This window comes from Zhengella mangrovi (assembly GCF_002727065.1).
GTDB lineage: Bacteria > Pseudomonadota > Alphaproteobacteria > Rhizobiales > Rhizobiaceae > Zhengella > Zhengella mangrovi.
The window spans coordinates 166,381-215,606 of record NZ_PDVP01000007.1; the positions used below are offsets into that span (position 1 = coordinate 166,381).

Consider the following 49,226-nt stretch of genomic DNA (forward strand, 5'->3'; position numbering starts at 1 on the left):
CCGCCCGGATCCGCGCAAAGAGCGTTTCCTGCCTGGCCATGATGTCCGGCGCTGCCTTGCGGGCGATGGCGTTGGCTTCGCTGAAACAGGCGAAGGCGCCTTCGGCCTGCCCGGTCTCGTCCAGGGCCTTGCCGAGCGCGAAGCCGAGGTGCAGGCGGTCGCCTTCCGAACGGGCGGCGGCGTGTGCCTGTTGCATTGCCGCGATCTGCGGGTCGCCGTCGCGGAAGCGCTTCGAGACCGACAGGTTGCGCCAGGCCTCGGCATAGCCGGGCCGGTTTTCGAGCGCCTGTTCGTAGCGGGCAACGGCTTCTTCCCGCCGGCCGAGCGCGGCGAGCGCGATGCCGAGATTGTTGAGCGCCTCCGGATAACCCGGCTTCGACGCCAGGGCGGATTCGAGCGGGGTGATGGCCTCTGCCGGCCGGTCGAGGCCATTCAGCGCGTTGCCGAGATTGTTGAGCGCTTCCGGGTAATCCGGTTGCATCTCCAGCGCCTCGTTCAGGCTGGCGATCGCCTCGTCATGCCGGCCGAGCCTGTTCAGCGCATCGCCGATATTGTTGTGATGGGAGGCCTGGCCGGGTGCCAGCGCGAGTGCGCGCCGATGGGCTTCCAGCGCCTCTCGCGGGCGCCCCATGGCGGCGAGGCATGCGCCGGCGATGGTGTGCAGCAGGGCGACGCCGGGATGGTGCTCGGCAAGGGCCTGCGCCTGTCTCAAGGCCTCGGTGTATCGGCCCTGCCACAACAGCGACACCACGGGCTCGGCTTTCGCGCGGTCGAGCGGCGGGCCTTTCCGCCCCCCGCCGGGGTTTCGGGACAGGGCCTCCAGGCCGTCGGCGGCGCGGCGGTTGTCAGGGTAGCGCTGCAGGACCGCGGCATAGAGCATTTCGGCGCCCGGGCGGTCGCCCTTCCTGGCCAGCGCGGCAGCCTTCTTCAGCGCCTGGTCGACGGATCGGAACTGAACGGTCATCCTTCCCCTTCGATTCGCCTGGACTGGAATCGGGAACCGATGATGATGCGTGAACCTTGTCCGAAGCGGGAGTGACGCCCGGCAGGCTTGCCTGATGCCGATCCAGACACATTCTTTTCAAAACGGATCCTTTTCATGCCCGATATCCTCAAACGCGCTTCCCTGCCAATTCTCGCCGCGATCATTGCCGCGGCCGCCTTCCTGAACGGGTGGATCGTGCTCGCGGCCGTCGCGCTGGCCGTCGTCGCTCTCGGCCTGTACGACTGGTTCCAGCAGAGCTGGACGATCACCCGCAACTATCCGGTCGCCGGGCGGATCCGCTGGCTGTTCTACGACCTGCGCCCCTATCTGCGCGCCTATATCGTCGAGGACGACCTGCACGGAACGCCCTATTCATTCGAGGCGCGCAACCTGGTGCACGCCCGGGCGCGGGGCGAGACCGACACGCATCCGTTCGGCACCGAGCGGGACCTGGAATCCGACACCTATCACTGGGTCGGCCATTCCATCGCACCCGAGCCGGACCCGGACACGCATCCGCGCGTCACCGTGGGCAACAGCCAGTCGTCCAGGCCCTATTCGGCCTCGCTGCTCAACATTTCCGCGATGAGCTTCGGCTCGCTGTCGGCCAACGCCGTCAAGGCTCTGAACCTCGGTGCGAAGCTCGGCGGCTTCTACCACGACACCGGCGAGGGCGGTCTCAGCGACCATCACCTGGCCCATGGCGGAGACCTGGTCTGGGAACTGGGGTCGGGCTATTTCGGCGCACGGACCAAGGATGGCCGGTTCGATCCGGAAATGTTTCGCGACACGGCAGCCCATGACGCCGTGAAGATGACCGAGATCAAGCTCAGCCAGGGTGCCAAGCCGGGCCACGGCGGCCTGCTGCCCGGCGCCAAGGTGACGGCCGAGATCGCGCGCATCCGCAATGTTCCGGAAGGCCAGGACGTGCTGTCGCCGCGGGGCCATTCGGCCTTTTCCACGCCGGTGGAAATGCTGGAATTCGCCGCCCGCATGCGCGACCTGTCCGGCGGCAAGCCGGTGGGACTGAAACTTTGCATCGGCCAGCCGCACGAGCCGTTCGCCATCGTCAAGGCGATGTTGCAGACGGGCATCCGGCCGGATTTCATCGTCGTCGACGGCGGCGAGGGCGGCACCGGTGCCGCGCCGCTGGAGCTTTCGGACTGGGTCGGCATGCCGCTCTCGGAAGGTCTCGTTTTGATGCGCAACGCGCTGGTGGGCGCCGGGCTGAAAGACGAGGTGCGGCTGGCGGCCAGCGGCAAGGTCTATTCGGGCATGGGACTGGCGCGCAACATCGCGCAGGGGGCCGACTGGTGTAACGCGGCGCGCGCCTTCATGTTCTCCATCGGCTGCATCCAGGCGCAACGCTGCCATCTCGGCACCTGCCCGACCGGGGTGACCACGCAGGACGCCTGGCGCCAGCGCGGCCTGATCCCGCAGGTGCAGGGCGAACGGGCAGCGCGGTTCCATGGCAAGACGCTGGAAGCGCTGGCCGAGATCGTGGCCGCGGCCGGTTTCAAGCATCCGCGCGACCTGGAACCGCACCACCTGATGCACCGGGTGGGGCCCGAAAAGGCAGTGCCGATGGACCGGGTGCACACGTTCCTGCCCAAGGGCATCCTGCTCGACGCGCCCGACGAGACGATCTACGCGCACTGGTGGGCGGCGGCCCGCGCGGAAAGCTTCCGCCCGGCGGTCGACCTGGTGGAAGCACGGGCAAGCAAGAGCGCAGCGCAGGAAGATCCGGCCGCCTGACGGCTGGCGGGGCGGCTGAACCTGTGCGAGAACGTCACTTGCTTATATAGCGAGGACGAGGAAGACCGTGCCAGCGACCGCAGGGGCCGCCCGATGCCATTGACGCCTGCACCGGCCGGCCGGCGTGCTGCCGGGCCACGCGTTGCCCTGCCTGTGCTCGTGGCGTGTCGGGGCGCGGATGACTGAGCGCTTTCCCGTCTTCGACGCCGCCGAGCACCAGGCCCGGGTGGACCGCCTGCAGGCGGCGATGGCGGCCCGCGGCCAGGACGCGCTGCTGCTGACCATGCCGGCGGACATCTTCTACGTGACCGGTTTCCTGACCCGCTTCTGGGACAGCCCGACGCGGCCGTGGTTCGTCCTCGTTCCGGCCACGGGCGATCCCGTTGCGGTCATCCCGGCCATCGGCCATGACCTGATGCGGCGGACCTGGGCCGGCGAGATCCGGACCTGGGACGCGCCGCATCCGCACGACGACGGGCTGAGCCTGCTCAGCGACAGCATTTGCGCCATGGTGCCGGAAGGCGGCGTGCTGGCCGTTCCCATGGGCAGGGAAACCTGGCTGCGGATGCCGCTTTCAGGTTATTTCGCCGTGATCGAGCGGATCGCGCCGCGCCGGATCCGCGACGGCACGGACACCGTGCAGCGGGTGCGCGAGATCAAGTCGGCGGCCGAGATCGAGCAGATCGCGCAGGTCTGCGCCGTAGCAGGCCGGGCGTTCGACCGGATGCCGGCGATCGCCGTGGCGGGGAAGCCGCTGGACGCCGTTGCACGAGACTTCCAGGTCGCGGCGCTCGAGGAGGGGGCCGACTGGGTTGCCTATCTCGCGACACGGGCCGGGCCGGGCGGCTATGGCGACGTGATCTCGCCGGCAGAGACAAGGCCGCTCGAGACCGGCGACGTGCTGCTGCTCGACACGGGGGCGGTGCGCAATGGCTATTACTGCGATTTCGACCGCAATTTCGCGATCGGGCGCGCGAGCGACGGCGTTCGGCGCGCCCACGGTGTGCTCTACGGGGCGACAAGCGATGCGCTGGCCGCGCTTCGCCCGGGGATGCGCGCCTGCGATGCGCATCGGCTTCTGGCCGAGGGGATCGAGCGGCGCGGCATGACGCCGCTCGGCGGGCGCCTCGGGCACGGGCTCGGGATTTCGCTGACGGAATGGCCGTCGCTGCTGCCTTGGGACGAGACGGTTCTGCACGAGAACATGGTGCTGACGCTGGAGCCCGGCGTGGAGGTGTCGGCGGGCCGCATCCTGGTGCAGGAAGAGGTGTTCGTCCTTGGCGCCGAGGGGGCAAGGCTGCTGTCGCCACGCGGCCCGGCAGACCTGCCGGTGCTGGGCGACTGAGGCGAGGACGGCCGGGCACTGGATGCCGGCCTGTCCGCGATGCTAGAGAGTGGACTGGTTCCTGCGTCGAGGTGTTCCGCGTTGCTGTTTTTCACGATCTGGCCGCTGTTCGCGCTGATCTGCCTCGGCTTCTGGCTGGCGCGGCGCGGCTTTCCCGATCCCGGTTTCTGGCCGGCGGCCGAACGCCTCAACTATTTCCTCCTGTTCCCGGCGCTGCTGGTCTCCAGCCTGGTGGACGCGCCGGTGCGCGATCCGGCCATCCTGCGGCTCGGCGGGGCGGCGGTGGCCCTGATCTGCCTTGTCGCGGCGGTGCTGGCGGTGCTGCGCCGGTTGCGCCCGGTGCCGGCGGCGCGGTTCGGCCCGGCGCTGCAGGGCGTCATCCGGTTCAACACCTATCTCGGGCTGGCGATCACGGTCAGCCTGGCGGGACAGGACGGGGTGGGCCGGGCGGCGGTCTATCTCGCGGTGGCGGTTCCGCTGGTCAATCTGCTGTCCATCCTGGCGCTGACGGACGCGGAAGCGACACGGGCGCCGGGACTGCTGCTGCGGACGATCCTGCGCAATCCGCTGATCCTGGCCTGCATGGCGGGCATCGTGCTGGCGTTCACGGGCGTCGGGCTGCCCTTTGGCATCGGGCGCTTCCTGCACCTCGTCGCGCAGGCCAGCCTGCCGCTCGGTCTGCTGTGCGTCGGTGCCGCGCTGAAGCCGGAAACGCTGTCGCGCGACCTGCCGTCGCTGGCCGGAAACAGCGTCCTGCGGCTGCTGGCCATGCCGTTGCTGGCCGCGGCCACGGCGTCCGCCTTTTCGCTCGACGGCGTCGAGGCCGTGGTCCTCATCGTCTTCTCCGCCATTCCGACGGCGCCGACGGCCTACGTGCTGACCCGCCAGCTCAACGGCGATGGCGCGTTCATGGCCGGCCTGGTGACGGCGCAGACGCTGCTGGCCTTCGTGACGATTCCCCTGATGCTCATGCTGCTGGTGCCTTCCTGAAGCCAGGCGATCGGTGATGCTTTCTTGAAAGCACGTTCAATCGATCGGTTGACGCAACGTCAGGTCGTTTAGTATATTTGTATGCGTTGCATAAGCTCCTCGCACTTGTGCTTGTGTGAACAACGCCCGCCACCCGAATGCCCCACGGTGGCGGGCGTTTCCGCCTTGAATTTCAAGGTGATAAAAAATCTAATCACCTAATTTAGAAAATAGAGATTTATTTTGACTAGCATCCCGCCAAGTCGCAGAACTGCGAGGAGCGGGCAAGCATGAAGAAATTTCTCCAGGATCGTTCGGGCAACTTTTCTCTCGTTGCAGCCGTTGCAGCGGTCCCTCTCGTTTTCGCGGTCGGGCTGGGCGTCGAGTACAGCGACATCACGGCTGAAAAGGCCAAATTGCAGAACGCGCTCGACTCCGCCTCCCTGGCCGTGGCGCGCGAGGGCATCAAGCTCTCCAACGACATGGCCTACAAGATCGCGGACGAATATGTCCGGTCGAATTTCACCGGAGACATCAAGAGCGTCGCGGTCAACCGGACCGGCTACTCGGTGGCGGTTTCGGCGACCACGGAAAAGAAGCTGGCCTTCGGCACGATCATGGGCAACGAGACCTGGAAGATCGTCGGCCAGTCGGTGGCCGAGTATGCCCCGGCGCAATACGAGCTTTCGCTCGTGCTCGACACGACCGGTTCCATGGAGGGCGCCAAGCTCGCCGCCATGAAGGCCGCGGTCAACACGCTGATCGATGCGCTGTCGGTCCAGGTGACCAACAAGAGCGCCCTCAAGGTCGGCGTGGTGCCCTATGCCACCTTTGTCAACGTCGGGCCACAGTACGGGCCCCAGTTCGACAAGAACGGCAAGGTCGTCAACGGAACGGGCGCCGACTGGCTCGATACCAAGGGCAAGCTCGACTATCCGCAGGTGGACCTTCCGTCCGGGTTGAGCCGTTTCGAACTCTATGAGGCGCTTGGCTTCAAATGGCCCGGTTGCGTGGAGACGCGGCTGGACACCAAGAGCAACGACTATGCGCTGACCGACGCCGAAGCCATTTCGAGCGACAAGGATTCGCTGTTCGTTCCGACGTTCGCCATCGACGAGCCGGACGATACCTGGCCGAACGGGTTCCCGAAGTATCCCAACAACTACATCAAGTCGCCGGTGACCTTGCTGGACTCCGTCACGACGAGGATGGCGCGTTATGGCGTCATCAAGGTGGGCGGCCAATGGGTCAAGGATCCGCTGCTCGCGGTGAACCTCGATCCCTCGCCGTCGATCTTCTACTCCAACGAGTCCGATCCGAAGGGACCGGGATACGGTTGCGAGACCGAGCCGCTGCTGCCGCTGACAAGCGATCTCAACAAGGTGAAGAGCAAGGTCAGCGTGCTGAAGGCAAACGGCTCGACCAACATCACCGAGGGCGTCCTGTGGGGCTGGCGGACCCTGTCCGACCGGGAGCCGTTCAGCGAGGGGTCCGCCTCCAACCACGGGTCCCGCAAAATCATGATCGTCCTGACGGACGGAACCAACTCCTACGGCGTGCTGAACAACGACCTCAAGTCCGGTTACACCAGCACCGGCTACCTGGACGACAACCGGCTCGGCCCCAAGGTGTCGGGAACGGTCGACGCCACCACGCTGGCAATGAACGCGCAGACGCTGACGGCCTGCACGAATGCGAAGAATGACGGCGTCGAGATCTTCACGATCCGGCTGGAAGAGCCGAACATGGCGACCGGGACGCTGCTGCAGAGCTGCGCCAGCGGCAACGACCATTTCTTCGACAGCCCGAACCACGACCAGTTGGAATCGATCTTCAGGGAGATCAAGGACAAGCTGGTGACCGTTCGCCTGGCGTCCTGACCGGCTGGCAGCCGCCAAAGCGGGATCGCGCCCGCATCCGGAATGAAGAACCGCGGGGTCCGTCCCCGCGGTTCTTTTTTGCCCTCAACGGCACCATCCGCAGGGCAGCCGGGCCAGCCGGGAAAGACCCTCAGGCGGATGGCCCGGCACAAGTCCCAGGGGCGGCTCCTGACCGGACGGTCAGAAAATCGACCCCGGAGGCCCGGTTCAATTTAAATGTAACTAATTTATAACCTGCCTTTTACAATTTCCTGCTACCGAGATCCTGCTGGTCGCGACTGCATCTGTCGCGCGCATGACGCATCACCAGCCGCCAGCGCCCTGGCATGCTCTTCCGTTTCGCAGATGCACGTTCGGTTTTTTCCATGTCCCAGTCCAAGCAGAAGCCCGGTGCCGGTTCGGCGCTGGGTCGTTTCCTGACCATCCGCATGAGCGCCATCCTGGCGTCGCTCGTCATCTTCGCCGCGATCGCATCGCTGGTCGGAATAGGGCGGTATGCGGAAAGCCAAACGCAGATCGGCAGCAATGATTTCAAGCGGATCGTCGAGAACAAGGATCTCGTCGCGGATGTCCTGCCGCCGCCGTCCTACGTGATCGAGGCCTATATCCACGTGCTCGCCGCCGCGGCCGAGCCGGAAACGGCCGCCGCGAACCTGACGGAATTCAAGGAGCACAAGGCGGAGTATCTGCAGCGGATCGATTTCTGGCGGCAATCGTCGATCGATCCGCATATCAAGGGCCATCTTCTCAATGAATCGCCGGACGCGCTGGAGCCGTTCTGGACGGAAGCGGAAGGCACGCTGTTCCCGATGCTGATGGCGCCTGGGCCCAAGGACGCCAGCACCATCAAGGCATCGCTGGACCGCATCTCGGCGGCTTTCGAGGCCCATCGCGCCGTCGTCGAGGAAATCGTCGCCAACGCGGCGAAAGCGGAGAAGCAGATCCAGGCCGACGTGGCTGCCGAGATGGACTGGATCCTTCTCCTTGAAGTGGCGGTCGTGACCGCGACGCTGCTGGTCCTGTGCGGGCTGATCTTCGGCATGTTCCGACGCGTCATCCGCCCGCTCGACCGGATTTCGACCTATACGAGCCACCTGGCTGCCGGCAGCGAGGAAGGCGAGGTGCCGTTCCTTGACCGCAGCGACGAGATCGGCTCGCTGGCCCGTTCGGTCCGCGTGTTCAAGGACGCCTCGGCCGACAACCTGGAACGCCAGCAGCAGATCGCCGCGGAGCGCGAGGAAAACGCCCGTATCCGCCAGCAGGCCGACGCCCAGGTGCTGGCGCAGGCCAAGGCGACGACGGACGCGATCGAGAAGCTTGGCGATGCCCTGCGCACGCTGGCCGACGGCGACCTGACCTCGACAATCGACGTGGATTTCCACCCAGACTTCGAAGGGTTGCGGCATGACTTCAACCACTCGGTCGCGAAGCTGCACACCGCGCTCCAGGCCGTTGCCGCCAATGGCCACATGATCAACGGTGCCTCGCGCGAACTGCTCGCCGCCTCCGACAACCTGTCGCAGCGCACCGAGCGCCAGGCATCGGCGGTCGAACAGACGGCGGCGGCCATCGAGCAGGTGACGAAATCGGTCTCCTCGGCGGCCGAGAACGCCGAGCAGGCCGGACGCATCGTCCGCCATACCGGCCAGGCGGCCGAGAAAGCCGGCGAAGTGGTCCGCAAGGCGGTGGCGGCAATGGGCGACATCGAATCGGCGTCGCGCAGCATCAGCAACATCATCGCGATCATCGACGAGGTCGCCTTCCAGACCAACCTGCTGGCCCTGAATGCCAGCGTGGAGGCGGCGCGCGCCGGCGAGGCGGGCAAGGGCTTCTCGGTGGTCGCCCAGGAAGTGCGTGAACTCGCCCAGCGCTCGGCCGCACAGGCCAAGGAGATCAAGACGCTGATCGCCAATTCCAACGAGCTGGTGACCACGGGTGCCGATCTTGTCGGGGAAACCGGGCGCACGCTGGAAACCATCGTTTCGGAAGTCCGCAACGTGGATGCCAACGTCTCGTCCATCGTCACGGCGGTGAAGGAACAGGCGCTGTCGCTCAACGAGATCAACCGGGCGATCGCCGATATCGACACCAACACGCAGCAGAACGCGTCGATGGCCGAAGAGGCGACGGCCGCCAGCCACAGCCTGGCCGGCGAGGTCGATGCGCTGTCGCAGATGATCGGGCAGTTCCGTCTTGGCGGAGAGACGAGGCGCGCTGGCGGCGAACGCAAGGCCGAACCGGTCCGCGAGCCTGCGCGCCGCGCCGCGCCGCGCATTGTCGGAAACACCGCCCTGAAAGAGGAGGGCTGGGAGGAGTTCTGATCGCCCCTCCCGCGCTTCTTTCTCAAGCCTGACAGGAGACTTCCATGCTCAACGTCATCACGTTCCGGCTTGGCCGGGAACTGTTCAGTGTCAACGTGAAGAACGTCCGCGAAATCCGCGGCAGGATGGCGATTTCACCGCTCGCGCATGCGCCCCGGCACGTCATCGGGATCATCGAGCTGCGCGGGCAGGTGATCCCCGTCATCGATGTCGGCCGGCGGCTCGGCCTGACCGATGCGGCGCCGGGCGCCGAAGGGGCGGTCATCATCGTCACGGAATGCCAGGGCAAGATGACCGGCCTGCTGGTGCAGGACGTGACCGACATGCTGACCGTGGACGAAGCGAACATCAAGCCGGTGCCGGCGACCTGCGACGGCCCCATCGATCCGTCGCTGTCCTCGATCCTCGTGTTCGACACCCACCTCATCACCCACCTCGACCTGGCCGGTCTCGTCGGCGGGTCGCAGGCGCTGGCGGCCTGAGCGGGCGCGACCCCGGTCAGGCGTCGCCGGCGACGGCTTTCGTCTTGTCCAGCACCATGCGGATGAAGTTCTCGCGTCCCATGGCATCGGCCTGGGGCCGGTTCGGCACCTCGACGCTGATCGTGATGCCCTCCGGCAGGCGGGCGACGATGGGGGCGAAGTCGATGCCGCCGTCGCCCGGCGCGAGCCGGGCCTGGCGGGCGATGTGGATCATGCCGGCATCCGACGGATCGTAGGGCACCAGTCCGTCGCAGAACTGGACGTAGTTCATCATCGAGGCGGGCAGGGCGGCGAGATCCTCCAGCGTGGAGGACGAGCGGTCGAAGTGCAGGGTGTCGAACAGGATGGCGGCAGAGGGGCTGGCCGCGGCCTCCACCATGCGGCGGGCGGAGCGGATATCCTTGACGCCGGTCCACGGCATGAATTCCAGATCGGCGCTGAAGCCGTAGGGCTCGACCCGCCGGCACAGATTGCCGTAGGCGTCGGTGGCGCGCGCCTCGTCGGCATCGTCGACCGCGACGAGGATGTGTTTCGCGCCCAGCAGCGCGATGCGGTCGAGGAAGGGATCGAAGCGGGCGAGATCGGTGTCCGGCTTCAGGCGGATCATCTCGGCGTCGGCCATGGTGACGCCGGTATCGGCCATGGCCGCCTTCACCTCCGCGACGAGCCGGTCGTCGCCCATCAGGTCGGCCAGCGGTTCGTCGGCGGCCGGCAGCAGGCGGAAACTCACCATGTCATAGCCGCAGGCGGCGGCGAGCCTGACGGCGGCGACGGGATCGGCCCCGTTGCCGGTGAGATAGGCCATGGAATAGCGGTGGGGCATCACGTCCTCACTTGAGCGGGGAGATCGCCAGCGGCATGGCGACGGTCGAAGTCATGTCCGTGGTCAGCCAGTCCGGCCCGCCCTTCGGCGGCCACTTGCCGTCGGCGACGGACTGCGCCCGCGCCTTCGCCCGGTCCTCCAGGGACGCATAGGGCCAGATCTGGGTGAGGCGCGGCGCGCCGTCGAGCGAATACATGGCGACGGTCATCTTCGAATAGGCAAGGCGCTCCGGGATGGCCGCTTCCCATTTTTCCATCGTCGGCATCAGGCCGTTGACCTTCATGGTGTAGCTGCGGATCTCGTAGACCGGGCCGAAGCTGCCGGTCTCGACCGGCGGGAGGAAATCGAGCGGCCGGTAACTGTCGAGGCTCATGCCGGTCAGCAGATCTGCGCAGCCGAAGGGGTTGGACGAGCGCAACACGCGCTCGCGCTCGGCCAGCAGGTCTTCATGGCTGTCGAAGCCGCGCAGCAGGATCACCTTGTTCAGCGCGCCGATATCGTTGCCCCAGGCGCCCAGCAGACGGCCCCTGGCGTCCGGGGCGGCGGTGAAGGCCTCGATGGCGGGCGCGGCCCTGGGGCCGCCGAAGATCACGGTGTCAAGCGTGGCGAGTTCGTAGAATTTCATTGTTTCTCTCCGTCTGGTCGGGGGTGGCGGCGCCGGCGACCGGCAGGCCGGCCATGTGGCGCGCGGCGATGTAGCCGAATGTCATGGCGGGACCGAGCGTGATGCCGCCGGAGGGATAGTTGCCGCCGAAGATGGATGCCATGTCGTTGCCGGCAGCGTAGAGGCCGGGAACCGGGCGGTTGTCTCCGTCGAGAACGCGGGCAAGGGCATCCGTTTCGAGGCCGGCGAACGTGCCGAGGCTGCCCGGCACCAGGCGCACGGCATGGAACGGGCCTTTGTCCAGGGGGCCTAGCGCCGGGTTCGGGCCATGGGTGGCATCGCCCTGGATGCGGTTGTAGGGCGAGCGGCCGCGTCCGAATTCCGGGTCTTCGCCGGCCGCGGCATGGCCATTGAAGCGGGCGACCGTTTCGGCCAGGGCGTCCGCGGGAAGGCCGCAGGCGGCGGCGAGGTCCGCCAGCGTGCGGCCGGATTTCAGGTAGCCGCAGGCCTCGTAGGGGCGCAGCGGGAACGGAAAGGGCTTTGCCCAGCCGAGGCCGAAGCGCCGCTGCGCGCGGTGGTCGGCAATGAGCCAGCATTCCGGCCTGGCGCCGGAAGGGGTGGCGGCAAAGAGCGCCTTCATGAAATCGTGGTAGCTGTCGGCCTCGTTGACGAAGCGGCGGCCATCGGGCGTGACGGCGATGACGCCGGGCTTGGCGCGCTCCACCAGGTGCGGGAAGCGGGCCTGGCCGCCATCCTTCAGCGGCACCAGCGAGACCGGGCACCAGGCGCCGGGATTGGCGTAGTCTCCGGTGACATGGCCGCCGCCTGTCTCGCCGAGGCGGATCCCGTCGCCCGTGTTGGACGCCGGGGCGGCGGAATGATGGCCGGTGCCATCGGGGGCATGATCGAAGAGCGCGGCAATGCGGTCGCGGTCGTGCGGGAAGCCGCCGGTGGCGAGCACGACGCCCTTGCGGGCCGTGACATCGACGGGCGTGCCGTCTCGCTCGATGCGGGCCCCGGTGACGCGGCCGCCGTCGCGGTGGAGCGCCGTGACCGGGGTGTTTTCCATCAGCGTGACGCCGAGATCGAGCGCGCTTCGCATCAGCCGCGCGATCAGCGCGTTGCCGTTGACGAGCTGCATGGCGCGGCCGTGGAGGGCGAGATCGCGGCCGTGGCGCAGGAGCCGCTTCATGACGTGGGCCGCCGAGCGCGGATCGCGGGTGGCGTTGAAGAAATGGGCCATGTCGGCGCCGGCGGAAATGCCCATGCCGGCAAGGCTGACGAGATCGAGCGGCGGTTTCAGGCGTGCGATGTCGGGGCCGAGGGCGCGTCCGTCATAGGCGCGGGCGCAGATGGAGCGGCCGCCCTTCGCGCTGCCCGGCGTATCGTGGAAATCCGGGATGCGGTTGCCGTCGATCCATTCGACGGCCGTGTGCTCCTCGAAAAAGGACACCATCCCGGGGCCGTTGGCGAGAAAGGCGGGGATGCGCGGGTCCGAGATCCGGTTGCCCAGTTCGCTCGCCAGGTAGGCCAGCGGTTCGTCCTCGCCTTCCTCGATGCCGGCGCGGCGCGCGAGCGGATTGCGCGGGATCCACAGCCAGCCGCCGGACCAGGCCGTCGTGCCGCCGAAGGCCGGTTCCTTTTCGGCGACGATGACCGAGAGCCCGTGAAAGGCAGCAGCCACGGCACTGGCGAGCCCGCCGGCACCCGATCCGGCGACGAGCACGTCGCAATCGATCCGGCGTGCCGGGGCAGGGCTCATCGCGCCCTGCCTGCCGCGGCCTGCTGCGTGGCTTCGAAGAAGTGCGAGGCGCGGGTGGCAAGCGCGATCTCGTCGGCGGCCTCCTGGAGGGCGGGCGCCATGCGGGCCATGTAGTCGGGTGTGACACGCACGGCGGGGCCGGCAATGGACAGGCATCCGATCACGTGGCCGTCGTCCGGGTGGCGGATGGGAACCGCCATGGCGGCCATGCCGACGGTGTAGGAATCGACGGCGACGGAATAGCCGCGCGCGCGGTCCTCGGCGAGCCGTTCCAGCAGTTCGGAAATCGTGCGCGGTGCGGTCGGACCCGGTTCGAAGGGCGGGACAAGCCCCTGTTCGGCGACCATCTGCAGCGCTTCCTCGTCGCTGACCGCGGACAGCCAGGCATGACCACCGGCACTGCAGGCAAGGTGGACGACCTGGCCCTGCTCGGCGTTGGGATCGTAGCGAAGGCCGCCGGTGGCCCCCTGCGACACACCCACCCAGACGAGGTTCCGACCATCGACGACGGACAGACGGATCAGTTCGCCCGACTGGCGGGCGAGCCGGTCGAGGATCGGCTGGGCAATGTCGGTGACGCCCAACTGGCCAAGAAAGCCGAGGCCGAGGGCCGCCAGCTTGATCGTCAGCGTGTATTCGCCCTGCGAGCGGACCTGGCGCACGTAGCCGAATTTCGCCAGCTCGTTGAGCAGGCGATGGGCGGCGCTGACCGGCAGGTCGAGATCGGCGGAAATCGCGCTGACCGTCAAGCCGGCAGGATTGCGCGCGAGCAGCTCGATAATGGCAAGGGACCGTTCCAGAACACCGCTCATGCCATGGCCTCCACCGGCCGGGTGGCAAGACCGTCGGCATCGAAGCGCAGGCGCATGCCGGATGCGGAGGACGCCTTGATGGCATCGATGACGGCAAGATTGCGGGCGCCGTCCAGCGCGGAACACCGTGGCTCAGCGGTGCCGGCGATCACGTCGCCGAAATGCCTGACCTGGGCGATGTAGGAATCGGCGGCGGTGACCGTTTCCCTGGCCGACTGCATCTCGTCGTACCAGGTCTTCTCGCCCGGATGGGTCCAGACCGCGAGATCGGGCAGGGACAGACCGGCCGCCGATCCGGCGAAGAAATGCGACTGCACCTTGTGGGCGGGGAAGCGGGCGAGGTTTTCTCCCGCGGAGATGTCCCAGGCCCAGGGGCCGCAGGCCGCATCGGAAACGCTGAGCGTGACGACGCCGCCATCGCGGAAGGTCAGGATGGCCCCGGCGGTATCCTCCACCTCCAGGCCGCGTTCGCGGTTCGAGGTGATGCCGGTGACGGTCTCGATCTCGCCGAAAAGGAAGCGCAGCAGGTCGATCTCGTGGATCATGTTGATCAGCAGCGGTCCGCCGACACCGGGCGTGCGGCGCCATTCCACGTCGAAGTAGGCGTCTTCCTTGCGCAGCGAGCACAGAACCGAGCCCTGGACCAGGTGTCCGAAGCGCGCGCTTGCAACCAGGTCACGGGCCTTCAGGATGATCGGGTTGAAGCGGCGGTGGTGGCCGGTCATGACCGGCACGCCCGCCGCGGTCATCGCCGCCAGCAGGCGGCGCGCCTCGGCAACCGTCGTCGCGACCGGCTTTTCCACGATGGCCGGGATGCCGGCCTCGACAGTACGCACGGCCAAGTCGACATGGCTTTCGTTCGGTGTCGCGATGACGACGCCATCCGGGCGCTCGTCCAGCATGGCGTCGAAGCCGGCGTAGAGGCGGGTCCCATACCTGGCCGCGACCTCCTGGCCGTTCGGTCCCGGCTCGACGATACCGGATATGGTGAAGCCCTCGGCCGCCGCGATCGCGTCGAGATGCGTACGCCCGATGATGCCGGCGCCGACAACGGCGATTGTCCTGTCTGCCACGATCGTCTCCTCCCGAATTCCGCTGCCTGGCTCGGCGGATTCCATCCACGCATACCAGCATTTTCCAAATTTGGGAAAGAATTTTCGTTGTTGAAAGGCTTTCCAGTTTTTGATATCCATTCTGGACAGGCTGAAATGCAGCCGCAAGCCTTGGGAGGGGCGATTGCGCCGTCACGCCATGCACAGCATCGGACATGTGAGCGAATGGATCGGGTCATGACCCCGGCCAATCGTACTCTTGCCGATCTTCCCGATGGTGCGGCCTTCGATGTCGCCGTGCTCGGGGCGGGGGCTGCCGGCATGGCAGCCGCGGTGTTCGCTGCCGTTGACGGTGCGCGGGTCCTACTTGTCGAGCGGACGGAACATGTCGGCGGTACGTCGGCCTACTCGGCGGCCACGGCCTGGATCCCCAACACGCGCCACGCGGAGGCCATCGGGGCGGACGACAGTCTCGAGAAGGCGCGCGGGTTCCTGAACCGCGTCGTCGGCAACCGGTCACCCTCTGCCATGCGCGATGCCTTCCTGGAGGCCGGTCCCGCGGCGATCGACACGCTGGAGGATCGCGCCGGCGTCCATTTCCGCGCGCGGCCCTTCCATCCCGACTACCTGCATGAGGTCGAAGGATCGACGTCCTTCGGGCGCGCGCTGGAGCCGCTGCCGTTCGATGCGAGCATTCTCGGCGACGACCTGCAGCTGATCCGTCCGACCATTCCCGAATTCACGATCCTCGGTGGCCTCCTGGTCGACCGCGATGACATCGCGCATCTCCTGAAGATGACGAGTTCGCTGAAATCGCTGGCCTATTCCATGCGGCTGATCGGTTCCTACTACGTCCAGAAGGCACGTCACGGGCGCGGCACGCGGCTGGTGATGGGCAACGCGCTGATCGGGCAGTTGCTGGCGGCGGCGCGCCGCCACGGCGTGACCATCGCGACCGAGACGGACGTCACGGCGTTCAATGGTCCGGAGCACGCGGTGACCGGCGTCACGCTGCGTCAGAATGGCCTGGAGCGGTCCGTCACGGTGGCCGGTGGGGTCATCCTGGCGAGTGGCGGCTTCACGCGTCATCCGACGCGGCGTGGCGAAATGCTGCCGGCACCGCTCGCGGCCAACAGCCCGTCCGCGCCGGGCCATACGGGCGCCCTGCACGACCTGGCTCTGGCGAAGGGCGCGGTTTACGGTACGGGCGCGGCCTCGAACGTCTACTGGGCGCCGTGCTCGGTGCGCAAGCGCCCCGATGGCACGACGGCCGTGTTCCCGCATTTCGTCCTCGACCGGTCCAAGCCGGGTACCTTAGCGGTCGGCCGTGACGGGCGGCGCTTCACCAACGAGAGCCGGTCCTACCATGAGTTCACGCTGGCCATGTACGCGGCCAACCGGGATGGCAGCCACATGCCGGTGTTCCTGGTGGCCGACGCCGGGACGCTGGCGAAATACGGTCTTGGCATGGTGCGTCCGGGCGGCAAGGGGCTGCAGCCCTATCTCGATGACGGCTACCTGGTGCAGGGCGCGACGCTGGGCGAACTGGCGGGCAAGCTCGGGATCGATGCTGCCGGACTGGAGGAAACCGCGGCCCGCATGAACCGGTTCGCCGAAACCGGCAAGGACGAGGATTTCCATCGCGGCGAGACGGTCTACGAGCGCGGCAACGGTGATGCGACGCATGTGCCGAACCCGACGCTGGGGCCGGTCCGGACCGCACCCTTCTACGCTGTGCGGCTGGAGCCGGGCGACATCGGCGCGGCGACCGGCCTGTCCTGCGATACCAATGCGCGGGTGCTGGATGGCGAGGGCCGTCCGATCGACGGGCTCTATGCCTGCGGCAATGACATGCAGTCGATCATGGGCGGCGTCTACCCGGGACCGGGCATCACCATCGGGCCGGGAATGACGTTCGGCTATCTGGCCGCGCGCCATGCCCGCGCGCGGGCGCAATCGGCCGGGGGCGGCAGCGCCCATGCGGCGGCCTGAGAGGAGGGCGAGGCGATGACGATCACGCTCGACGGCGCCACCCGCATCTTCCCGATTGTCGGCGATCCGATCGCGCAGGTGAAGTCGCCGGGGCTTCTCAGCGATATCCTGCAGGCGCGTGACGTCAATGCCGTCGTCATTCCGGCCCAGGTGCCGGTCGCGGACTTCGACCTCTACGTTCGCGCGCTGAAAAAGACGCAGAACATCGACGGCCTGGTCATCACCGTGCCGCACAAGTTCGCGGCGCTGGGGCAGTGCGATAGCGTCACGGAGCGCGCGCGGTTCGCCGGCTCGGTCAACGTGATGCGCCGGCTTGCCGACGGGACCTGGCACGGCGACAACACCGACGGCATGGGCTTTGCCGACGGCGTCGCGGCACGGGGCTTCGATCTCGCCGGCAAGCGCGCCCTGCTGGTGGGCTGTGGCGGCGCGGGTTCGGCGATCGCTTATGAAATCCTGGCGCGCGGGGCCGCGCATCTCGCCATTCACGATGCCGACGCGACACGGCGCGACCGGGTCATCGCGCGGCTTTCCGAGCGGTTTGCCGGCAAGGTGAGCGCCGGAAGCGCCGACCCGGCCGGTTTCGATTTCATCGGCAATGCCACGCCCATGGGCATGCGCGAAGGCGATCCGCTGCCCGTGGAGGCGAACAAGCTGGTCGCGGAGCAATTCTGCGGCTGCGTCATCACCAAGCCGGCCATTTCGCCCTGGCTGCAGATTGCCGGAACGAAAGGCTGCGGATTCATGCCGGGAACCGCCATGTTCGAGGCGCAGGCCGAACTGCTGGTCGACACGCTGCTCGGTACGGCCGGCGCGGCGCTGCAGGCGGCAGAAGGGGCAGTGGCATGACGTGGATAAAAGACAAATGCAGGTCGGCACTTGCCGCAAACGATCCGTCTCCGCAATCATAGAGGTGTGATCGCGGGTCGCGCCGGGTGGAGACGGCGCATTTCGGACACCCGCAATCGATTTGTTTCAAACGGGAGGAAACCATGATGAAACGCAGAACAGTCCTCGGCCTCACGGCCTCCGCCCTCATGCTCGGCGTGGCCTTCGCGCCCGCCCAGGCCGCCGACACGATGAAGATCGGCATGGTCGTCGAGCTTTCCGGCGGCGGCGCGCCGGCCGGCACCAACTTCCGCGATGGCGCACTGCTCGCCGCCAAGGAAATCAACGCGTCGGGCGGCGTCATGGGGCAGCAGCTTGAGATCAGCGAGTACGACACGGGGACCGACCCGCAGACGTCGCGCGCGCTGGTGCAGAAGGCCATCGACGAAGGCGCCTACAACATCTGGGGAACGGTCTATTCCTCGTCGACGATCGTCAACATGATGGTGGCCCAGCAGGCCGGCGTCCCGCAGATCACCGGGTCGGAAGCGCCGAACATCACCGCGCAGGGCAACCCCTACATCTTCCGCACGTCCTATGGCGCGCAGAAGGGCATCCCGGCGCTCACCGCCTATTTCAAGGACACGCTGGGCGCCAAGAAGGTGGCCGTGGCCTGGGTCAACAACGAGTTCGGCAAGGGCGGCCATGACGTCTTCGTCGGAGAGATGAAGAAGGCCGGCATCGACGTCGTCGCCGACATTCCGTCGGAAGCCGGTGCCGCCGATTTCGCGGCCGACGTGGCGCGGATCAAGGATTCCGGCGCTGACGCCGTCTTCGTCTACCTGCACGAGGAGGAATCCGCCCGCTTCCTGCGCGAAGCTTCCAAGCAGGCCGTCCAGGCCAAGCTCGTCGGCGAAGTGACGCTGACCGGCCAGAAGGTGATCGACCTTGCCGGCGACGCGGCAAACGGCGCCGTTGCCCATGTCGGCCTGACCGCCGATGCGCCGCTCGAGACCTTCAAGACCTTCAAGGCGGCCTTCGAGAAGGAATACAACCGTGCGCCGGACCACAATGCGCTGAAGGGCTACATCGGCGCCTACATCACCAAGTACGGCACCGAGAAGGCCGGCGCCGTCGACCAGGAAAAGTTCGCCAACACCATGCACGGGCTCTGCCTGAAGGCGGCGGAGTATCCGGGCATCCTCATGGACACCTGCTGGGATGACTCGGGCGAGATGTCGCGTCCGAGCTTCATGATCGAGGTGAAGGACGGCAAGCAGGTCGTGGGCGAAACCGTTCCGGCCAACTGATGACAGGCGGGAGGCGCCGGCCGGACCGGCGTCTCCCGTTTCCCAACCGGTAAGACACCATGGAACAATTCCTGCAGGTTCTCCTGTCGGGCCTTGCCACGGGCTCGATCTATGCGCTCGCCGCGATCGGCTTCACTCTGGTCTGGCAGGCGGCGCAGACGGTGAATTTCGCCCAGGGCGAATTCGTCATGCTGCCGGCCTTCTTCGTGCTGATCGCGATGAACTCCGGCCTGCCGCTGCCGCTGGCGCTGATCGTCGCGCTCGCCGTCTCGGTCTTCGTGCTCGGCTTCCTGTTCAAGAAGGCGATCGTGGAGCCGATGCAGAAGCACGGCAACGGTGGCGGCCTGTCGCTGATCATCGCGACCATGGCGCTGGCGATCTTCCTCAAGGAGAGCGTGAAGGAATTCTACGGCGCCGAGGCGCAGCCCTATCCGCCGCTGATCTCCGGCGGCACCTGGAACATCGGCGGGGCCATCGTGTCGGTGACCGACATCGCCCACCTGGCGATCTCGCTCGGCGTGGTGGTAGGCCTGACGTTGTTCCTGAACCGCACGCGGACGGGCCGGGCCATGCAGGCGACCGCGCAGAACCCGGCGGTGGCGGAGATCCTGGGCGTCGATACCAACCGCATGGTGCTCTATACATTCCTCATCAATGCCGCTCTGGCGTCGCTGGCCTCCTTCCTGATCACCCCGGTCTATCTCGCCAAGTTCTCCAATGGCGAATACCTCGGCCTCATCGCCTTCATCGCGGCGATCGTCGGCGGCTTCAACCAGATCCGCGGGGCGCTGGCCGGCGGGCTCCTGATCGGCGTGCTGGACAACATCACGGCGACCTACATCACCGCGGAATACCGCGCGGCGATCCCGCTGGTGCTGCTCATCGGCATCATCCTGTTCCGCCCGCAGGGCCTGCTCGGCACATCGGAAGGGAGGACCGTCTGATGAACGCCATTCCGAAATGGCTCTGGATCGCGCTCGGGCTGGCAGTGCTCATCGTCGCGCCGATCGGACAGGGCAACTATTTCACGCTGATCCTGTGTTCCTGGCTGATGTTCACCATCGCCGCCATGGGGCTGAACCTGACGCTCGGCTACGCCGGGCAGATCAGCCTGGCGCAGGCCTCCTTCATGGCCGTCGGCGCCTATATCACCGCGCTCCTGACGCTCAACGGGATCCACTGGATCGTCGCCATGCCGGCCGCCGTCGTGGCCTGCTTCTTCATCGGCCTGCTGGTCGGCTTCCCGGCGCTGCGCGTCAAGGGCCATTTCCTGGCCTTCGTGACGCTGGCGTTCAACACGCTGGTGGTGCTGGTGCTGCGCAACGAGGACTGGCTGACCGGCGGATCCTACGGCAAGTTCAACATGCCGCGGCCCGATTTCTGGATCTTCAACACGGCGCGCAAGTCGGACGTGCTGGGCATCGCGCTGTCGTCCAACCAGAAGATCTACTACCTGTGCCTGATCACCTTCGTCGTCTTCGCGGCGCTGATGTACGGCCTGATCCGCTCGCCCTGGGGCCGCGCGTTCAAGGGGCTGAGGGAAAACCCGATCCGGGCGGAGAGCCTCGGCCTCGACACCCGGCGCATCACGTTGCTCGCCTTTGCCATCGGATCGGCCGGCGGCGGGCTCGCGGGGTCGCTGATGTCGCCGGTGGTGCAGTTCATCGAGCCGAATTCCTTCGCGCTGGTGCATTCGCTGCGCATCCTGCTGATGGTCGTCGTCGGCGGCGCGGGCTATTTCTTCGGGCCGATGCTCGGGGCGGCGGTGGTGATCCTGCTGCCGGAGTTCCTGCGCTTCACCCAGGGCTACTATCTCATCCTCTACTCGGTCGCCGTCATCATTCTGATGGTCTATTCGCCGTCCGGGCTGATGGGGATCGGTGACCGCATCCTGTCGAAACTGCGCCCGCAGCGGGTGGTGCGCGGCGACATGAAGGAAGGAGCGCAGCTGTGAGCCAGACCGTTCTTTCCGTCTCGCACATCTCCAAGTCGTTCGGCGGCATCCACGCCGTGCGCGACGTCAGCTTCGAGGTTCAGAAGGGCGAGGTCCTCGGCCTGATCGGGCCGAACGGGTCGGGCAAGTCCACCCTGTTCAACTGCGTGCTCGGCCAGCTCCAGCCGAATGCCGGCGCCGTGACCGTCAAGGGGCAGTCCGTGTCCGGGATGCGCGCCTGCGATCTCAACAAGCTCGGTGTCGGGCGCACGTTCCAGCAATTGTCGGTCTTTCCGGAAATGACCGTCCTGGACAACATCATCCTGGCGGGCCAGGAACACCACGGCACCATGCTGTCGCGGCTGTTCGGCGCGCCGGACGCCGGCCTGACGGGCGAAGCGGACCGGATGATCGAGTTCTTCCGGCTGGGCCACCTGCGCGACGAGATGGCCGGGTCGCTGTCCTACGGCCAGCAGAAACTGCTCGACGCGGCCATGGCCTTCATGGCCGGGCCGGACCTCGTGCTGCTCGACGAGCCGGCCGGCGGGGTGAACCTCACCATGCTTGCCAACCTGAAGGAACGCCTGCAGACCTACAACCGGGAGCATGGCACGACGTTCGTGGTGATCGAGCACAACATGGAATTCGTCATGAGCCTGTGCACCCGCATCATCGTGCTGGCCGAGGGCGCGGTGATCGCGGAGGGGACGCCGGAGGAAATCCGGTCGAACAGCCAGGTCATCGACGCGTATCTGGGGGGCTGAGCCGTGCTGGAACTGAAAGACCTCTATGGCGGCTACGGCAAGATCACGATCCTGAACGGGGTTTCGTTCAAGATCCCCAAGGCCACCATCACCACGGTGATCGGGCCGAACGGGGCCGGCAAGTCGACCGTGTTCAAGGCGATCTTCGGCCTGCTGAACATCCACTCCGGGCAGATCCTGCTGGAGGGCCGGGACGTGACCGGGCAGAAGCCGCGCGACATGATCGGCCATGGCGTGACCTACGTGCCGCAGGGGCGCAACGTCGTGCCGCAGCTCTCCGTCTACCACAACCTGGAACTGGGCGGCATCACCGCCGACGACCAGGACCGGGTGAAGCAGCGCATCGAGGTGGTCATGGACCAGTTCCCGATGCTGCGGCAGTTCCGCGACCGCAAGGCCATCGAACTGTCGGGCGGCCAGCAGAAGCAGCTGGAAGTGGCCCGGGCGCTGCTGCTCGATCCCAAGCTGATCCTGATCGACGAACCGTCCATCGGCCTGTCGCCGAACCTCGTGCAGGAGGTGTTCCGCACGCTGCAGCGCCTGCGCGACGAGGGCGTGACGATCCTGATGGTGGAACAGAACGCCAAGGCGGCGCTGGCCATGTCCGACTTCGGCCTGGTGCTGGAACTCGGCCAGACGCGCATGCACGACAGGGCCGACACGCTGCTCAACGATCCCAAGGTCGGCCAGCTGTTCCTCGGCGGCCACATGGAAGAAACCGACTGACCCAACGACTGGAGAACGACCAAGATGGATTTCCGGTTTTCCGACGAGCAACGGATGCTGGTCGAGACCGTTCGCGGCTTCATCGCCAGCGAACTCGCACCGCTTGAAGACGAGATCGAACAGACCGGCGCGCTGCGCCCGGAGCTGGCCAGGGCGGTATTCGAAAAGTCGAAGGCGCTTGGCCTCTACGGGATGAACATTCCCGAGGAGCATGGCGGCGGCGGGCTTTCCGCGCTCGACACCATGTTGTGCGAGGAGCAGTTCGGCCACACGACCGACATCCTGATCCGTCGTGCCTTCGGCAATGTCTACGAGGTGCTGCTGGCCTGCCAGGGGCCGCAGGTGGATCGCTGGCTGAAGCCCGCCGTCTCGGGCGAACGGGTCTGCTCCATCGCGTTCACCGAGCCGGGAGCCGGGTCGGATGCCGCCGGCATCCGGACGCGGGCGCGCCGCGAGAACGGCAAGTGGATCCTGTCGGGCATGAAGCACTTCATTTCCGACGGCGCGTTCTCCGATTTCTTCGTCGTGACCGCGATCACCGATCCCGACAAGGGCCATCGCGGCATCTCCATGTTCCTCGTCGACAAGGGAACGAAGGGGTTCACCGTCGGGCGGGACCAGCCGATGATGGGCATTCGCGGCACCAGCCACCTCGAACTGCATTTCGACGACGTGGAACTGACCGACGAACACCTGCTCGGCGTCGAGGGGCAGGGACTGAAGCTCGCCCTTTCCGTGCTCGGCCGCGTGCGGCTGGCGCAGGTTGCGGCCCGCTCGGTCGGCAAGGCGACCAAGATCCTCAACATGACGGTCGACTATGCCAATGACCGGCACCAGTTCGGCCAGTCGCTGGGCGATTTCCAGATGGTGCAGCAGATGCTGGCCGACAGCGCCATCGAGATCAACGCGGCGCGGACCGCGCTGTGGGAATGCGCCGACCAGATCGACTCCGGGCTCGATCCGCGCGCCAAGATCTCCATGCTCAAGGTGCAGGCTTCCGAAACCCTGGGACGGGTGGTCGACCGCTCGATGCAGATCTTCGGCGGCATGGGCTTTTCCAAGGACCTGCCCATCGAGCGCTACTATCGCGACGCCCGCATCTACCGCATTTTCGACGGTGCTTCGGAAATCCACCGCGGCGTTGTCGCCAAGGCGATGCTGAAGGGCGGCAAGTCGGTCTACGATCCATGGGCGGCATGATGGACAACAAGTTCATGACCGCGGCCGAGGCCGTGGCGCTGGTCCCCGATGGCGCGACCATCGGCCTGATCGGCGGTGGCGGCGGTCTCTGCGAGGCCATGGCCCTTCACGAGGCCATCGAGCGGCGCTTCCTCGACACGGGCCATCCGAAGGACATGACGCTGGTCCATGCGCTCGGCATCGGCAATCGCAAGGACACGGGCGTAAACCGCTTTGCCCACCACGGCATGGTGCGCAAGGTGATCGGCGGGCACTGGCCATGGTCGCCGCGCATGCAGCAGATGGCGGCCAGGGACGAGATCGAGGCGCACGTGCTGCCGGGCGGTGTGGCCATGCAGCTGATGCGCGAGATCGCGGCGAAGCGGCCGGGCCTGTTCACCCATGTCGGGCTTGGCACGTTCATCGATCCGCGCGTCGATGGCGGGCGGATGAACGGGGCGGCGAAGGACCCGCTGTGCGAAGTGGTGACCATCGGCGGGCAGGAGTACCTGCGCTACCTGCCGTTCAGCATGGACGCCTGCCTGCTCAAGGGCTCGATCGCCGATGACGAGGGCAATATCAGCCTCGACGAGGAGCCGGCGAACGTGGACAGCTACGCCATGGCCGCTGCCGTGCACAATTGCGGCGGCGTGGTCATCGTGCAGGTTCGAGAAAAGGTGAAGGCCGGTGCGCTCGGCGCCCGGCAGGTGCGCATTCCCGGCGCACTGGTGGATGCCATCGTCGTGGATCCGGACCAGCGGCAGGGCTACGAGATCGTCTACGATCCGGCGATCTCCGGCCAGCAACGCGTGGCGGAAGCGGCGCCGCGGATGCCGGAATTTTCCATCCGCCGCATCGTCGCGGAGCGGGCCCGGCACGAGCTCTCCGACGGCGCCGTGATCAACTACGGTTTCGGCATTCCCGACCAGGTGGCCAGCATCGTCGCGGCGCGCGGCGACCACGACCGCTACTACCAGACCATCGAGCACGGGACCTACGGCGGCACGCTGCTGACGGGCACGCTGTTCGGCTATGCACGCAATGCCTCCTGCATGCTGGACGGTCCCTCTCAGTTCGATTTCTATTCCGGCGGCGGGCTGGACATCGCCTTCCTCGGCTTCGGGCAGGTAGACCGGCATGGCAACGTGAACGCCTCCAAACTGGGTGGCGTGCCGGTGGGCCCTGGCGGGTTCATCGACATTGCCCAGAACGCGCGCAAGGTGGTGTTCTGCGGCACGTTCGACGCCAAGGGCACCGACATGGCCTCCGGAGACGGCCGGCTGTCGATCACGCGGCAGGGCGAGGTCCGCAAGTTCGTCGCGGACGTCGACCAGATCACGTTCTCCGGCGCCCAGTCGGTGGCCCAGGGACAGGAGGCGCTCTACGTCACCGAACGCTGCGTGTTCCGGCTGACCGGCAAGGGCCTGATGCTGACGGAAGTGGCGCCGGGGATCGATCCCGAGCGCGACGTGCTGCAGCAGATGGACTTCCGCCCGCTGGTGGCCGACGATCTGAAGACGATGGACACGGACTGCTTCACGGCCTGAAACCCGGGACGGCAGCTGCCTGCACGAAAGGAAGACCCCGATGAGCGGTGCCATTCACGTCCTCAACGGACCAAACCTGAACCGGCTCGGCATGCGCGAGCCGGAGATCTACGGCAGGGTGACGCTGGCGGAGATCGAGGCATGGTGCCGGGCATCGACCGATCGCGCGGTGGTGTTCCGGCAATCGAACTACGAGGGTGACATCGTCAGCTGGGTGCACGAGGCGATCGACGCGGGCGCCGCGGGTCTGATCATCAACCCGGCCGGCCTGAGCTTCACGTCGGTTCCCGTCTACGATGCGCTGAAGATGTTTGCCGGCCCGGTCATCGAGCTGCACATTTCCAACATTCACCGGCGCGAGGAGGTCTATCACCGCTCGCTGGTTTCGAAGGTCGCCACCGCGGTCATTGCCGGGCTCGGTCCAAAGGGCTATCTCCATGCAATGAACGCCATGGCCGACCTGATCGAAGGCGGCCGCTGACAGAAAGTCCGCCGCCATGAAAACAGCCATCGCCACCGTCTCGATTTCCGGTGATTTCCGCGAAAAGCTTGCCGCCATCGCGGCGGCCGGTTTCGACGGGATCGAGATCTTCGAGAACGACTTCCTGGCGTTTGACGGCAGCCCGGCGGATGTCGGCCGGATGGTGCGGGATCACGGGCTGGAGCTTTGCCTGTTCCAGCCGTTCCGGGATTTCGAGGGCATGCCCGAGCCGCAGCGGGCGCGCGCCTTCGACCGCGCGGAGCGCAAGTTCGACCTGATGAACGAACTGGGCGTGGACCTGGTGCTGGTCTGCTCCAACTGTTCGCCGCTGTCGCTCGGCGGCATCGACCGGGCTGCCGACGATTTCGCCGAACTGGGCGAGCGGGCAGCCAGGAAGGGGGTCCGCGTCGGCTACGAGGCGCTGGCCTGGGGACGGCACGTCTCGGACCATCGCGACGCCTGGGAGATCGTGCGCCGTGCCGACCATTCCAATGTCGGGCTGATCCTCGACAGTTTCCACACGCTGGCGCGCAAGATCGACGTCAAGTCGATCCGGTCCATTCCCGGCGACCGCATCTTCTTCGTGCAACTGGCCGACGCGCCGCTGATCGACATGGACCTGCTCTACTGGTCGCGCCATTTCCGCAACATGCCGGGCGAGGGCGATCTCGACGTCACCGGCTTCATGCGCGCGGTGGCGGCCACCGGCTACGACGGCATGCTGTCGCTGGAAATCTTCAACGACCAGTTCCGCGGCGGCTCGCCGAAATCGATCTCCGTCGACGGCCACCGCTCGCTCGTCTACCTGATGGACCAGGTGCGCCGTGCCGAGCCCTCCATCGCCATCGACGTGCCGGCCATGCCGGACCGGATTGCCGTGTCGGGCGTGGAATTCGTCGAGTTCGCCGCCGATCACGGCGAGGCGGAGCAACTGGGCGCGCTTCTGCGCATGCTGGGTTTCGAGCTCTGCGGCCGCCATGTCTCCAAGGACGTCGACCTGTGGAAACAGGGCGGCATCAACATCGTCATCAACACCGAGCAGGAGGGATTTGCCCATTCCTCCTACCTCGTGCACGGCACTTCTGTCTGCGATATCGGCCTGAAGGTGGAGGACGCGGCGGCCACGGTGGAACGGGCGCGCGCACTTGGCGCGGAACCGTTCGAACAGCCGGTCGGCCCGGGCGAACTGAAGATCCCGGCCATTCGCGGCGTCGGCGGCGGCGTCATGCACTTCATCGACGAGAAGACCGAACTGGGCAAGGTCTGGGAGATCGAGTTCAACCGGGTGACGGGCGAGGAAAGCCCGGTGAGCGCGGGGCTTCAGCGCATCGACCACGTGGCGCAGACAATGAACTACGAGGAGATGCTGACCTGGCTGCTCTTCTACACGTCGATCTTCGCTACCCGGAAGACGCCGATGGTGGACGTGGTCGACCCGGCCGGACTGGTGCGCAGCCAGGCGATCGGCAACGACGAGGGCAGCCTGCGCATCACGCTCAACGGGGCGGAGAACCGCCGGACGCTGGCCGGCCATTTCATCGCGGAAAGCTATGGATCGGCGGTTCAGCACATCGCGTTTGAAAGCAGCAACATCTTCGGCACGCGAGAGGCGCTGTCTGCCAACGGCTTCACGCCGCTGGAGATTTCCCCGAACTACTACGACGATCTCGATGCCCGGTTCGGTCTCGACGACGACCTGCTGGAACGGCTGAGGGCCGGGAACATCCTCTATGACCGCGACGAGAACGGCGGGGAATATTTCCAGATCTACAGCCCGGTCTACGGCGAGGGCTTCTTCTTCGAGATCGTGGAACGGCGCGGCGGCTATAACGGCTACGGTGCCGCGAACGCGCAGTTCCGCATCGCCGCCCAGAAGCGGCACCTGCGCCCGAAGGGCATGCCGAAGCGCTAGGACTTCCGCTCCCCGTTGAGCCGCTGCCATGCTCCGGCGCGTTGTCCTCGCGTCATTCCTGGCGCGAGACCGGCCAGCACTTTCGCTGGAATTGCTCTTGCCTTGCCGCAATTCCGGACGCGAAACCGGCCACCACTTTCGCTGGAATTGCTCTTGCCTGCCGCAATTCCGGACACGAAACCGGTGGCCACTTTCGCTGGAATTGCTGGAGACAGCCCGGCTGCTGTGAATAGCGTGCCGGACCGCAGGGCAGTTCCGGTGAACGCTGGCCGCCTAGAGGGTGACAGGGGTCAGGATGCACTCGGTCTCCGCGCCGCCGAAGTCGGTGCAGCCGACGATGAGGATGTACTTGCCGACAACGCGAAATTCAGCGCGCTGATCGCGCTCGCTGTCCCGTCCGCCTGTGAAAGCAGGCCGCAGAAGGCCCGCGGTTCCCCTGCACGGCAGCACGATCTCGTGGCGTGACCCGTTGACCGCCCGTCAGTTGATGATCTTCGGTTGCGAGATCATCTTCTCGAAGAGAGCGTTCATGGCCTCGGCAATCCCCTCGGTCGGGCTTACCTCGAAGAACAGGCCCGGGGACGCACAGCTTTCCATCCGGGCGCCGATCTCGCTTTCGAACGGCTTGATCCAGGTGTTGTACCAGCCGTTCGTCGGAAGCGGGTAATAGGACGTGTAGAGGATGGCGATCTTGACGCCGCGGTTCTTCAGGACATCGCAATAGGCCGTGTTGATCGGTTCCTGGCAACGGCCGCCCGTCGTTTTCTTCTGGCAAGACGAATTGTTGGAGTAGTCCGCAACGCCATCCGACACGAACAGGAGATATTTCAGCCTCGAGTTGGAGGTCGCCCCTGTCCCGACGGCAGAAATCTGCTTGTCCATCGCGTTCAGGGCCGCGTTGAAGTCCGTGTCCTGGTCGAAATTGTAGTTCTGGTACGGCACGGTCATGAGATCGACCGAGGTGGATGCCTTGGTCCGGATCTGGTCGAGATCGCCCGTCAGCTTGACCAGCCTCTGCAGCCCGGCCGCTTCGGCCTTCTCGCCAAAATGGTAGAGCGCCATGCGATACTGGTCGGTGTAGGTTTCCGTCGATTCCGCCTTGTCCATCATCTTGGCGGTGGCCTGGGCAACGACATCGATACGCATGGTGACCTTCAGCAATTTCGCCAGCGCGTAGTAGTCGGTAGCGTTGCTGGTCTCATGGCAGGCGAACGCGCACTTGTCCGGCGTGTTCTTGACCATCATGTCAATGTCGGCCTGCGTCGCGCCGAGACCCATCGACGGCGTATTGTCGAGCAGGAGATAGAAATCCGTGAAGGCCGGCGTCGAGTTCATCGCCGAGGCGGAGCCGGAGATGTCAACGCTCTTGACGCCGAGGATCTTCATGAACTCGGTCGGGACCGTCGCTTCAAAGTTGACGACCGCGGTGATGTCCCGCCCGTTTTTCGTGACCGATGGATCGACCTTCGTCACGGCCGTTTTGGCATCGCCGGAGACTTCTGCCTCGAACAGTTTTTCGGCATCGTCGACACCGTCCTTGATGGTGCCGTCGTGCATCATCGATCCGGCGGCGAAGAAGGCCGGTGAGGGGATGGCGACCGAACCGACGGCTGCGGCGTCGGCCGCCTGCTGCAGTTCCGTGCGGATCCGGTCAACCTGGAAGAAATCGAGCATCAGGCCGATGCCGCCGACAAGCGGAATGGCCAGCAGGCCGAACAGGATGCCGAAATTCCCGGAGCGATCCGTAAAAAAACGCCTGACCCGTGCTGCCATTCCCATTCTCACATGCTTTCGAACCATGACTGCGCGACATCCGGTGCAAGCGCAGCCTTGGAAGTCATAAATTTCAGATAGTTATTAAATTAGACTGAAAGGAAATCCTGGAGTTCTTGCCGTGCGCGCGCTCCGATTGGCCGATGCGAGCGAGGAGCGAAGTTCGTGTCTCCTGATGCGGCGATCTGCCGGGATATGGGGCTAGCCCAGGGTTCGCCGCAGGCCTTCCTGGACCTTGAGAAGTGCTGGCAGATAGTCATCCACCAGGCGGGATGCCTCGCCGGTGATCGCGGCCATGCCGATGTTGAGCGCGGCGACCGTGCTGCCCCGGCTGTTGACGACAGGAACCGCCAGGGACCGCAGGCCAAGTTCGACTTCCTGGTCGACCAAGCAGTAGCCAAGGGACCGCACCCGGATGACCGCGTCGAGGATCTCGGCCGGACCGGTCAGCGATCTGGACGTGCGCGGCGTGAGGTCCGACGCCTCGATGACGGCCATCGCCTCCTCGTTCGTCAAGGTGGAGAGAAGCACCCGGCCCATCGACGTGCAATGGGCGGGCAGGCGCGAGCCCGGCATGAGGCCGATGGACATCACCCGCCTTTGCGCCGCGCGGGCGATGTAGACGATATCGGCCGCGTCGAGGATCGAGACCGAGCAGGACTGGCCGATCTGGTCGGAAAGCTGGTCGAGCCATGGCTGCACGATCCTCGGAAGCGGCATGGCCGCCAGCGCCCCCATTCCAAGGCGCAGGGCGCGCGCGGTCAGGCTGAAGTACTTGCCATCGTAGTCGGCATAGCCCTGCGCGTTCAGGGTCAGCAGGCATCGCCGCGCCGTCGCGCGGTCGAGGCCGGTCATCGCGGACACGTCGCCGATGGCGAGCCGCGAATGTTCCGCGGTGAAGCATTCCAGGACCCGCAGGCCTTTCGCCAAGGACGCGATCGTGTCTGTCTTGTTCAGCATGCGCACAGGAGCGCGTCATTTTGAACAAATGTCAACATGCGCACGAATTGACTTGCCTTGGGCGGCATGGCGTGGATGACAGGAGAGGACGTTATCGACCGACAGGAGCCGTTCATGGACAAGACGCTTTCGTCGCTCAGCCAGGCCGTCGCGCCGATCGGGGACGGTGCGACCGTCATGATCGGCGGGTTCGGCGGATCGGGCTCGCCGATCGAGCTGATCCACGCGCTGATCGATGCCGGACCGAAGAACCTGACCGTGATCAACAACAATGCCGGCAACGGGCATGTCGGGCTGGCCGCGATGATCGAACAGGGCCTTGTGGCCAAGCTGATCTGCTCGTTTCCCCGCTCGGCCGACCCGAAGGTGTTCACCGATCTCTATCTCGCCGGCAAGATCGAGCTGGAACTGGTGCCGCAGGGAACCCTGGCCGAGCGCATCCGTGCCGGCGGAGCGGGCATTCCGGCCTTCTACACGCCGGCCGGCTACGGCACCGACCTGGCCGAGGGCAAGCCGGTGGCCGAGTTCGACGGCCGCTTCTACGTGCAGGAGCGCTGGCTCAAGGCCGATTTCGCGCTGATCAAGGCGCAGGCCGGCGATCCGCTGGGCAATCTGACCTACCGCATGGCCGCGCGGAACTTCAGCCCGCTGATGGCCATGGCCGCGACGCACACGGTGGCGCAAGTGTCGCGGATCGTGCCCGCCGGGGGCATCGATCCGGAGCACGTGGTCACGCCTGGCATCTTCGTCGACCGCGTCGTCGCCGTCGCACAACCGGCCCAGGAAGAGATGCTGAACCGGGAAGGAGCGGTTTACCCATGAGCGGCACACTCGACACGATCAAGCTCACCAACGCCCAGATCGCCTGGCGCGCGGCGCAGGACATCGAGGACGGGGCCTACGTGAACCTTGGCATCGGCTTTCCGGAGATGATCGCGGCCTTCCAGCCGGAAGGGCGCGACGTCATCTACCATACCGAGAACGGCGTTCTCGGCTTCGGCGAAGCGCCGGCCGCCGGCGAGGAGGACTGGGACCTGATCAACGCGGGCAAGAAGGCGATCACGCTCAAGCCCGGCGCCGCCTTCTTTCACCACGCCGACAGTTTCGCCATGGTGCGCGGCGGCCATCTCGATCTCGCCGTTCTCGGTGCCTTCCAGGTGGCGGAAAACGGCGACCTTGCGAACTGGTCGACCGGCAAGGGCGGCGTGCCGGCCGTCGGCGGCGCCATGGACCTCGTCCACGGTGCCAGGCGCGTCGCGGTCGTGACCGATCACGTCACCAAGACCGGCGAGCCGAAACTTCTGAAGCGCTGCACGATGCCGCTCACCGGTGTCGGCTGCGTCACCCGGGTCTACACCTCGCTTGCCGTGATCGATATCGACGGCGGGCATTTCGTGCTGCGGGAAAAACTGCCGGCGCTGTCCCTCGATGAACTGCAGGCGGTCACCGGTGCGGACCTGAAGATCGACGGTTCCGTCCACGACCTGACCGTTCCGGCCCTCTAGGGGCCTGGTTCCCGGCGGCCTGGTCGCCGGGAATGGCCGTTCCGGCTATGCCTTGCGCGCCAGCACGAAGTCGTGCTCGACCTCCCAGAACCAGTCCCGGGCGAAGTCGTACTCCCTGGCCTTGCCGGCGTCCTCGACCCGCCTGAACTCCGCCAGCAGGCTTTCCTTGACGCCGAAGACCGCATCGGAATCGATGTAGGGATCGTCCGGATCGAAGATGTGCGTGGTCAGCGGCTCGAAGCCGTCGGCCTTGATGATGTAGTGGAGATGCGCCGGGCGGTAGGGATGGCGGCCGAGCGCCGCCAGCATCTTGCCGACCGGTCCATCGTCCGGGATGGGGTAGTACTTCGGCTTGACGGCGCGGAACCAGTAGCGCCCGTCCGGACCGGTGCGGAAGACCCCGCGCAGGTTGAAGTCTGGCTGGATGCCCTTCTGTTGCACGTCGTAGAAGCCCTCGTCATTGGCCTGCCAGACATCGATGACCGCCCCGTCGATCGGCTTGCCGTCGGTGTCGAGGATACGGCCGGACACCACCATGTCCTCGCCCTTGTGGTCGAGGCAGATGTTGTCGCCCATCTGGCGCAGCGGCGCGTCGGCGACGTGGAACGGTCCGAGCACGGTCGATTCCGACGCCCCGGACGGCTTGCGGTTGTTGATCGCATCGACGAGCATCGACACGCCGAGGACATCCGACAGCAGGATGAACTCCTGCCGCCATTCGTTGCACATGTGCCCGGTTTCGGTGAGGAACATGATCGCGTCGAACCATTCCTTTTCGGTCGGCTCGATCTCCTTGACCGCCTCGTGAAGCTTGCGCGTCACCACGTCCATGATGAACTTCAGACGCTCGTCCCGGGCGTTGGTGTTGCGGCCGGTGACGACCTCCACCGAGTCGTCCTCGGTGAAATAGCCCTTTTCATGCGCTTCCATCGGCCTTCTCCTAGCGGTTCAGGATGTGTTTCATCACGCGGCGCAGCTCGGCGACCGGATCGTCGGCCATCGTTTCGCGGCGCCAGCAGACGTGATGGTCCGGCCGCACCAGGACGATGCCGCTGTCCCTGACTTCGCGGGCGCGGGCCCAGTCGCCGGTAAAGTCCTGCCATTGCTGGCGCGGGCCGATCACGTGCACGGCGATATCGAGACCGAGTTCGCTGCCGACGGAGGCCGCGGCCTCGACCCAGCCGTCGCCGCCGATGCCGGTCAGGATCGTGAACCGGCCATGGCCGGTGATGTCAAGCGTCGAGGCCTTGCCGCCGCGCGCGTCGTAGACCCAGACATGGGGCACGCGCGCGCCCGGCCATGTGGTCGGCGCGTAGTGCAGGTCCCGGTCGCGTTCGAAGGCCGGTTCCGGCTGCCCGTCGGTGACGATGGCGCTGGAGGTGTAGCGCTGGTTCATCTCGACGCCATGGGCATCGAACTCGTATTCCTTGAAGGCAATGGCCTTGCGGATCGCCTGACGCTGCTGCTCGGCTTCCGGCGTGTTGTCGCAGCGCGCATCCATGTTGGCCTGCATCTTGACCGGATCGACCGATTCCAGGAGGCCGAGCGATTCGAAGATCGGTCCGAACTCCTCGATCGACTGGTTGGCGCGGGTCACGATCTGCTTGGCGACGGGCGCGCGCTCGGCGCTGTAGCTCTCCAGGAGATCCGGCCCGGCCTGGCCCCTGACGACCATGGCGAGCTTCCAGGCGAGGTTGAACCCGTCCTGGATGGAGGTGTTGGACCCCAGGCCGTTGGACGGCGGATGGCGATGGACGGCATCGCCCATGCAGAACACGCGGCCCTTCTGCAGGTGGGTGGCGTAGCAGTTGTTGACGGTCCAGACCGAGGCATCCTGGAACTCGATCTCGATGTCCGGGTCGCCGATCAGGTCGCGCGCGACCTTGACGGCAAAGGCCTCGTCGACCTCGGGCGGCGGCTGGTTGATGTCGTAGCCCCAGTTGATGAGCCATTCGTTCCAGGGCCGGATCATGCGCACCAGGCCCATGCCGATGCCGCCCACCTCGGCACCGGGCTGCAGCACCCAGTAGAGCACGGACGGGCGGTGCGCGACGTACTTGGATAGATCAGCCTTGAACAGGATGTTCATGGAGCCGGCAACGCCCATCTGGCCGGCGAAGGGGAGGCCGGCGTGCTCGGCCACCTTCGAATTGCCGCCGTCGGCGCCGACGAGGAACTTCGAGCGGATCGTGAATTCCTTGCCCGTCAGGCGATCGAGGCAGGTCGTCGTGACACCCTCGGCATCCTGCTCATGGGACCGGTACTCGGTCGACATGCGGGCCTGTGTCCCGCGCGAGCAGGCGGTGCGAAACAGGATCGGTTCCATGAAAGTCTGCGGGCAGTCGTTCATCCGCGACGGGGAGGCGAGGATATGCTCGGCGCGCGAAAGCGGGTGCTTGCCCCAGCTCTTCATGCGGCCGATTTCCTCACCGGCGATCGACGTGCAGAAGACGTTCTCGCCCATCAGGTCCTGGTCGGTGCCGTAGAAATAGACCTCGTTCTCGACGTCCTCGCCAAGGTCGCGGATGACCTCCATGGCGCGCTGGTTGGTGATGTGGGCCCGCGGCGTGTTGGCGAGCCAGCGGTAGCGGTTGATCGCCATGTTCTCGATGCCGTAGCTCGACAGCAAAGCCGCGGTGGCGGAACCTGCCGGTCCCGTCCCGATGATCAGAACGTCGGTTTCAATATCAGCCATGAGTGTCCTCCCGTGAGTGCGCAACAAGGGGGCCGCCGGCGAGCCGGCGGCGGATTGGGAAAAGCTGGATTCCTGTCTTGTCGGTGAACAGGCCCCACAGGCCGCGGGGGGCAAACAGCATCACGACGATGCCGATGAGGCCGAGGATCAGGAGATACCACGAGCCATAGTCGGCAAACAGGTTCTGAAGGATGAAGAACACCAGGACACCGACGAAGGGGCCTTCCAGTGTCCCGATGCCGCCGATGACGACGATGAAGATGACATAGGCCGTCCAGTCGGTGACGGAGAAGGCCGCGTCGGGCGAGATGCGGGCGGTCTGGATGTAGATCAGCGCACCAAGCAGCCCGGTGCCGAAGGCCGTGGCGACGTAGACGACCAGCTTCAGCCGTGACGCGTTGACACCGACCGATCGCGCCGCCTGGAGATTGTCACGCACGGATGCGAGCCCGATGCCCTGCTTCGACCGGAGCAGCCAGTAGATGAAGCCGACGGTGGCCAGAGCCAGGACGAGCGCCAGCCAGTAGGTGACGATGTCGGCCGCGGCCGACGACTTGGTGTCGAACAGTTCCTTGACGAAGGGCACACCGAACATGTCGCGGGTGGCGTCGCGCGGCAGCGATGTGCCGGTGCCTCCGCCCAGCGCCTTCCACTGGGCAAAGAGCAGCCCGAAGACCTCCGCGATCACCCAGGTGCCGATGGCGAAATAGGCGCCGTCGAGGCGGAAGACGAAAAAGGCCGTCGGAATGGCCAGAGCGGCGGCGAAGATGCCGGCGACCGGAAGGGCAAGGACCGGGTCCAGGCCGCCGAGGATAACGACCGCGAACATGGCATAGGCGCCTGCACCGACGAAGGCCTGCTGGCCGACGGAAACGAGGCCGGCGTAGCCCGCGAGCAGGTTCCAGTTCTGCGCCAGCATGAGCATTGTCAGGATGAAGAAGAGGTCCTGAAGCATGCTGCGCGAGACGAAGAGCGGAGCCGCGAAGGCCGCGATCACGGCGACGGCCGCGATTACCGCGAACACCGTGGACGCGGCCGTCCGGGTCTCCACCGTCCATTTTTGGCTGGTCGTGGTCATCTGCCGTCAGAGCCCCTTCGGAAACAGGCCGCGCGGGCGCACGGCCAGCACGACGAGAAAGGCAACATGGCCCGCCAGGATCTGCCATTCCGGGTTGATCGCCGCGCCGACGGTCTGCGCGACGCCGATGATGATGCCCCCGGCAAGCGTGCCCCAGAGCGATCCGAGGCCGCCGATGATGACCGCCTCGAAGGCATAGATCAGCCGCGCCGGCCCGATCGTCGGATCGAAATTGGCGCGGGTGCCGAGATAGAGCGCGGCGATCGTCACGACGACGAAGGCGATGCCGGTGGCGACGGCGAAGATGCGGTTGGGCTCGATGCCCATCAGCCCGGCGGTGACCGGGTCGTCCGAGGTGGCGCGGAAGGCGCGGCCTAGCGAGGTGCGGTAGAAGAGCTGGTTCAGCGCGACGATGACGGCGAGGGCCGAGAGGAAGGTAAGCAGCGGCATCACGCCCACGGTCACGGGTCCAAGCGGGATCGACGCGGTTTCCAGCGCGCCGGCCGAAATCCGCTGACTGTCGGCGGAAAAGCCTTCCAGCAGGCCGTTCTGGATGACGATCGACAGGCCGAAGGTGACGAGCAGCGGCGGCAGGATGTCGTCACCGAGCGTGCGGTTGAGGATGACCAGTTGAAGGCCCCAGCCGAGCGCGAACATCAGCGGTATCGCGACCAGTGTGGCGAGGAACGGGTTGAGCCCGAGCGCCGTCACGAGCACGAGGATCAGGAAGGCGCCGAGAACGATGAGGTCGCCGTGGGCGAGGTTGACCAGGCGCATGATGCCGAAGACGAGGCTGAGGCCGGCGGCGAAGAGCGCGTAAAGCCCGCCGAGCAGGATTCCCTGAATGATGGTGTCGATCCAGATCATCTCATGCGGTCCCGAAATAGGCGTTGTGAATGGCGTCGCGAGACAGGTCGGCGGGTTTGCCGGACAGGGTGACACGGCCTTCCATCATGCAGTAGACACGGTCCGCCACCTTGAGCGCCTGGCCGATATCCTGCTCGACGACGACGATCGCCGCACCGGATTGACGGATGCGCGGGAAGGCGGCGTAGATGTCGCGGATGATGACCGGCGCGAGGCCGAGGCTGATCTCGTCGCACAGGAGGACACGGGGATTGGACATCAGCGCGCGGCCGATGGCGACCATCTGCTGCTGCCCGCCCGACAGCGCGGTGCCGGGACTGTTGCGCCGCTGCCTGAGGACCGGGAAAAGGTCATACACGGTGTCGAGGTTCCACAGGCCTTCCGCCTTGCGGCCATAACGCCCGATCAGAAGATTCTCCTCGACGGTGAGGGAGGGAAACAGGCGTCGCCCTTCCGGCACCATGGCGATGCCGTGCCGGACGATCTCCGGCGGGCTTGCCGTGCCGATGGGCTTGCCATCGAAGAGCACCTGGTCGGCGCCGTTCCTCAGGATCCCGGTAATCGAGCGCAGCAGCGTCGTCTTGCCGGCGCCGTTCGCGCCGATGATGGCGATCGTCTCGCCGGCCTCGAGCGCGATGTCGACCCCGAACAGCGCCTGGAAGTCGCCGTAGCTGGCGGTGAGGGCCCTGGTTTCCAGAAACGCCATCACTCCGTGGCCTTTCTGAAACCGGCCACTTGCCTGTATTGCCGCGCGACGGCCTCCACCTCCTCGCGAGAAATCAGGTCGTCGACCTTGTCATCGGGTCCCGTCAGCCGGCTGTCGGCGATATCGAGCACGCGCTCCGGGCCGGATTTACGGTTGGCCAACACGACATCGCGCGTTTTCGGCCGGCGTTCCGCCTCGTAGGCCGCAAGGCCCTCGACCGGATCGCTGCAGGACTTCATGAAACGACCCAGACACTCGGCATCCACGATGGCCTGCGAGGCGCCATTCGCGCCGATGGGATACATCGGATGCGCGGCGTCTCCGAGCAGGCTGATGCGGCGTCTGCCCCACCAGGGCAGCGGATCGCGGTCGATCATCGGATACTCCAGCACCGTTGGCGTCGCTTTCATGAGGTCGACGACATCGACGTCGGGCATGGAGAAATCGCGGAAGCGGTCGATGAAATCGCGGACGCCGCGGTCGACCCAATCGGCCTCCGTCGCCGGGCGCGGTCTGTCGTGGCGAATCTCGGCGACCCAGTTCACCAGCGACCGGCCCTGTTGCCGGGCCTTCTCGGAAATGGGGTAGCAGACGAATTTCAGGTCATGGTTGCCGGCGATGAACATGGTGCGGCCGTCGGAGACCGGCTCGCGTTCAACCGCGCCGCGGAACATCATCGTTCCTTCGGCATGTGCCGGCCCTTCGTCCGGATGGAGTTGCGCGCGCACGGCGGAGTTGAAGCCGTCTGCGCCGATGACAATATCCGCTTCCAGCACTTCGCCGTTGGAGAAACAGCCCCTGGCGCAGGTCTCGTCCTGGTCGACCCGTTGCAACCGCATTCCCGAACGCACGGCATCGGCTCCGGCCCGTTCGCGCAAGGCAGCGAGGAGGAGGAACTGCAACTCGCCACGATGGATCGAATATTGCGGAAATTCGAACCCGGCCTCGATGCCACGCGGATCCGATGCGACCACGTGTCCGTAGCGCGTCCGGTATTCGATGGCGCGAGTGCGTATGCCGGTCGCGTCCAGCGCAGCGCCGAGGCCGAGGCCGTGGAGGACGGCCGACCCGTGCGGCAACAGGTTGATGCCGACGCCAAGCGGCTTCAGTTCATTGACACTCTCGGCGACCCGCACCTTCCAGCCGGCTTCGTGCAATGCGAGCGCTGCGGCTAGGCCGCCGATGCCTGCGCCGATCACAAGAGCGTTTTTCATATCTCGATTCCCAGGTAGATTTCGCGGACCTCGCGCGACGCCATGATCTCGCCCGGTTCGCCGAGGCCGATGACCTTTCCGAAGTCCAGCACCAGCAGCCGGGACACGACCGAGTTGAGCGCATGCAGGACGTGCTCGATCCAGATGATCGAAACGCCACGCGCGTGGATGGCGCGGATGGTCTCGACCAGCGCATGGCACTCGGCCTCCGTCAGGCCCCCGGCGATCTCGTCGAGCAGCAGGACCTTCGGACTGGTTGCCAGCGACCGCGCCAGTTCCAGCCGCTTGCGCTGCAGCAGCGTCAGGCTGCCGGCGGGATCGTTGGCGCGGTCGATGAGGCCGCATTCGACGAGGATCTCGGCGCAAAGTCCGGTCACCTGGTTTTCCGGCAGGTTCGATCCGAAGGCGCCGGCCACCACAAGATTCTCGAACACGGTGAGCTTCTCGAACGGCTGGGGGATCTGGAATGAGCGCCCGAACCCCATCAGGCAGCGCTTCTCGGCCGGTACCCGCGTGATGTCGCGGCCTTCGAAGTGAATGCGGCCGGCATCGACCTGCAGGTTGCCGGTAATCAGGTTGAACAGGGTCGATTTCCCCGCGCCGTTCGGGCCGATGATGCCGAGCGCTTCGCCCTTTTCCAGGTCGAACGAGATGGCTCGCGCGACCTGGAGCGCGCCGAAGGACTTCGAGACATCTGAAAGCGAAAGGATCGGCATGGTCTTCTCGGTCGGGGAGAGGAGAGGGGACGCGACGGTCCCCTCCGGTTTCGTCAGGCGATCGGTTCCATCTTGCCGCCGGTCGGGATGTTCGGCGCCGTCTGGTTGTCGACGATCACGAGGTCGTAGCCGCCGCCGTTCCTGAGCCGCCACTGGCCGCCGACCAGCGGCGTCTTGGCGACGTTCTTGGCCGCGAAGGGTGGCAGGGCGCCGGTGCCCCATTCCAGCGGACCGACCAGCGTGTCGAGCTTCGTTGCGCCGATCGCTTCGGCCACGGCGTCGCCATCGGCCGGGTTGGAGACGCGCTTCATCACGTCGACGGCGACTTCGAACAGCGCGTGCACGAAGCCGATCGGCTGCGTCCAGGGGCGACCGGTCACGGACGTGAAATCGTCTGCGAATTCCTTTGCGCTCGCCCCGGTCAGCGAGGACTTGAAGGGATGGCTCGGCGACCACCAGACTTCCGACGACAGGTTATGGCCCTGGTCGCCGACCGTCTCGACCGCCGAGGGGAACAGGAGGGCCTTGCCGATCGACGCGATCTTCGGCGTGAAGCCCTGCTGCTTGGCCTGGGTCCAGAAGGTGGTGAAATCCGGCGGGATCATCACGCCGGTGATGATCTCGGCATTGGCCGCCTTGAACGCGTTGATCTGGGCGGAGAAGTCGTCGGTCAGGTTCTGGTAGCGGCCCGGGTCGGTCAGCCCGTAGCCAAGCTTGTCGAGCACGGGCGGGAAGCCGACGTTCGGATCTCCCCACGCGTTGCCGTCGCCATCGTTCGGGAACAGGCCGCCCACCTGCTTGTTGGTTTCCAGCTGGCCCCACATGTTGGTGAAGACGGCGATGACATCCTCAAGGCCCCAGAAGAAGTGATAGGCGTAGTCGAACGGCTTCCAGCTTGCCGGATCGCCCGGGTTGCCCTGCTGGCCGATGAACCACGGCTGCCACGGCGCGACGGTGGAGAGGCAGGGCACTTCCTCGCCCTCGCAGGTGGTGGCGACCGGGTTGGTGGTTTCCGGCGTCGAGGCCACCATGACGAGGTTGACCTCGTCGTCGACGATCAGTTCGCGGGCCACTTCGGCGGCGCGGTTGGGATTGGACTGGCTGTCCTTGACGATCACGTCGAAGTCGAGACCCATGTCCTTCGTCGTCTGCAGGAAGCTGGACACGATATAGTTGTCGGCCTCGGCAAATCCGGCCAGCGGGCCGGTCTGCGGGCTGACGTAACCGAGCTTGATCTTGCTGTTCTGCGCGATGGCGGGCATGGCGAAACCCGGGGCGGTGGCAAGCACACCGGTGGCTGCGGCACTTTTCAGAAGTCTGCGTCGTGTGATCATCGTTGGTTCCTCCCTTGCGATGCGGTGGACTCAGATCTGCGGCGGACGCCCCTCCAGAGCGTCCTGCAGCAGTGCGCGGATTGCGTCGCGTTCGATCGGACGCGGATTGGAATAGGGGTTCCGGGTCGCCAGGTCGGCGGCCCTGTCGAGATCGGCCTCGCTGAGGCCGAGATCGGCGAGACGCATGGGCGCATCGAGGTCCCTGGCCATGGCGTACAGCCCCTTGCCCGGGGTCGCGCCGAAAATGTCGCCGAGCGGGGCCAGGAGGTCGGGGACGGCCACGGCATTGTAGGCAATGGTGTGCGGCAGCATGATCGCGTGGGTTTCCGCGTGCGGCGTGTTGAAGGTGCCGCCCAGCGTGTGGCAGATCTTGTGATGCAGCGCCATGGAAACGCCGCCAAGGGCCATCCCGCCGAGCCAGGCGCCATAGGCGGCCAGCTTGCGTGCCCCGCGGTCCTGCGGGTCCCGGACGATGACGGGAAGCGCCTGCCTGAACGCGCGGACGGCTTCGAGCGAAACGAGGCTGATGACAGGGTTGCGGTCCGGCGCATAGAGCGCCTCGGCGGCATGGGCGATGGAGTTGAGTGCCGACGTCACCGTCATCGCGCGCGGCAGCGTCAGGGTCAGGTCGATGTCGTAGATCACGGTTTCGGGCAGGATCGAGGGATCGCGCCGGGTGACCTTGCGGCCGTCTGCCGTCTCGCCGAGGATGTCGGTCATTTCCGAGCCGGCATAGGTGGTCGGAATGACGACCTGGTCGGCGCCGGTCCGCGCCGCGATCGCCTTGCCGAGACCGGTGGTCGAGCCGCCGCCGAGGGACACCACGCAATCGGCGCCTGACTCCGCAAACACCGCCAGGGCCTGTTCCGTCACCTCGGCCGGCGTGTGCATGGCGGCGCCGGAGAACACGCCGGCGCCGGCCGGGCCAAGGCTGCCGGAGAGCCTGTGCGCGTCGGCCTCCTGTTGCGGCGTCGAGAGCACGAGGGCGCGGCTGCGTCCAAGCCGTTCGATCTCGGCCGCCGTCTGCGCGATCGTTCCGAAGCCGAAGATGACGCGCGAGCGAATGCCGGGAAAGACGAAGGGGTCGATGTGCATCACGATGCCTCCTGCCGGCGCGCGCGGGCCATGGTGAAGGTGAAATCCAGCGCCCATTCCGGCGTGGCGGTGCCGTCGTTCACCGGCCGGAAGGTGCCGATCAGGTCCGGACGCACGCTGAGCAGGGCGTCTTCGCCGAGCAGCGGATCGTTTCCGTCGAACACCTGGGTCGTGATCGTCTGGAAGCCGGGCGCGGCGATCTGGAAATGGAGATGGGCCGGCCGGCGCAGCGGATATCCCAGCTGCTCGAGCAGTTGCCCCGCCGGGCCGTCGCTCGGGACGCCGTACCCCTTCGGCTTGACGCTGCGATACCAGAACTCTCCCCTGGCGTTGGTCGAGAAGATGCCGCGCAGGTTGAACTCCGGCTGCAGGTCCGGTTGCTGGTTTTCGAACAGGCCTTCGTGGTTGGCCTGCCAGGTTTCGACCCTGGCATTGGCGACAGGCTCGCCGTCGAGGTCGACGACCTTTCCGCGCACGACGAGGGGTTCGCCCTTGCCATCAAGCGAGATCGAGGCGCCAAGCGAAAGCCGGGGCGCGTCGGGACGGTAGAACGGCCCGCGGACGGTGTTGTGCGTGGCGCGGGCGGGCCTGACGGTGTTGATTTCCTCGACCAGCGAGGACACGCCCAGGAGGTCGAACAGCAGCACCCATTCCTGGCGGTGGTCGTCGCAGGCATGGCCCACGTCGGTCAGGAAGGCGATGACGGACCGCAGTTCCTCGCGCGACGGGCGAAGCTCGGCAACGACGGCATGGAGATGGCGGACGATGGCGGTCAACGATTCCGACAGCCGCTCGTCGCGCGCCGTCTTCAGCCGGCCCGTGACGATGGCCGGCGCGGTGGTCTCGTTGAAGTCAACGCCCTTGCGTAACGACGACATGGATCCTCCCGATCGTCACCGTTCCATCCTCATCCCGGAGGGTAATATGCCTTTCCATCGCGGATATGATTTTCACGCGACATAATATATCATTTTGCTATGAAGTTCGATGAGAGGCATCTGGTCCAGCTTGCAGCGGTGGTGCAGGCCGGTGGCGTGACGGAAGGCGCGGCCATGCTCGGCATGTCGCAGCCGGCCGTGTCGCGCACGCTGGGCCTGATGGAGAAACGCCTCGGCGAGCCCCTCTTCGTGCGGGGAAAACGGCCCGTGGTCCCGACGCCGCTCGGCAGGATGCTGGCCGAACACGGGCTGATCATACTTTCCGCGTCCCGCGCGGCTTCCGAGACGATCGAGAATTTCCGCGGCGGCACGAGCGGCCTGGTCCGGCTCGGCGGCGTGCCGTTCTTCATGGACGCGTTGATCTCGCCGATGATCGCCAGCTTCCAGAACGAATACCCCGATATCCGCTTTCAACAATCCTATGGCTATCTGCCCGATCTGCGCGCGGCGCTGGAGGCCGACCGGATCGACCTCGCCGTCTGTCCGATCGACATCCTCGACGAGGGATCGGGCCTCGAGTTCCAGGAAATCCTGCCCGGCCGCAACGTGGTGGCCTGCCGGGCCACGCATCCGCTGCTCATGAAGCGGAAGCTGAGAACGACGGACCTGCTGGAGTATTCGTGGATCGCGCCGCCGCCGGGCAGCCCGCTGCATGCCGACCTTCGCTCGATCCTGCACTCGCTCGGCGCGACCGAGGTGAAGATCCGGTTCTCCGGCGGATCGCTGGCCAGCGTGCTGAACTACATGGCGGCGACCGATGCGCTGACGGTGCTTCCGCATGGTGTCGTCTTCGCCTTCCGGAAAGACCGGCACATCACCGCGCTGCCGATCAAGGTGCCGCATCCCGATCGCGCGCTGGGCCTGCTGCGGCTTTCGGCTGCCACGCGCTCGCCGGCCGTCGACCGGTTCGCGCGCCATATCGTGCGGTCCTTCGCCGACCTCAGCCACCTGATCAAGCGGCATGAACAGGCGGTCGTCTGGGGCGCCTGACCTGTCTTCAGGATGCCATGGGACGACCGGCCGGAAATCCGGTTGACGTGACCGTTCCCTGCAGTCCCGGGTAATCGCGCCAGTCCCGACAGGTGGGCCTGTCACCTGGATGTCGCTGGTGCCCCCGGACGGACTCGAACCGCCGACCCCCTGATTACAAATCAGGTGCTCTACCAACTGAGCTACAAGGGCACTGGCGCCATGCCTACCACAAACCGCGCGGGCTGCAAGCCTTTTGCTGATCGCCGGTGACCCGCCTTCGGCCGTCAGGCCTCGCCGTAGTCCGGCAGTTTGGCAAACGCCGCGCGCAAGGCCTCCGACCAGCCTTCCGATATCGTCCGGTAATAGGGGTCGTCGGCGGTGAACCGGTGGCGCGGGCGCAGCTTGAACCGGTCGCGGTCATAGAACATCAGGTCGAGCGGCAGGCCCACCGACAGGTTCGAGCGCAGCGTGGAATCGAAGGAGACGATCAGCAGTTTCGCGGCCTGGGCGAAGCTCATGTCCGGATCGTAGGCGCGCACGATGATCGGGCGGCCATACTTGTGCTCGCCGATCTGGAAGAACGGCGTCTCGTCGCTGGTCTCGATGAAGTTGCCTTCCGGGTAGATCAGGAAGAGGCGCGGCTCGCTGCCCTTGATCTGGCCGCCGAGGATGAAATTGGCGTGAAAGGTCGATTCCGCGCTCTGCCCGCCCTGCGCCGTGGAGGCGATGACTTCCTTGAGCGTGTCACCGACCAGGCGCGCGGTCTGGAACATGGACGGCGTGTCGAGCAGGGTGGAGCGGCGGTCGCCCGGTGCCTTGGAGCGCTCGTCCAGCAGGCTGACGACGGCCTGGGTCGTGGCCAGGTTGCCCGCCGAAAGCAGCACGATGGAGCGCTCTCCCTCGACTTCCCAGGAGAACATCTTGCGCATGACGGAAACATTGTCGACGCCGGCGTTCGTCCGCGTGTCGGACATGAAGGCGAGACCGCGATTCATCTTGAGGGCAACGCAATAGGTCATGGCGGGAATCAGTCTCGGCCGGGTTGCTGCACACCGCCTGATTACTGCGCCACGTTGATGTTCACCGCAAGCGTTTCTTCCGCGTGACCGAAACGAATTCCCGACACGGGACTGGCATCGGCATAGTCCCGCCCGTGGGCGATGCGCACGTAACGGTCATCCGGGCACATGCGGTTGGCGCAGTCGAAGCCGACCCAGCCCAGCCCGTTGACATGCGCCTCGGCCCAGGCGTGGCTGGCAACCTGCTGCTCGGTGCCGTCCATGTAGAGGTAGCCCGAGACGTAGCGGGCCGGCACACCCATGCTGCGCACGGCGGCGCAGAAGACATGGGCGTGATCCTGGCAGACGCCCTGGCCGCCGGCCAGCGCCTCGGCCGCCGTCGTTGCGGAATGGGTGGAACCCGGTACATAGGCGATCCGGTCGGCGATGCGCTCCATCAGTGCGTGCAGGCATTCCAGGTCGCCGCGGCCGCCGGTCTCCTCGGCAAGCGCCCGGATCGCGTCGTCGGGGCGGGACAGCGGCGTTTCGCCGACGTAGAGCCACAGTGGCGCCGGGCCCCGGTTGGCTCCGAGTACACCGGTCGTGTCGATGGTATCCACGACGCCGGTGGCCTCGATGGAGAGGTGGTCGGTGCCGTCCCGGGCGCTGACCAGCCAGTTCTCGTTGCCGAACCCGTCGACGAAACGGGCCTCGGTCAACCCGCCGGTGATGTCGAGCGACCAGTTGACGACGGTCTGTCCCGCATCGTTGCGCGGGACCAGCCGCAGGCGCTGAAGCGCGTAAGGGACCGGCTGGTCGTACCTGTATTCGGTATGGTGGCGGATGGTCAGGCGCATGGCTGTCAATAAAACCGGTAGGACTCGGCGATTTCGTTGCCGAGCTTGTTGTTGCCGGAAATGCAGTCGATCAGGAACTCGTGCAGTCCGCGGTCGATTATGTCCGCCGCCGTCGTGCTCTTCAAGCCTGCAAGCATGCTGTCGGCGGTATCGTGACAGGCGTGCCGTGTCGCATAGTCGCGTTCCAGGTAGGCGAGGTTGTCGACGATGTTGGTGGCACAGAAGGCCAGGGACCGCGGCATGCGCGGATTGAGGACCAGGAAATCGATGATGTTGGCCGGCTTGTACTGGACGTCGTAGACCCAGCGGTAGGAGCGGTGGGCCGAGACCGAGCGCAGGATGGATTCCCATTGCTGGTTGTCCAGCGACGACCCGACCCACGACGTTGCCGGAAGCAGCACGTAATATTTGACGTCGAGGATGCGCGCGGTGTTGTCGGCGCGTTCGATAAAGGTGCCCAGGCGGGCGAAATCGAAGCGCTCGTCGCGCAGCATGGTGCCGACGAAGGCGCCGCGGATGAGCGCCGACTCGCGCTTGATGAGGCTGAGCACCTCGGGCAGCTTCTTTTCCTCGACCGGATTGGCGAGCGCCGCCTTGAGGTTCATCCAGGCGGTGTTGAGGTTTTCCCAGACTTCGCGGGTCAGCGCGGTCCTGACCATGCGCCCGTTGCTGCGCGCGGTCTCGAAACATTGCAGCACCGAGGAGCCGTTGGCGGTATCGCGCAGCATGAAGTTGATGGCGCTGGCGGGATCCACGTCGCCGTGGCGATTGCGGAAGGCAACCGCCGCGCCGGCACTCTGCAGGACCGATTCCCAGCTGTCGGCCTGGTCGGAACTGCTGGTCAGGGCGACGTGGAGGCCGGTGTCCACGAGGCGCGCGATGTTTTCGGCCCGCTCGATATAGCGGTGCATCCAGTAAAGTCCGTTGGCGGTGCGTCCCAAAAGCATGTCAGTCGTCCAGTACCCATGTGTCCTTGGTGCCGCCGCCCTGGCTGGAATTGACCACCAGCGACCCTTCCTTCAACGCGACGCGGGTGAGGCCGCCGGGAACGATCCGGACCTGGTCCGACACGAGCACGAAGGGGCGCAGGTCGACATGGCGCGGCGCCAGGCCCTTGCCCGTCAGGATGGGGCAGGTGGACAGGGCCAGCGTCGGCTGGGCGATGTAGTTGCCCGGCCGGGCCTTGAGCTTGGCGGCGAAGGCCTCGCGTTCCTTCTTGCTGGCGGCCGGGCCGACGAGCATGCCGTAGCCGCCGGACCCGTGCACTTCCTTCACGACCAGGCTGGACAGGTGCTCGAGCACGTAAGCCAGGCTGTCGGCCTCCGAGCAGCGCCATGTCGGCACGTTCTGCAGGATGGCCTTGCGGCCGGTGTAGAACTCGACGATCTCGGGCATGTAGGAATAGATCGCCTTGTCGTCGGCGATGCCCGTTCCGGGCGCGTTGGCGATGGTGATGCCGCCGGCACGGTAGACGTCCATGATGCCGGCCACGCCCAGGGCGGAATCGGGGCGGAAGGTGAGGGGATCGAGAAAATCGTCGTCGACGCGGCGGTAAAGCACGTCGATCGGCTTGTAGCCGGCGGTCGTGCGCATGGCGACGCGGCCGTTCTCGATGCGCAGGTCGGAGCCCTCGACCAGTTCGCAGCCCATCTGGTCGGCCAGGAAGGCATGTTCGAAGTAAGCCGAGTTGTAGATGCCGGGTGTCAGCACCGCGACCGTCGGCGGGCCGTCGCAGGCCGGCGGCGCGACGGTCTCCAGCGAGCGGCGCAGCAGTTGCGGGTAGTTCTCCACCGGCCGGACGCGGATTTCCCGGAACAGCTCGGGGAAGAGCTGCATCATCGTCTCGCGGTTCTCCAGCATGTAGGAGACGCCGGAGGGGGTGCGGGCATTGTCCTCCAGGACGAAGAAATCGTTCTCGCCGGTGCGCACGATGTCGGTGCCTATGATATGCGTGTAGACGCCGCCGGGCGGGCGCACGCCCAGCATCTCGGGCAGGAAGGCCTCGTTGCGCGAAATCAGCTCGACGGGAATGCGGCCTGCCTTAACGATTTCCTGGCGGTTGTAGATGTCGTCGAGAAAGGCATTGAGCGCGACCACGCGCTGCTCGATGCCCTGTGCCAGGCGGCGCCACTCGGCACCGGACAGGATGCGCGGCACGATGTCGAAGGGGATCAGGCGTTCCGCAGCCTCGGCTTCACCATAGACATTGAACGTGATGCCTGTTCGGCGGAAGACCTGCTCGGCATCGCTCATCTTGCGTTGCAGATCGTCCGGCATCTGCCGGGAGAACCACCGGTCGAAGTCCTGGTAAGGCCAGCGGGTGGTCTCGTCCTGTCGCATCTCGTCAAAGAATGTCACGGAATGCCTGTCCTCCTTGCCAATGACCTTACAGGGTTAGCTCAACAAGTTCACGCTTTTAGGATGCAAAAGGCAAGCCAGTTCGGCAAGCCCCGTCCGGTTGCGGCGAACGGCGGGCGCGACTGGGCGCGGTTGAACGAAAAAGCGGCGGCCTGCCTAAAAAGCGGGCATTCAGCCCGTCGCGCCAAGGTGGCGGGTCGCCGCGTAGAGCGCGATGGCGGCCGCATTGGAGACGTTCAGGGAGCGGATGGCGCCGGGCATGTCGAGCCGGGCGAGCGCCGTTACCGTCTCCCGGGTCTTCTGGCGCAGGCCCTTGCCCTCCGCGCCCAGAACGAGGGCGATCCGTTCGCCCGCCAGGGTCGATTCGAGTTCCTCGGGACCATCGGAATCGAGGCCGATGGTCTGGAAGCCCGCCGCGGCAATCGCCTCCAGCGCCTCGGCCAGGTTGCGCACGGTGATGTGGTCGATGTGCTCCAGCGCACCGGACGCGGACTTGGCCAGCACACCGCTCTCGGCCGGGCTGTGGCGGGCGGTGGTGACGAGCGCGCCGGCGCCGAAAGCGACGGCCGAGCGCATGATCGCGCCGACATTGTGCGGGTCGGTCACCTGGTCGAGCACGAGGAGCAGCCGGGTGTCGCCGAGCGCGTCGAGGGGTTTTGGCTGGAGCGGCTGCGCTTCCAGGAGGGCGCCCTGGTGGACCGCCTCGGAACCCGTGATGCGGTCGATGGCCTTCGGTTCGACGATTTCCACGGGGCAGGGTGCGGCCGATTCGTCTTCCAGTCCCAGGCGGGCCAGGGCATTGCGGGTGGCAAGCAGGCGAACGCAGCGACGGGCCGGGTTTGCCAGCGCCTCGCGCACCGTGTGCAGTCCATAAAGACGGACCAGGCCGTCATCGGGCATGTCGCCGGTCACGGGCGCGGGCTTGCGGCGCGGCGGCGGACCGCCCCGCTTGGCATCGCGGTGGGCGCGGCGCAGCTTGGCATAATGGCTGTCGCGGTCGGTGCGGTTCGGTTTTTCGTCGTCGCTCATGGCGCATTCCTTATCAGTGCTCGCGGGGCATGCCTACGGGGTTTGCGAACGGTTTCCAAAAAAGCGCACGAGAAACGATCAGGGCCGGTTGACAGGCATGGGCGCAATCGCCATAAGGCCACTCGCGGTTCGGCGGCGAAGGAATTTCCGGTTGCTTGCTGGTCTTGCGAATGCCTCGTGGCTCTGCCTCAGGACCGGTTCCGGAGGGGTGTCCGAGTGGTTAAAGGAGACGGACTGTAAATCCGTTCGCTATGCGTACGCTGGTTCGAATCCAGCCCCCTCCACCACCGGCCTGGCAGATATGCGGGTATAGCTCAATGGTAGAGCAGCAGCCTTCCAAGCTGAATATGCGGGTTCGATTCCCGCTACCCGCTCCAGATTTCTCAAGTGAAACATCAAGGTCGGCGCGCAGGCCCCTGCGCGTCAAAGGCAATTTCTCCGGGCAAATTTCTCCTTGCTTCCGGCCTTAACAGGCTATATGCCCCCGTCATCGCTTTCAGGGGCCATGGCCCCGTTGTAACCGGCCAACAGACGACAGGATTCCAGGACGATGGCGAAGGGTAAATTCGAGCGCAACAAGCCGCATGTGAACATTGGCACGATCGGTCACGTCGACCACGGCAAGACGTCTCTGACGGCTGCGATCACGAAGTATTTCGGCGACTTCAA

Annotated in this window: 44 protein-coding genes and 3 tRNA genes (1 of these 47 running past the window's edge); 23 read left to right on the forward strand and 24 right to left on the reverse strand. The window is 66.0% G+C overall.

What is annotated here, in order from left to right:
- Positions 1 to 964 carry the 5' portion of a tetratricopeptide repeat-containing sulfotransferase family protein gene (locus tag CSC94_RS13425; protein ID WP_099306858.1) on the reverse strand. 737 nt of this gene lie to the left of the window's left edge, so only the first 964 of its 1,701 coding nucleotides appear in the window; the start codon lies at positions 962 to 964; its stop codon lies beyond the left edge, outside the window.
- A 135-nt stretch (positions 965 to 1,099) separates the two neighbouring features.
- On the opposite strand from CSC94_RS13425, the gene CSC94_RS13430 reads away from it, so the two are divergent.
- The 6 genes from CSC94_RS13430 (at position 1,100) to CSC94_RS13455 (ending at position 9,737) form a co-directional block, all read left to right on the forward strand.
- The gene (locus CSC94_RS13430) at positions 1,100 to 2,740 is read left to right on the forward strand and encodes an FMN-binding glutamate synthase family protein (RefSeq protein WP_099306859.1); all 1,641 of its coding nucleotides are present in this window, start codon (positions 1,100 to 1,102) and stop codon (positions 2,738 to 2,740) included.
- A 178-nt stretch (positions 2,741 to 2,918) separates the two neighbouring features.
- Positions 2,919 to 4,085 carry a M24 family metallopeptidase gene (locus tag CSC94_RS13435; protein ID WP_099306860.1) on the forward strand — a complete coding sequence of 389 codons (1,167 nt, stop codon included), beginning with the start codon at positions 2,919 to 2,921 and terminating at the stop codon, positions 4,083 to 4,085.
- Positions 4,086 to 4,166: 81 nt separating this feature from the next.
- Positions 4,167 to 5,075, forward strand: a complete 909-nt coding sequence (locus CSC94_RS13440) for an AEC family transporter (RefSeq protein WP_099306861.1) — start codon at positions 4,167 to 4,169, stop codon at positions 5,073 to 5,075.
- A 269-nt stretch (positions 5,076 to 5,344) separates the two neighbouring features.
- Positions 5,345 to 6,934, forward strand: a complete 1,590-nt coding sequence (locus CSC94_RS13445; protein ID WP_099306862.1) for a pilus assembly protein — start codon at positions 5,345 to 5,347, stop codon at positions 6,932 to 6,934.
- Positions 6,935 to 7,299: 365 nt separating this feature from the next.
- Positions 7,300 to 9,255 carry a methyl-accepting chemotaxis protein gene (locus CSC94_RS13450; RefSeq protein ID WP_165784430.1) on the forward strand — a complete coding sequence of 652 codons (1,956 nt, stop codon included), beginning with the start codon at positions 7,300 to 7,302 and terminating at the stop codon, positions 9,253 to 9,255.
- Between the two features lie 44 nt (positions 9,256 to 9,299).
- Entirely contained in the window at positions 9,300 to 9,737 is a 438-nt protein-coding gene (locus tag CSC94_RS13455) for a chemotaxis protein CheW (protein ID WP_099306864.1), read from the forward strand.
- Between the two features lie 16 nt (positions 9,738 to 9,753).
- Here the strand turns inward: CSC94_RS13455 and CSC94_RS13460 are convergent, their stop codons facing one another.
- The 5 genes from CSC94_RS13460 to CSC94_RS13480 are packed head-to-tail and all read right to left on the reverse strand — an operon-like array spanning position 9,754 to position 14,811.
- Entirely contained in the window at positions 9,754 to 10,560 is an 807-nt protein-coding gene (locus tag CSC94_RS13460) for a sugar phosphate isomerase/epimerase family protein (protein WP_099306865.1), read from the reverse strand.
- 7 nt (positions 10,561 to 10,567) lie between these two features.
- Complete coding sequence (locus tag CSC94_RS13465) at positions 10,568 to 11,185, reverse strand: NIPSNAP family protein (protein ID WP_099306866.1); 618 nt, start codon at positions 11,183 to 11,185, stop codon at positions 10,568 to 10,570.
- Positions 11,157 to 12,926 carry an FAD-dependent oxidoreductase gene (locus CSC94_RS13470; protein WP_099306867.1) on the reverse strand — a complete coding sequence of 590 codons (1,770 nt, stop codon included), beginning with the start codon at positions 12,924 to 12,926 and terminating at the stop codon, positions 11,157 to 11,159. Before CSC94_RS13470 ends, CSC94_RS13465 begins: the two co-directional genes overlap by 29 nt.
- The gene (locus tag CSC94_RS13475; protein ID WP_099306868.1) at positions 12,923 to 13,738 is read right to left on the reverse strand and encodes an IclR family transcriptional regulator; all 816 of its coding nucleotides are present in this window, start codon (positions 13,736 to 13,738) and stop codon (positions 12,923 to 12,925) included. Before CSC94_RS13475 ends, CSC94_RS13470 begins: the two co-directional genes overlap by 4 nt.
- Positions 13,735 to 14,811 carry a Gfo/Idh/MocA family protein gene (locus CSC94_RS13480; protein WP_165784431.1) on the reverse strand — a complete coding sequence of 359 codons (1,077 nt, stop codon included), beginning with the start codon at positions 14,809 to 14,811 and terminating at the stop codon, positions 13,735 to 13,737. Before CSC94_RS13480 ends, CSC94_RS13475 begins: the two co-directional genes overlap by 4 nt.
- Positions 14,812 to 15,027: 216 nt before the next feature.
- Between CSC94_RS13480 and CSC94_RS13485 the strand changes: the two genes are divergently transcribed.
- The 11 genes from CSC94_RS13485 (at position 15,028) to CSC94_RS13535 (ending at position 27,462) form a co-directional block, all read left to right on the forward strand.
- Entirely contained in the window at positions 15,028 to 16,782 is a 1,755-nt protein-coding gene (locus CSC94_RS13485) for an FAD-dependent oxidoreductase (RefSeq protein WP_099306913.1), read from the forward strand.
- Between the two features lie 15 nt (positions 16,783 to 16,797).
- Entirely contained in the window at positions 16,798 to 17,631 is an 834-nt protein-coding gene (locus CSC94_RS13490; RefSeq protein ID WP_099306870.1) for a shikimate dehydrogenase family protein, read from the forward strand.
- A 146-nt stretch (positions 17,632 to 17,777) separates the two neighbouring features.
- Positions 17,778 to 18,920 carry an ABC transporter substrate-binding protein gene (locus CSC94_RS13495; RefSeq protein ID WP_099306914.1) on the forward strand — a complete coding sequence of 381 codons (1,143 nt, stop codon included), beginning with the start codon at positions 17,778 to 17,780 and terminating at the stop codon, positions 18,918 to 18,920.
- A gap of 59 nt (positions 18,921 to 18,979) precedes the next feature.
- Entirely contained in the window at positions 18,980 to 19,864 is an 885-nt protein-coding gene (locus CSC94_RS13500; RefSeq protein ID WP_099306871.1) for a branched-chain amino acid ABC transporter permease, read from the forward strand.
- Positions 19,864 to 20,874: a branched-chain amino acid ABC transporter permease gene (locus tag CSC94_RS13505; RefSeq protein ID WP_165784432.1), complete on the forward strand. Its 1,011-nt coding sequence runs from the start codon at positions 19,864 to 19,866 to the stop codon at positions 20,872 to 20,874. The genes CSC94_RS13500 and CSC94_RS13505 overlap by 1 nt, the downstream gene beginning before the upstream one ends.
- A complete protein-coding gene (locus CSC94_RS13510) occupies positions 20,871 to 21,617 on the forward strand; it encodes an ABC transporter ATP-binding protein (RefSeq protein WP_099306873.1) in 747 nt (248 codons plus the stop codon). The genes CSC94_RS13505 and CSC94_RS13510 overlap by 4 nt, the downstream gene beginning before the upstream one ends.
- A gap of 3 nt (positions 21,618 to 21,620) precedes the next feature.
- Positions 21,621 to 22,343 carry an ABC transporter ATP-binding protein gene (locus tag CSC94_RS13515; protein WP_099306874.1) on the forward strand — a complete coding sequence of 241 codons (723 nt, stop codon included), beginning with the start codon at positions 21,621 to 21,623 and terminating at the stop codon, positions 22,341 to 22,343.
- 24 nt (positions 22,344 to 22,367) lie between these two features.
- Complete coding sequence (locus CSC94_RS13520; RefSeq protein ID WP_099306875.1) at positions 22,368 to 23,543, forward strand: acyl-CoA dehydrogenase family protein; 1,176 nt, start codon at positions 22,368 to 22,370, stop codon at positions 23,541 to 23,543.
- Positions 23,531 to 25,069 (forward strand): acyl CoA:acetate/3-ketoacid CoA transferase, encoded by a 1,539-nt coding sequence (locus tag CSC94_RS13525; protein WP_205853308.1) that lies wholly within the window; start codon positions 23,531 to 23,533, stop codon positions 25,067 to 25,069. Before CSC94_RS13520 ends, CSC94_RS13525 begins: the two co-directional genes overlap by 13 nt.
- A 40-nt stretch (positions 25,070 to 25,109) precedes the next feature.
- On the forward strand, positions 25,110 to 25,550 hold the full coding sequence (locus CSC94_RS13530; protein WP_099306876.1) for a type II 3-dehydroquinate dehydratase: 441 nt from the start codon (positions 25,110 to 25,112) through the stop codon (positions 25,548 to 25,550).
- A 16-nt stretch (positions 25,551 to 25,566) separates the two neighbouring features.
- A complete protein-coding gene (locus tag CSC94_RS13535) occupies positions 25,567 to 27,462 on the forward strand; it encodes a bifunctional sugar phosphate isomerase/epimerase/4-hydroxyphenylpyruvate dioxygenase family protein (RefSeq protein ID WP_099306877.1) in 1,896 nt (631 codons plus the stop codon).
- Between the two features lie 480 nt (positions 27,463 to 27,942).
- Here CSC94_RS13535 and CSC94_RS13540 read toward each other — a convergent pair whose 3' ends face one another.
- Both CSC94_RS13540 and CSC94_RS13545 read right to left on the reverse strand, forming a co-directional pair.
- On the reverse strand, positions 27,943 to 29,235 hold the full coding sequence (locus CSC94_RS13540) for a TadE/TadG family type IV pilus assembly protein (RefSeq protein WP_099306878.1): 1,293 nt from the start codon (positions 29,233 to 29,235) through the stop codon (positions 27,943 to 27,945).
- A 201-nt stretch (positions 29,236 to 29,436) separates the two neighbouring features.
- Entirely contained in the window at positions 29,437 to 30,195 is a 759-nt protein-coding gene (locus CSC94_RS13545; protein ID WP_099306879.1) for an IclR family transcriptional regulator domain-containing protein, read from the reverse strand.
- Between the two features lie 114 nt (positions 30,196 to 30,309).
- On the opposite strand from CSC94_RS13545, the gene CSC94_RS13550 reads away from it, so the two are divergent.
- On the forward strand, positions 30,310 to 31,017 hold the full coding sequence (locus CSC94_RS13550) for a 3-oxoacid CoA-transferase subunit A (RefSeq protein ID WP_099306880.1): 708 nt from the start codon (positions 30,310 to 30,312) through the stop codon (positions 31,015 to 31,017).
- Positions 31,014 to 31,700, forward strand: coding sequence for a 3-oxoacid CoA-transferase subunit B (locus tag CSC94_RS13555; protein WP_099306881.1), 687 nt, complete (start codon positions 31,014 to 31,016; stop codon positions 31,698 to 31,700). Before CSC94_RS13550 ends, CSC94_RS13555 begins: the two co-directional genes overlap by 4 nt.
- Positions 31,701 to 31,745: 45 nt before the next feature.
- On the opposite strand, the gene CSC94_RS13560 is transcribed toward CSC94_RS13555, so the two are convergent.
- The 10 genes from CSC94_RS13560 to CSC94_RS13605 are packed head-to-tail and all read right to left on the reverse strand — an operon-like array spanning position 31,746 to position 42,283.
- Positions 31,746 to 32,630 carry an intradiol ring-cleavage dioxygenase gene (locus tag CSC94_RS13560; protein WP_099306882.1) on the reverse strand — a complete coding sequence of 295 codons (885 nt, stop codon included), beginning with the start codon at positions 32,628 to 32,630 and terminating at the stop codon, positions 31,746 to 31,748.
- Between the two features lie 10 nt (positions 32,631 to 32,640).
- A complete protein-coding gene (locus tag CSC94_RS13565; protein WP_099306883.1) occupies positions 32,641 to 34,395 on the reverse strand; it encodes an FAD-dependent oxidoreductase in 1,755 nt (584 codons plus the stop codon).
- Complete coding sequence (locus CSC94_RS13570; RefSeq protein ID WP_099306884.1) at positions 34,388 to 35,473, reverse strand: branched-chain amino acid ABC transporter permease; 1,086 nt, start codon at positions 35,471 to 35,473, stop codon at positions 34,388 to 34,390. Before CSC94_RS13570 ends, CSC94_RS13565 begins: the two co-directional genes overlap by 8 nt.
- Before the next feature lie 6 nt (positions 35,474 to 35,479).
- Entirely contained in the window at positions 35,480 to 36,340 is an 861-nt protein-coding gene (locus CSC94_RS13575; protein WP_099306885.1) for a branched-chain amino acid ABC transporter permease, read from the reverse strand.
- Between the two features lies 1 nt (position 36,341).
- The gene (locus CSC94_RS13580) at positions 36,342 to 37,046 is read right to left on the reverse strand and encodes an ABC transporter ATP-binding protein (RefSeq protein WP_099306886.1); all 705 of its coding nucleotides are present in this window, start codon (positions 37,044 to 37,046) and stop codon (positions 36,342 to 36,344) included.
- Positions 37,046 to 38,260, reverse strand: a complete 1,215-nt coding sequence (locus CSC94_RS13585; protein WP_099306887.1) for an FAD-dependent monooxygenase — start codon at positions 38,258 to 38,260, stop codon at positions 37,046 to 37,048. Before CSC94_RS13585 ends, CSC94_RS13580 begins: the two co-directional genes overlap by 1 nt.
- Positions 38,257 to 38,976 carry an ABC transporter ATP-binding protein gene (locus CSC94_RS13590; RefSeq protein WP_099306888.1) on the reverse strand — a complete coding sequence of 240 codons (720 nt, stop codon included), beginning with the start codon at positions 38,974 to 38,976 and terminating at the stop codon, positions 38,257 to 38,259. Before CSC94_RS13590 ends, CSC94_RS13585 begins: the two co-directional genes overlap by 4 nt.
- Before the next feature lie 53 nt (positions 38,977 to 39,029).
- Positions 39,030 to 40,310, reverse strand: coding sequence for an ABC transporter substrate-binding protein (locus CSC94_RS13595; protein ID WP_099306889.1), 1,281 nt, complete (start codon positions 40,308 to 40,310; stop codon positions 39,030 to 39,032).
- Between the two features lie 30 nt (positions 40,311 to 40,340).
- A complete protein-coding gene (locus CSC94_RS13600) occupies positions 40,341 to 41,405 on the reverse strand; it encodes a maleylacetate reductase (protein ID WP_099306890.1) in 1,065 nt (354 codons plus the stop codon).
- Complete coding sequence (locus CSC94_RS13605) at positions 41,405 to 42,283, reverse strand: dioxygenase family protein (RefSeq protein WP_099306891.1); 879 nt, start codon at positions 42,281 to 42,283, stop codon at positions 41,405 to 41,407. The genes CSC94_RS13600 and CSC94_RS13605 overlap by 1 nt, the downstream gene beginning before the upstream one ends.
- Before the next feature lie 99 nt (positions 42,284 to 42,382).
- Here CSC94_RS13605 and CSC94_RS13610 point away from each other — a divergent pair, with 99 nt between their 5' ends.
- Entirely contained in the window at positions 42,383 to 43,333 is a 951-nt protein-coding gene (locus CSC94_RS13610) for a LysR family transcriptional regulator (RefSeq protein WP_099306892.1), read from the forward strand.
- Between the two features lie 116 nt (positions 43,334 to 43,449).
- Here the strand turns inward: CSC94_RS13610 and CSC94_RS13615 are convergent.
- The 6 genes from CSC94_RS13615 to CSC94_RS13640 all read right to left on the reverse strand — a co-directional run bounded on the left by CSC94_RS13615 (position 43,450) and on the right by CSC94_RS13640 (position 48,557).
- Positions 43,450 to 43,525 (reverse strand) — tRNA-Thr (locus tag CSC94_RS13615).
- Positions 43,526 to 43,599: 74 nt separating this feature from the next.
- Positions 43,600 to 44,334: a proteasome-type protease gene (locus CSC94_RS13620; RefSeq protein WP_099306893.1), complete on the reverse strand. Its 735-nt coding sequence runs from the start codon at positions 44,332 to 44,334 to the stop codon at positions 43,600 to 43,602.
- A 41-nt stretch (positions 44,335 to 44,375) separates the two neighbouring features.
- Complete coding sequence (locus tag CSC94_RS13625) at positions 44,376 to 45,170, reverse strand: transglutaminase family protein (protein ID WP_099306894.1); 795 nt, start codon at positions 45,168 to 45,170, stop codon at positions 44,376 to 44,378.
- A 5-nt stretch (positions 45,171 to 45,175) separates the two neighbouring features.
- Positions 45,176 to 46,117 carry an alpha-E domain-containing protein gene (locus CSC94_RS13630; protein ID WP_099306895.1) on the reverse strand — a complete coding sequence of 314 codons (942 nt, stop codon included), beginning with the start codon at positions 46,115 to 46,117 and terminating at the stop codon, positions 45,176 to 45,178.
- A 1-nt stretch (position 46,118) separates the two neighbouring features.
- Positions 46,119 to 47,528, reverse strand: coding sequence for a circularly permuted type 2 ATP-grasp protein (locus CSC94_RS13635; RefSeq protein ID WP_165784433.1), 1,410 nt, complete (start codon positions 47,526 to 47,528; stop codon positions 46,119 to 46,121).
- A 171-nt stretch (positions 47,529 to 47,699) separates the two neighbouring features.
- Complete coding sequence (locus tag CSC94_RS13640) at positions 47,700 to 48,557, reverse strand: TrmH family RNA methyltransferase (RefSeq protein WP_099306897.1); 858 nt, start codon at positions 48,555 to 48,557, stop codon at positions 47,700 to 47,702.
- 202 nt (positions 48,558 to 48,759) lie between these two features.
- On the opposite strand from CSC94_RS13640, the gene CSC94_RS13645 reads away from it, so the two are divergent.
- The 3 genes from CSC94_RS13645 to CSC94_RS13655 form a co-directional block, all read left to right on the forward strand.
- Positions 48,760 to 48,844, forward strand: a tRNA-Tyr gene (locus CSC94_RS13645).
- A 16-nt stretch (positions 48,845 to 48,860) separates the two neighbouring features.
- Positions 48,861 to 48,934 (forward strand) — tRNA-Gly (locus CSC94_RS13650).
- A 173-nt stretch (positions 48,935 to 49,107) separates the two neighbouring features.
- The coding region (locus tag CSC94_RS13655; RefSeq protein ID WP_165784434.1) for a GTP-binding protein at positions 49,108 to 49,226 on the forward strand (119 nt) is incomplete at its 3' end.

Excerpts from the sequence above, each read along its gene's own strand:
- CSC94_RS13430 (WP_099306859.1), top strand. The coding sequence starts at position 1,100 with ATGCCCGATATCCTCAAACGCGCTTCCCTGCCAATTCTCGCCGCGATC.
- CSC94_RS13435 (WP_099306860.1), top strand. The coding sequence starts at position 2,919 with ATGACTGAGCGCTTTCCCGTCTTCGACGCCGCCGAGCACCAGGCCCGG.
- CSC94_RS13445 (WP_099306862.1), top strand. The coding sequence starts at position 5,345 with ATGAAGAAATTTCTCCAGGATCGTTCGGGCAACTTTTCTCTCGTTGCA.
- CSC94_RS13450 (WP_165784430.1), top strand. The coding sequence starts at position 7,300 with ATGTCCCAGTCCAAGCAGAAGCCCGGTGCCGGTTCGGCGCTGGGTCGT.
- CSC94_RS13455 (WP_099306864.1), top strand. The coding sequence starts at position 9,300 with ATGCTCAACGTCATCACGTTCCGGCTTGGCCGGGAACTGTTCAGTGTC.
- CSC94_RS13460 (WP_099306865.1), bottom strand. The coding sequence starts at position 10,560 with ATGCCCCACCGCTATTCCATGGCCTATCTCACCGGCAACGGGGCCGAT.
- CSC94_RS13465 (WP_099306866.1), bottom strand. The coding sequence starts at position 11,185 with ATGAAATTCTACGAACTCGCCACGCTTGACACCGTGATCTTCGGCGGC.
- CSC94_RS13470 (WP_099306867.1), bottom strand. The coding sequence starts at position 12,926 with ATGAGCCCTGCCCCGGCACGCCGGATCGATTGCGACGTGCTCGTCGCC.
- CSC94_RS13475 (WP_099306868.1), bottom strand. The coding sequence starts at position 13,738 with ATGAGCGGTGTTCTGGAACGGTCCCTTGCCATTATCGAGCTGCTCGCG.
- CSC94_RS13485 (WP_099306913.1), top strand. The coding sequence starts at position 15,028 with ATGACCCCGGCCAATCGTACTCTTGCCGATCTTCCCGATGGTGCGGCC.
- CSC94_RS13490 (WP_099306870.1), top strand. The coding sequence starts at position 16,798 with ATGACGATCACGCTCGACGGCGCCACCCGCATCTTCCCGATTGTCGGC.
- CSC94_RS13495 (WP_099306914.1), top strand. The coding sequence starts at position 17,778 with ATGAAACGCAGAACAGTCCTCGGCCTCACGGCCTCCGCCCTCATGCTC.
- CSC94_RS13500 (WP_099306871.1), top strand. The coding sequence starts at position 18,980 with ATGGAACAATTCCTGCAGGTTCTCCTGTCGGGCCTTGCCACGGGCTCG.
- CSC94_RS13505 (WP_165784432.1), top strand. The coding sequence starts at position 19,864 with ATGAACGCCATTCCGAAATGGCTCTGGATCGCGCTCGGGCTGGCAGTG.
- CSC94_RS13520 (WP_099306875.1), top strand. The coding sequence starts at position 22,368 with ATGGATTTCCGGTTTTCCGACGAGCAACGGATGCTGGTCGAGACCGTT.
- CSC94_RS13525 (WP_205853308.1), top strand. The coding sequence starts at position 23,531 with ATGGGCGGCATGATGGACAACAAGTTCATGACCGCGGCCGAGGCCGTG.
- CSC94_RS13530 (WP_099306876.1), top strand. The coding sequence starts at position 25,110 with ATGAGCGGTGCCATTCACGTCCTCAACGGACCAAACCTGAACCGGCTC.
- CSC94_RS13535 (WP_099306877.1), top strand. The coding sequence starts at position 25,567 with ATGAAAACAGCCATCGCCACCGTCTCGATTTCCGGTGATTTCCGCGAA.
- CSC94_RS13540 (WP_099306878.1), bottom strand. The coding sequence starts at position 29,235 with ATGGCAGCACGGGTCAGGCGTTTTTTTACGGATCGCTCCGGGAATTTC.
- CSC94_RS13545 (WP_099306879.1), bottom strand. The coding sequence starts at position 30,195 with ATGCTGAACAAGACAGACACGATCGCGTCCTTGGCGAAAGGCCTGCGG.
- CSC94_RS13550 (WP_099306880.1), top strand. The coding sequence starts at position 30,310 with ATGGACAAGACGCTTTCGTCGCTCAGCCAGGCCGTCGCGCCGATCGGG.
- CSC94_RS13555 (WP_099306881.1), top strand. The coding sequence starts at position 31,014 with ATGAGCGGCACACTCGACACGATCAAGCTCACCAACGCCCAGATCGCC.
- CSC94_RS13560 (WP_099306882.1), bottom strand. The coding sequence starts at position 32,630 with ATGGAAGCGCATGAAAAGGGCTATTTCACCGAGGACGACTCGGTGGAG.
- CSC94_RS13565 (WP_099306883.1), bottom strand. The coding sequence starts at position 34,395 with ATGGCTGATATTGAAACCGACGTTCTGATCATCGGGACGGGACCGGCA.
- CSC94_RS13570 (WP_099306884.1), bottom strand. The coding sequence starts at position 35,473 with ATGACCACGACCAGCCAAAAATGGACGGTGGAGACCCGGACGGCCGCG.
- CSC94_RS13575 (WP_099306885.1), bottom strand. The coding sequence starts at position 36,340 with ATGATCTGGATCGACACCATCATTCAGGGAATCCTGCTCGGCGGGCTT.
- CSC94_RS13580 (WP_099306886.1), bottom strand. The coding sequence starts at position 37,046 with ATGGCGTTTCTGGAAACCAGGGCCCTCACCGCCAGCTACGGCGACTTC.
- CSC94_RS13585 (WP_099306887.1), bottom strand. The coding sequence starts at position 38,260 with ATGAAAAACGCTCTTGTGATCGGCGCAGGCATCGGCGGCCTAGCCGCA.
- CSC94_RS13590 (WP_099306888.1), bottom strand. The coding sequence starts at position 38,976 with ATGCCGATCCTTTCGCTTTCAGATGTCTCGAAGTCCTTCGGCGCGCTC.
- CSC94_RS13595 (WP_099306889.1), bottom strand. The coding sequence starts at position 40,310 with ATGATCACACGACGCAGACTTCTGAAAAGTGCCGCAGCCACCGGTGTG.
- CSC94_RS13600 (WP_099306890.1), bottom strand. The coding sequence starts at position 41,405 with ATGCACATCGACCCCTTCGTCTTTCCCGGCATTCGCTCGCGCGTCATC.
- CSC94_RS13605 (WP_099306891.1), bottom strand. The coding sequence starts at position 42,283 with ATGTCGTCGTTACGCAAGGGCGTTGACTTCAACGAGACCACCGCGCCG.
- CSC94_RS13610 (WP_099306892.1), top strand. The coding sequence starts at position 42,383 with ATGAAGTTCGATGAGAGGCATCTGGTCCAGCTTGCAGCGGTGGTGCAG.
- CSC94_RS13620 (WP_099306893.1), bottom strand. The coding sequence starts at position 44,334 with ATGACCTATTGCGTTGCCCTCAAGATGAATCGCGGTCTCGCCTTCATG.
- CSC94_RS13625 (WP_099306894.1), bottom strand. The coding sequence starts at position 45,170 with ATGCGCCTGACCATCCGCCACCATACCGAATACAGGTACGACCAGCCG.
- CSC94_RS13630 (WP_099306895.1), bottom strand. The coding sequence starts at position 46,117 with ATGCTTTTGGGACGCACCGCCAACGGACTTTACTGGATGCACCGCTAT.
- CSC94_RS13640 (WP_099306897.1), bottom strand. The coding sequence starts at position 48,557 with ATGAGCGACGACGAAAAACCGAACCGCACCGACCGCGACAGCCATTAT.